This is a genomic window from Chryseobacterium salviniae (assembly GCF_035819015.1).
Classification (GTDB): Bacteria; Bacteroidota; Bacteroidia; order Flavobacteriales; family Weeksellaceae; genus Chryseobacterium; species Chryseobacterium salviniae.
Genome location: NZ_JAYLAA010000058.1, coordinates 1 through 57671, shown reverse-complemented (window position 1 = coordinate 57671; position 57671 = coordinate 1). Strand labels below are relative to the sequence as shown.

53 protein-coding genes and 3 tRNA genes (1 of these 56 running past the window's edge) are annotated in these 57671 nt (G+C 37.8%); 20 read left to right on the top strand and 36 right to left on the bottom strand.

The window, feature by feature from the left end; all coding sequences use genetic code 11:
• The 3 genes from hisS to SOP96_RS17770 all read right to left on the bottom strand — a co-directional run.
• Positions 1-1087: the 5' portion of a histidine--tRNA ligase gene (gene hisS, locus SOP96_RS17780; protein ID WP_326322236.1), read on the bottom strand. Its footprint begins 266 nt before the window's first position; 1087 of the gene's 1353 nt are visible here — the first part of the coding sequence; it begins with the start codon at positions 1085-1087; its stop codon lies beyond the left edge, outside the window.
• 139 nt (positions 1088-1226) lie between these two features.
• On the bottom strand, positions 1227-1679 hold the full coding sequence (locus SOP96_RS17775) for an HRDC domain-containing protein (RefSeq protein ID WP_326322235.1): 453 nt from the start codon (positions 1677-1679) through the stop codon (positions 1227-1229).
• 19 nt (positions 1680-1698) lie between these two features.
• The gene (locus SOP96_RS17770) at positions 1699-2031 is read right to left on the bottom strand and encodes a single-stranded DNA-binding protein (RefSeq protein WP_326322234.1); all 333 of its coding nucleotides are present in this window, start codon (positions 2029-2031) and stop codon (positions 1699-1701) included.
• A gap of 206 nt (positions 2032-2237) precedes the next feature.
• On the opposite strand from SOP96_RS17770, the gene SOP96_RS17765 reads away from it, so the two are divergent.
• From SOP96_RS17765 to SOP96_RS17735, 7 genes are all read left to right on the top strand, one after another.
• On the top strand, positions 2238-2840 hold the full coding sequence (locus SOP96_RS17765) for an HPP family protein (RefSeq protein WP_326322233.1): 603 nt from the start codon (positions 2238-2240) through the stop codon (positions 2838-2840).
• Between the two features lie 5 nt (positions 2841-2845).
• The gene (locus SOP96_RS17760) at positions 2846-3190 is read left to right on the top strand and encodes a hypothetical protein (RefSeq protein WP_326322232.1); all 345 of its coding nucleotides are present in this window, start codon (positions 2846-2848) and stop codon (positions 3188-3190) included.
• Between the two features lie 19 nt (positions 3191-3209).
• Positions 3210-4115, top strand: coding sequence for a TIGR01777 family oxidoreductase (locus tag SOP96_RS17755; protein ID WP_326322231.1), 906 nt, complete (start codon positions 3210-3212; stop codon positions 4113-4115).
• Positions 4116-4135: 20 nt separating this feature from the next.
• A complete protein-coding gene (gene nudK / locus SOP96_RS17750) occupies positions 4136-4717 on the top strand; it encodes a GDP-mannose pyrophosphatase NudK (RefSeq protein ID WP_326322230.1) in 582 nt (193 codons plus the stop codon).
• A 24-nt stretch (positions 4718-4741) separates the two neighbouring features.
• Positions 4742-5320 carry a hypothetical protein gene (locus SOP96_RS17745; protein ID WP_326322229.1) on the top strand — a complete coding sequence of 193 codons (579 nt, stop codon included), beginning with the start codon at positions 4742-4744 and terminating at the stop codon, positions 5318-5320.
• Between the two features lie 15 nt (positions 5321-5335).
• Complete coding sequence (locus SOP96_RS17740) at positions 5336-5869, top strand: hypothetical protein (protein ID WP_326322228.1); 534 nt, start codon at positions 5336-5338, stop codon at positions 5867-5869.
• Between the two features lie 123 nt (positions 5870-5992).
• Positions 5993-6439, top strand: coding sequence for a KTSC domain-containing protein (locus SOP96_RS17735; RefSeq protein ID WP_326322227.1), 447 nt, complete (start codon positions 5993-5995; stop codon positions 6437-6439).
• A gap of 283 nt (positions 6440-6722) precedes the next feature.
• Here the strand turns inward: SOP96_RS17735 and SOP96_RS17730 are convergent, their stop codons facing one another.
• The 4 genes from SOP96_RS17730 to SOP96_RS17715 all read right to left on the bottom strand — a co-directional run bounded on the left by SOP96_RS17730 (position 6723) and on the right by SOP96_RS17715 (position 13073).
• Entirely contained in the window at positions 6723-9938 is a 3216-nt protein-coding gene (locus SOP96_RS17730) for an efflux RND transporter permease subunit (RefSeq protein ID WP_326322226.1), read from the bottom strand.
• Positions 9939-9945: 7 nt separating this feature from the next.
• Positions 9946-11007 (bottom strand): efflux RND transporter periplasmic adaptor subunit, encoded by a 1062-nt coding sequence (locus SOP96_RS17725; protein WP_326322225.1) that lies wholly within the window; start codon positions 11005-11007, stop codon positions 9946-9948.
• 9 nt (positions 11008-11016) lie between these two features.
• Entirely contained in the window at positions 11017-12384 is a 1368-nt protein-coding gene (locus SOP96_RS17720) for a TolC family protein (protein WP_326322224.1), read from the bottom strand.
• Positions 12385-12479: 95 nt separating this feature from the next.
• On the bottom strand, positions 12480-13073 hold the full coding sequence (locus SOP96_RS17715) for a TetR/AcrR family transcriptional regulator (protein WP_326322223.1): 594 nt from the start codon (positions 13071-13073) through the stop codon (positions 12480-12482).
• 182 nt (positions 13074-13255) lie between these two features.
• Here SOP96_RS17715 and SOP96_RS17710 point away from each other — a divergent pair, with 182 nt between their 5' ends.
• Positions 13256-17179, top strand: coding sequence for a DUF7948 domain-containing protein (locus SOP96_RS17710; RefSeq protein WP_326322222.1), 3924 nt, complete (start codon positions 13256-13258; stop codon positions 17177-17179).
• Positions 17180-17213: 34 nt separating this feature from the next.
• Here SOP96_RS17710 and SOP96_RS17705 read toward each other — a convergent pair whose 3' ends face one another.
• From SOP96_RS17705 to recQ, 8 genes are all read right to left on the bottom strand, one after another.
• Entirely contained in the window at positions 17214-18038 is an 825-nt protein-coding gene (locus SOP96_RS17705; protein WP_326322221.1) for a CvfB family protein, read from the bottom strand.
• 120 nt (positions 18039-18158) lie between these two features.
• A complete protein-coding gene (locus tag SOP96_RS17700; RefSeq protein WP_326322220.1) occupies positions 18159-19010 on the bottom strand; it encodes a DUF4476 domain-containing protein in 852 nt (283 codons plus the stop codon).
• Between the two features lie 98 nt (positions 19011-19108).
• Positions 19109-20512 carry a dihydrolipoyl dehydrogenase gene (lpdA, locus tag SOP96_RS17695; RefSeq protein ID WP_326322219.1) on the bottom strand — a complete coding sequence of 468 codons (1404 nt, stop codon included), beginning with the start codon at positions 20510-20512 and terminating at the stop codon, positions 19109-19111.
• 128 nt (positions 20513-20640) lie between these two features.
• A complete protein-coding gene (locus tag SOP96_RS17690; protein WP_326322218.1) occupies positions 20641-20967 on the bottom strand; it encodes a hypothetical protein in 327 nt (108 codons plus the stop codon).
• 45 nt (positions 20968-21012) lie between these two features.
• Complete coding sequence (locus SOP96_RS17685) at positions 21013-21363, bottom strand: hypothetical protein (protein WP_326322217.1); 351 nt, start codon at positions 21361-21363, stop codon at positions 21013-21015.
• Positions 21364-21426: 63 nt separating this feature from the next.
• Positions 21427-22506: a glycosyltransferase gene (locus SOP96_RS17680; RefSeq protein WP_326322216.1), complete on the bottom strand. Its 1080-nt coding sequence runs from the start codon at positions 22504-22506 to the stop codon at positions 21427-21429.
• Between the two features lie 10 nt (positions 22507-22516).
• Positions 22517-23071: a hypothetical protein gene (locus SOP96_RS17675; RefSeq protein WP_326322215.1), complete on the bottom strand. Its 555-nt coding sequence runs from the start codon at positions 23069-23071 to the stop codon at positions 22517-22519.
• Positions 23058-25262: a DNA helicase RecQ gene (gene recQ / locus SOP96_RS17670; protein ID WP_326322214.1), complete on the bottom strand. Its 2205-nt coding sequence runs from the start codon at positions 25260-25262 to the stop codon at positions 23058-23060. Before recQ ends, SOP96_RS17675 begins: the two co-directional genes overlap by 14 nt.
• 154 nt (positions 25263-25416) lie before the next feature.
• On the opposite strand from recQ, the gene SOP96_RS17665 reads away from it, so the two are divergent.
• From SOP96_RS17665 to SOP96_RS17650, 4 genes are all read left to right on the top strand, one after another.
• A complete protein-coding gene (locus SOP96_RS17665; protein ID WP_326322243.1) occupies positions 25417-26376 on the top strand; it encodes a KpsF/GutQ family sugar-phosphate isomerase in 960 nt (319 codons plus the stop codon).
• Between the two features lie 70 nt (positions 26377-26446).
• Entirely contained in the window at positions 26447-27271 is an 825-nt protein-coding gene (gene tatC / locus SOP96_RS17660; RefSeq protein ID WP_326322213.1) for a twin-arginine translocase subunit TatC, read from the top strand.
• A 438-nt stretch (positions 27272-27709) separates the two neighbouring features.
• The gene (locus tag SOP96_RS17655; RefSeq protein ID WP_326322212.1) at positions 27710-29341 is read left to right on the top strand and encodes a M1 family metallopeptidase; all 1632 of its coding nucleotides are present in this window, start codon (positions 27710-27712) and stop codon (positions 29339-29341) included.
• A 118-nt stretch (positions 29342-29459) separates the two neighbouring features.
• A complete protein-coding gene (locus tag SOP96_RS17650; RefSeq protein ID WP_326322211.1) occupies positions 29460-31316 on the top strand; it encodes a M61 family metallopeptidase in 1857 nt (618 codons plus the stop codon).
• Positions 31317-31761: 445 nt separating this feature from the next.
• Here the strand turns inward: SOP96_RS17650 and SOP96_RS17645 are convergent, their stop codons facing one another.
• The 3 genes from SOP96_RS17645 to pepE form a co-directional block, all read right to left on the bottom strand.
• A complete protein-coding gene (locus SOP96_RS17645; RefSeq protein ID WP_326322242.1) occupies positions 31762-32919 on the bottom strand; it encodes a sensor histidine kinase in 1158 nt (385 codons plus the stop codon).
• A 4-nt stretch (positions 32920-32923) separates the two neighbouring features.
• Entirely contained in the window at positions 32924-34294 is a 1371-nt protein-coding gene (gene dacB, locus SOP96_RS17640; protein ID WP_326322210.1) for a D-alanyl-D-alanine carboxypeptidase/D-alanyl-D-alanine endopeptidase, read from the bottom strand.
• Positions 34295-34452: 158 nt separating this feature from the next.
• Positions 34453-35145 (bottom strand): dipeptidase PepE, encoded by a 693-nt coding sequence (gene pepE, locus SOP96_RS17635; protein WP_326322209.1) that lies wholly within the window; start codon positions 35143-35145, stop codon positions 34453-34455.
• A gap of 184 nt (positions 35146-35329) precedes the next feature.
• Between pepE and SOP96_RS17630 the strand changes: the two genes are divergently transcribed.
• Positions 35330-35899, top strand: a complete 570-nt coding sequence (locus tag SOP96_RS17630; RefSeq protein ID WP_326322208.1) for a tetratricopeptide repeat protein — start codon at positions 35330-35332, stop codon at positions 35897-35899.
• A gap of 41 nt (positions 35900-35940) precedes the next feature.
• On the opposite strand, the gene SOP96_RS17625 is transcribed toward SOP96_RS17630, so the two are convergent.
• The gene (locus tag SOP96_RS17625) at positions 35941-36429 is read right to left on the bottom strand and encodes a YdeI/OmpD-associated family protein (protein ID WP_326322207.1); all 489 of its coding nucleotides are present in this window, start codon (positions 36427-36429) and stop codon (positions 35941-35943) included.
• A 282-nt stretch (positions 36430-36711) separates the two neighbouring features.
• On the opposite strand from SOP96_RS17625, the gene fsa reads away from it, so the two are divergent.
• Positions 36712-37365 (top strand): fructose-6-phosphate aldolase, encoded by a 654-nt coding sequence (gene fsa / locus SOP96_RS17620; protein WP_326322206.1) that lies wholly within the window; start codon positions 36712-36714, stop codon positions 37363-37365.
• 53 nt (positions 37366-37418) lie between these two features.
• On the opposite strand, the gene SOP96_RS17615 is transcribed toward fsa, so the two are convergent.
• From SOP96_RS17615 to SOP96_RS17600, 4 genes are all read right to left on the bottom strand, one after another.
• The gene (locus SOP96_RS17615) at positions 37419-37979 is read right to left on the bottom strand and encodes a sugar O-acetyltransferase (RefSeq protein WP_326322205.1); all 561 of its coding nucleotides are present in this window, start codon (positions 37977-37979) and stop codon (positions 37419-37421) included.
• Between the two features lie 95 nt (positions 37980-38074).
• Positions 38075-38971 carry a GLPGLI family protein gene (locus SOP96_RS17610; protein ID WP_326322204.1) on the bottom strand — a complete coding sequence of 299 codons (897 nt, stop codon included), beginning with the start codon at positions 38969-38971 and terminating at the stop codon, positions 38075-38077.
• 63 nt (positions 38972-39034) lie between these two features.
• On the bottom strand, positions 39035-40882 hold the full coding sequence (locus SOP96_RS17605; protein ID WP_326322203.1) for a M56 family metallopeptidase: 1848 nt from the start codon (positions 40880-40882) through the stop codon (positions 39035-39037).
• Between the two features lie 6 nt (positions 40883-40888).
• Positions 40889-41254, bottom strand: coding sequence for a BlaI/MecI/CopY family transcriptional regulator (locus SOP96_RS17600; protein WP_326322202.1), 366 nt, complete (start codon positions 41252-41254; stop codon positions 40889-40891).
• Between the two features lie 331 nt (positions 41255-41585).
• Between SOP96_RS17600 and SOP96_RS17595 the strand changes: the two genes are divergently transcribed.
• Both SOP96_RS17595 and SOP96_RS17590 read left to right on the top strand, forming a co-directional pair.
• Positions 41586-42170, top strand: a complete 585-nt coding sequence (locus SOP96_RS17595; RefSeq protein ID WP_326322201.1) for a hypothetical protein — start codon at positions 41586-41588, stop codon at positions 42168-42170.
• A 116-nt stretch (positions 42171-42286) separates the two neighbouring features.
• Positions 42287-42493, top strand: coding sequence for a hypervirulence associated TUDOR domain-containing protein (locus SOP96_RS17590; protein WP_263602915.1), 207 nt, complete (start codon positions 42287-42289; stop codon positions 42491-42493).
• A 34-nt stretch (positions 42494-42527) separates the two neighbouring features.
• Here the strand turns inward: SOP96_RS17590 and SOP96_RS17585 are convergent, their stop codons facing one another.
• The 4 genes from SOP96_RS17585 to SOP96_RS17570 all read right to left on the bottom strand — a co-directional run bounded on the left by SOP96_RS17585 (position 42528) and on the right by SOP96_RS17570 (position 43346).
• Complete coding sequence (locus tag SOP96_RS17585; RefSeq protein ID WP_326322200.1) at positions 42528-42938, bottom strand: hypothetical protein; 411 nt, start codon at positions 42936-42938, stop codon at positions 42528-42530.
• Positions 42939-43054: 116 nt separating this feature from the next.
• Positions 43055-43127, bottom strand: a tRNA-Met gene (locus SOP96_RS17580).
• Positions 43128-43161: 34 nt separating this feature from the next.
• Positions 43162-43234, bottom strand: a tRNA-Met gene (locus tag SOP96_RS17575).
• Positions 43235-43273: 39 nt separating this feature from the next.
• Positions 43274-43346, bottom strand: a tRNA-Met gene (locus SOP96_RS17570).
• 101 nt (positions 43347-43447) lie between these two features.
• On the opposite strand from SOP96_RS17570, the gene SOP96_RS17565 reads away from it, so the two are divergent.
• Genes SOP96_RS17565 through SOP96_RS17555 form a run of 3 tightly spaced genes read left to right on the top strand, consistent with a single transcriptional unit; the run spans position 43448 to position 45807 of the window.
• Positions 43448-44059, top strand: coding sequence for an L-threonylcarbamoyladenylate synthase (locus tag SOP96_RS17565; protein ID WP_326322199.1), 612 nt, complete (start codon positions 43448-43450; stop codon positions 44057-44059).
• A 56-nt stretch (positions 44060-44115) separates the two neighbouring features.
• Positions 44116-44874 carry a peroxide stress protein YaaA gene (yaaA, locus tag SOP96_RS17560; RefSeq protein WP_326322198.1) on the top strand — a complete coding sequence of 253 codons (759 nt, stop codon included), beginning with the start codon at positions 44116-44118 and terminating at the stop codon, positions 44872-44874.
• Entirely contained in the window at positions 44875-45807 is a 933-nt protein-coding gene (locus tag SOP96_RS17555) for a N5-glutamine methyltransferase family protein (protein WP_326322197.1), read from the top strand.
• Between the two features lie 46 nt (positions 45808-45853).
• Here SOP96_RS17555 and SOP96_RS17550 read toward each other — a convergent pair whose 3' ends face one another.
• The 4 genes from SOP96_RS17550 to SOP96_RS17535 are packed head-to-tail and all read right to left on the bottom strand — an operon-like array spanning position 45854 to position 51517.
• Positions 45854-46507: a rhomboid family intramembrane serine protease gene (locus SOP96_RS17550; RefSeq protein ID WP_326322196.1), complete on the bottom strand. Its 654-nt coding sequence runs from the start codon at positions 46505-46507 to the stop codon at positions 45854-45856.
• Between the two features lie 11 nt (positions 46508-46518).
• Positions 46519-49104 carry a DNA gyrase/topoisomerase IV subunit A gene (locus SOP96_RS17545; RefSeq protein WP_326322195.1) on the bottom strand — a complete coding sequence of 862 codons (2586 nt, stop codon included), beginning with the start codon at positions 49102-49104 and terminating at the stop codon, positions 46519-46521.
• A complete protein-coding gene (locus SOP96_RS17540; protein ID WP_326322194.1) occupies positions 49105-49587 on the bottom strand; it encodes a hypothetical protein in 483 nt (160 codons plus the stop codon).
• 58 nt (positions 49588-49645) lie between these two features.
• A complete protein-coding gene (locus SOP96_RS17535) occupies positions 49646-51517 on the bottom strand; it encodes a DNA topoisomerase IV subunit B (RefSeq protein WP_326322193.1) in 1872 nt (623 codons plus the stop codon).
• Between the two features lie 374 nt (positions 51518-51891).
• On the opposite strand from SOP96_RS17535, the gene SOP96_RS17530 reads away from it, so the two are divergent.
• Positions 51892-53040 (top strand): methionine aminotransferase, encoded by a 1149-nt coding sequence (locus tag SOP96_RS17530; RefSeq protein ID WP_326322192.1) that lies wholly within the window; start codon positions 51892-51894, stop codon positions 53038-53040.
• A gap of 70 nt (positions 53041-53110) precedes the next feature.
• Here the strand turns inward: SOP96_RS17530 and SOP96_RS17525 are convergent, their stop codons facing one another.
• The 5 genes from SOP96_RS17525 to SOP96_RS17505 all read right to left on the bottom strand — a co-directional run bounded on the left by SOP96_RS17525 (position 53111) and on the right by SOP96_RS17505 (position 57345).
• A complete protein-coding gene (locus tag SOP96_RS17525; RefSeq protein WP_326322191.1) occupies positions 53111-53875 on the bottom strand; it encodes an SDR family NAD(P)-dependent oxidoreductase in 765 nt (254 codons plus the stop codon).
• A gap of 88 nt (positions 53876-53963) precedes the next feature.
• Positions 53964-54911, bottom strand: coding sequence for a helix-turn-helix domain-containing protein (locus tag SOP96_RS17520; protein WP_326322190.1), 948 nt, complete (start codon positions 54909-54911; stop codon positions 53964-53966).
• A gap of 44 nt (positions 54912-54955) precedes the next feature.
• Complete coding sequence (locus SOP96_RS17515) at positions 54956-55126, bottom strand: hypothetical protein (RefSeq protein ID WP_326322189.1); 171 nt, start codon at positions 55124-55126, stop codon at positions 54956-54958.
• 375 nt (positions 55127-55501) lie between these two features.
• The gene (gene ychF, locus SOP96_RS17510; protein ID WP_326322188.1) at positions 55502-56593 is read right to left on the bottom strand and encodes a redox-regulated ATPase YchF; all 1092 of its coding nucleotides are present in this window, start codon (positions 56591-56593) and stop codon (positions 55502-55504) included.
• Between the two features lie 200 nt (positions 56594-56793).
• Entirely contained in the window at positions 56794-57345 is a 552-nt protein-coding gene (locus SOP96_RS17505; RefSeq protein ID WP_326322187.1) for a ferritin, read from the bottom strand.
• Positions 57346-57671: the final 326 nt, after the last annotated feature.

Genomic DNA, 57671 nt, shown 5'->3' with positions numbered 1-57671 from the left:
CTTTTGAGGTTGCCTCTTCAGGGAACAGTCCTAACTCTTCCATGACAAGATAAATCCTGTCTAAACCAAAAGAAATTCCGATTCCCGGAATATTTTTAACCCCGAAAACCTCCGTAAGGTTATCATATCTTCCGCCACCACCGATGGACCCCATCTGAACCTCATCCGCTTTTACCTCGAAAATAGCTCCGGTGTAATAATCCAATCCTCTGGCAAGCGTAATGTCAAATACCAAATTCTGGATATTAACGCCTAAATTTAATGACTGAGTGATTACAAATTCCAGTTCCTCAACACCTTTTAATCCTGTTTCATTTCCTTTGAACTTCTCTTTTAGCTGTAAAAGATTTTCCAACGCATCATCTGACTGTTCAAAAAGGAAATCCAGTTTATCGATAGATTCCTGAACAATTCCTCTGTCAAGAAGTTCTTTTACAACACCGTCTTTACCGATTTTATCTAATTTGTCGAGAGCAACTGTAAAGTCGATTAATTTATCTGTGATTCCTGCAAATTCCGCAAGGCCTGAAAGAATCTTTCTGTTATTAATATGAATAGTTACAGAGAGCCCCAAATCTGCAAATGATTTAAGATATAACTGTACCAGATCTATTTCCTGCAGAAGGCTTTCACTTCCCACCACATCGGCATCACACTGGTAAAACTCCCTGAACCTTCCCTTTTGAGGTCGGTCTGCTCTCCAAACCGGCTGAATCTGGTAACGCTTGAATGGAAAAGTCAACTGATTATGGTTCATCGCCACAAATCTTGCAAATGGTACAGTAAGATCATAGCGTAAGGCTTTATCTGAAATTTGTGAAGTTAATTTCTGATGATTTTTATCTTCCCATTCCTGTTGATTCACTTTTGAAGTATAATCTCCCGAATTTAAAATCTTAAAAATAAGGCGATCTCCTTCTTCCCCATATTTCCCTGTTAATGTCGAAAGATTTTCAAAGCTTGGGGTTTCCAATGGCTGGAACCCGAATAATTCGAAGTTTTTCTGTAAAATATTGATGATGTATCTTCTTCTTGCAACTTCCGATGCGGTAAAATCTCTCGTCCCTTTTGCTAAACCTGGTTTCATTCTATAATTGATAAATGATGATTAATGTATAAGTGTTGCAAAAATAAGGAATTGAACTGACTTTAAAGCTAAAATCAAAAGCCGGAGAAACAATCTTCTCCAGCTTTGAAACGATTCATCATTTGTGTTTTGTCGAATATCATATACTTTCTAAAATTTCAAGAATTTCTTCGCCATAGTTTTCTATTTTATGCTTTCCGAATCCTTTAATATCCAGCAGCTCTTCTTTTCTGGCAGGCTTGTACTTCGCTACGGACATAAGTTCTTTATTAGTGGCAATAAAATAGCCCGGCAGATTCTGCTCTTTTGCTTTGTCGGATCTCCATTCTTTCAGGGCGGAGAGAATTTTCTCTTCATCGGAACTCAGCTCTTCACTTTCTGCGGCATATTTTGCGTGCCTGGATTCTTTTACCGTTGTGGCAGTTGCTTTCAATGCTTCAAAATACAGGAATACCGACCAGTAATTTTCATTATTTACAAAAGCGGTTTCCGTTTTTACAATCTGATGGCTTTCGAGAAACTCATCCAAAACAAGCTGATCGTGATGCAAAAACTCGTGATCCAGCCTTACTTTAAAAACTTTTACTTTCATCGCCTGTGTCTTTTAACTGTTATTTGCCTCCCAGAAGCAGAATTTCATCTACCCTGATTTCCGTGATATAGCGTTTTACGCCGTCTTTATCGTCATACGATCTGTACGTAAGCTTTCCTTCGATGGCAATTTCTTTTCCTTTCGTAACATATTTCTGAAAGATTTCAGCTGTTTTCCCGAAAGCAATCAGATTGTGCCATTGCGTTTCTTCTACTTTTTCACCTTTTGCATTGGTGTAATAATCGCTGGTTGCAAGAGATACAACCGCTTTGCTGCTTCCGTTTTCGAAGTTTACGATTTCAACTTCTTTTCCTGTGTAACCAATCAATGTTACTTTGTTTCTTAGTGACATAATTTTATTTGTTATTTAGATTAATATTCAGATCCGAGACGTTCACTGTTTTCCCGGATCTCTGTTGCAAAGATTGGGGAAATCAAAAACATAAGTCGGTATCAAATTATTTAAATTCGTTTGTAGTCGTTTGAAAACGACTATAAAAAACAATCAACATCGTTTAACCGTTTGAAAACGGATAATTATTGTATCTTTGGTTATCTATGAAAAAAGCAATTAAAAGAACATTCAGGGTATCAAAATATATAATTTATAGGGAAACGCTTGTGGATTACAAGGAACATTTCTGGTCTTTTCTGGGTGCTTTTTTCGGGATCGGAATTATTGCTTTTATCCAGTCGCATTCTGTATCGGCAACAGAGAATATTTTTCTGATCGGATCTTTCGGAGCCTCAAGCGTTTTGATTTACGGAGCGATTCAGAGTCCGCTTGCGCAGCCGAGGAATTTGGTAGGAGGCCATGTCATATCAGCTTTAGTAGGTGTTACGGTCTATAAAATTGTTCCTGATATTATCTGGCTATCAGCTCCTCTTGCTGTTGCTTTTTCTATTGTCCTGATGCAGTACACCAAAACCCTTCATCCTCCGGGCGGCGCTACGGCACTGATTGCGGTGAGTTCCACGGGAAAAATTCCTGAACTGGGATATTGGTATGTTTTGTCACCGGTACTTACCGGTTGTCTTATTTTATTACTTACAGCACTTTTTTTCAACAATATCACTTCCAACAGAAGCTATCCTGCTCACAGCAGATTCATGAGGCTGCTAAAGAAAAAACATGCTCAACCACACAAATTGAAAAAATAAAAATTATGAATTGTCTCGAATGCGGCGAAAAAATCATCGGGAGATCAGACAAAAAGTTTTGTAATGATGCCTGCAGGAATGCTTACAACAACAAACAGAATAAGGATTCCAGCAACCTGATGCGTACTATTAATAACAGACTCCGCAAAAACTACAGAATTCTTGCTGAGGTGAATACAGACGGAAAAGCAAAAGTTCCCCGATCCAGGCTTGATGGCTTAGGTTTTGATTTTGATTATTTTACGAATCTGAAAGTCTATAAAAATGGTTCTGAATATAAATTCATATACGATTATGGTTATAAACTTTTGGATGACGATTTTATTTTAATTGTTAAAAGCCAAACATAATAGTAAATCGCAGTTATTCATGAAAGATATTATCCTCATTACCGGAGCCGGCGGACTTATTGCCCGTGAACTTGCCAAAAGGCTTGAAAAAAACTATACCGTTCGCTTTTTAACCAGAAAGAAAAAACATAGTAATGAATTCGAGTGGAATATTAAAAACAAAACGATTGATGATGCAGCTTTTGAAGGAATTTCCCACATCATTCATCTTGCAGGAGCCAATATCTCTGAAAAAAGATGGACTGATGAACGAAAAAAAGAACTTATTTCCAGCAGGGTTGATTCTGCCGATCTGATATTAAAAACATTACAACTGAAAAAAATTACGCTAAAATCTTTTATATCTGCTTCGGGAATCAATTATTACGGAACAAAAACGACCGATACAATCTTCACTGAAAATGACGGCCCGGGAAATGATTTTCTAAGTGAAGTTGTGGTATTGTGGGAGCGTGCAGCCGATCAGTTTAAGGAACAGAACCTTGCGGAAAGAGTGGTGAAAATCCGTACGGCGGTGGTGCTGTCTGAAAAAGATGGAGCTTTAAAGAAAATGCTTCCGACTATCAAAATGGGAATTGGTTCAGCTCTTGGAAACGGAAAACAGTATATGCCCTGGATCCATATTGATGATATTTGTTCGATTTACGATTTTGCACTGAAAAACCCGGATATCGACGGAGCATTTAATGCCGTTTCTCCACAGCATACGACGAATGAAAATTTAACCAAAAAAATCGCTGAGGTTCTAAAAAAACCTCTTTTCATGCCGAATGTTCCGGGGTTTGTTTTAAAACTTATTTTCGGTGAACTGGCCGATGCATTACTGGAAGGTTCAAGAGCTTCTGCAGAGAAAATTCAAAAGGCAGGTTTTCAGTTTAAATTCACCGATTTAAAAAAAGCTTTAGAAAATTTATTGCAAAAATAATTACCAAGATTATACAATCCATGCACAATACAAGCGTTCAGATAGAAAAGACTGAAATATTATCAGACAACTGGTACACTTTAAAAAAAGTAACTTTCAATATTCAGAAAAAAGACGGCAGCTTTCAGCAGCAAAGCCGCGAAGCGTATGATCGCGGAAACGGTGCAGCCATTTTGTTGTATAATAAAAGCACGGGAAATGTAATCCTTACCAAACAGTTCAGATTGCCTTCTTTTCTTAACGGGAACGAAACCGGAATGATGATTGAAGTGTGCGCCGGACTTTTAGACAACGATAATCCCGAAGAATGCATTAAACGGGAAACCGAAGAAGAAACCGGCTACAAAATTTCCTATGTTGAGAAAATTTTCGAGGCGTATATGTCGCCGGGTGCTGTTACGGAAATCCTTCATTTTTTCATCGGTGAATATTCCAATGATATGAAAATACATAATGGCGGCGGACTTCAAGACGAAGGCGAAGATATCGAAGTGCTTGAAATTCCTTTTGAAGAGGCCTTAACAATGATTGAAACCGGAGCCATTAAAGATGCCAAAACCATTATGCTTCTGCAATATATAAGACTTAAAAATATTCTTTAAATCTTAATTAAAATTAATAAAATCATGAAATTATTATACACAGCCAGCCTTACGATACTTTTATCAACCTCTTTTTTTGCCCAGAAAACAGAAAAGCCAGGATCTAAAGATAAGGCTGCCATCGAACATTTTAAAAATGATTATAAAAAGAAAAACTATAAAAAGTTTAACGGAAATATTGTGGTAAAAGATAACCAGATCCTATTTGACAATAAAATTATTTTTTATGATAAATCTGATAAAATCACGAAAAATATTCTTCAGGAGGGATTAATTTATCCTCAACTTCTAACGGATTTCCAGGTTGATAAATTTGAAAATGAAGACAGCGACAGAACCCAGAAACGATTTGCAAAACTGCAAAAAAACTGGAAGATCGCTTTCGATGTAAATAATATAAAGCTTTACAATGCTTCCGAGCTTATTTTTTTAAGCAATGATGACAAGGTGAAACGCTTCAAAATATTGTGTAAAGATCCTAAGTTCCCCAACACAATGGTATATTATATTGAACTCACCAATAAAAATGCTGTGAAAGATACTCCGATTCAGTATTTTATTAAGGATGCTAAAGTGACGCATATTTATCAGAAGACGGAGTAATTGAGTTGATTTAAAATGAATTTTTTAGATTATTTCCATGCTGTATGTGAGTTCAGGCAGCTGCATCCTGTAGTGAAAAACGTGGCTTTAAGAACCAATGATGCTGAAATAATTTCAGTTAAAGATGCTCTGAACGGTTTAAGGGAAAAGCTGCAACAGCAATATAAAGAAATCAATAATATTCCATTTACAGTAGTAGCTTCCCGTGGTATTATGAATCTTCCCAATGTTTTATACGCCTGCATTCTTCCTCCGGGTCAGCTGGTTCGCAATGGAATTTATACTGCTATTTGCTTTGACATATTGGGTAGGGGCGCATTGGTTGGCTGTGTGGAATCTAAAGTAACGTCAAAAGGCTTAAAAACCGTACAACGTAAAACAGGTTCTACATTATTGTCTATTGATGTAGACGGCTCCAGTGGCCGTACAAAATATAATAATGTTTTTGTAAACCCTGTTGAATTTTATTATCCTGTTGATGAAATTAAAATATTGGATGAACATATTCAGGAATCAATGAAGCTTTCATTGTTATTCTTAGATTTATGATTTAATACATTAGATTAAATTAGGCTTAAATTAATATTATTTTATTAAAACAATTAATAATGAATAAGTTATATTCCAATTAAATAGCTTAATTTTGCATCCCGAAAAAAGGATCCAACCATAATGAAAAAATTAGGCGAATACAGAAAGCTTCTTGAAGTCGATAAAAATGTGACACTGAAAGAACTGAAAACCATTTACAGGAATACGATGAAAGATACGCATCCTGACAAATTCATCAATGATGAAGCCGGTAAACTGGAAGCGGAAGAAAAAAGCAAGTCGGTGATTGAAGCCTATCATTTTCTGGTGAGCATCAATCCTGAGACTCAGGAAAAATACAAAGAAGAGTACACGGAAACTACCACAACTTCCAACATTCAGGATTTTTACCTTGAGAAATCAACTCTTACGATTCAGCATCTGAACGGTAACATCTATGAATATCTGGGTGTTCCGAGAAATACGTATATCAAAATGGTGAATGCAGATTCTCCAAGCCGTTTTGCAAGAAGACACATCTACGGCAGCTTTGTATACCGGAAGGCAGGCGAAGTAATGGCAGATTAATTTTTAAGATGTAACAATATATAAAGCTTTCGGATTATTTCGGAGGCTTTTTTGTTGGATGAATTTTAATCTTAACTGAAGAATTACAAAGTTTTTAAAATTATCGAAAATATTTTTTGTTCGCAAGGACTGAGCTATGTTCGTAAACTTTCAGTTTATACTCAGCGATTGAGCATTGATGTTATTATTATCATTTGCGATTGCTTCTTCGCTTCGCACATCATAATGACAAAAAAGCGCACCATTTCTGATACGCTTTTTCGGTTAATTAAAGATTGTTATATTAGTCTAAATGTTTCGGGGTATATCCGTCTTCACTTAAATCTCTGTGTTCATAATCTGCTTTCATTTCAGCATCATAGTCTACTTTTTCTCCCATCTTGGTTCCAAAAATTCTATTGAATAATCGGCTGAAGAAATTTATAGTGGATTCCATAAGTGAATAAACTACCGGTACAATAATCAGGGTAAGGAATAGAGACGATGTTAAACCACCAATAACTACCCATGCCAGACCTTTGTTCATTTCCGCCCCGGCTCCTGTTGCCAATGCGATTGGTAACATCCCAAAGATCATCGCAATCGTTGTCATCAAAATCGGACGAAGACGTGCGTGGTTAGCCTGTATCAAAGCATCGTGCGTTGTGGCTCCGGCTTCTTTTCTCGCGTTGGTAAAGTCGACGATCAGAATCGCGTTCTTTGCAACGAGACCAATCAGCATGATCATCCCCAACATCGTGAAAATATTCAGTGAATTGGCTGTTAGAGCAAGAATTACCATTACCCCGATCATCGCCAATGGAATGGAGAACAATACCACAAACGGATATACGAAACTGTCATATAAGGAAACCATAACCAGGTAAACCAATACGATAGCCGCCAATAAAGCGATACCCAACGTACCGAAACCTTCCTGCTGGTTTTCCATGTCCCCGCTCCAGATGTAATCTACTCCTGCAGGCTTGTTTTTGCCATCCATAAATTGGTTTGCCCATTCATTGGCAACATCTCCTACAGGTCTACCCACAGCTTTTGCTCTTACTTTTACGGAAGGCGATTTATCTCTACGTTCAAGCAAGCTCGGTCCTGAACCCATCTTAACATCGGCAAACTGGCTCAAACGGATCTGCTGTCCCTGCGAATTGGTGAACATTAAATTTCTCACATCATCAATAGACTGTCTGCTGGCGTCAGCAAAACGGATATTGATATCATATTCATATTCCCCGGCCCTGAATTTTCCGTCTGTATTTCCGTTGAATGCCGTCTGCATTGTTTGTCCTACGCTGGAAAGGTTTAAGCCTAAAGAAGCCATTTTATCTCTGTCAATATTTACCTGAACTTCCGGATTTCCGGTGTCGGTAGATAATTCTGCATCCACCGCTCCCGGTACTTTTTTAAGAAGAGCTAAAATTCTGGTTGCTTCTTTTACTGCTGTTTCATTATCCGGAGCGGTTACCACCATTTCGATCGGAGCATTTTCAGCTCCGAGGATTCCGATTGGAGCGGTTTTAAATTCAACGCCGGTAAATTTTTCTTCTAAGGCTCTTTTAATTTTTGCCGCTTTGATGTTGGTGCTTTCAGAACGTTCGGATTTATCCGTTAAATTTACCTGAACTTCCGACTGGTAGGTTGTAGCCTGTGCTCCACCGAAACCGGTTGACTGCTGCCCTACTGTTGTAATAAGATCTACCACATCTTTATCGTTTCTCAAAAATTTCTCAACATCTAAAGTTAACTGGTTTGTTTTTTCAACCGTTGCATCTTTTGGTAATTCCATCTGGACAAGGAACTGTCCTCTGTCGATCGGCGGGAAGAATTCACCCCCGATAAATCCGAATGCTACCAGCATGAAAGAAGAAATTAAAACAATGAAGGTAATTACTACCGTAGAAATTCTTCGTAATGTAGTTTTTAGACACCATTCCAGAATTCCTGTAATCCAGTGCGTGAATCTTTCGATCATTCCTTCAAACCAAAGAATGAATTTTTCGAACCAGTTTTTACCTGTTAAGTGCTCCAGCTTACCGAATCTTGAAGATAACCATGGAATAATGGTAAATGAAGCCAGCAATGATAATAAGGTTGCAATTACTACCGTGACGCAGAACTGCGCCAAAATATTAGCTACCAACCCTGAACTCATCGCAATCGGGAGGAATACCACCACAATTACCAACGTAATTGCCGCAACCGTAAACCCGATCTCCGAAGCTCCGTCATATGCTGCACGGATCTTGCTTTTTCCCATCTCCATGTGACGGTAAATATTTTCCAGTACTACGATCGCATCATCCACCAGGATACCTACCACGAGCGAAAGCCCCAGTAAACTCATCAGGTTCAGCGTGTAGCCCATAAAATAAATTCCAATAAACGTAGCAATAAGAGATGCCGGGATCGAAACCATTACAATGAATGCATTTCTTATGCTGTGAAGAAATAATAGCATCACAATGGCTACGAGGATGATCGCCAGGAATAAGTCAAAAATAACGTGGTTGGCAGATTCCAGAGTAAACTCTGTAGTATCGTTTACCACTTTTACTTTTACACCCTGCATTTTATAGGTTTCTTCTACGGTTTGAATGGTTTTCTGAACGCTTTCGGAAACCGTTACGGCATTCGCATCAGATTGTTTTTTAACCTGCATTAAGATGGTAGGAAACTGATTGAACCTCGCTACTTTTTCCACATCTTTCTGGGAATCGAAAACCGTTGCAATATCAGATAACCGTACCTGTGCACCGTTTTTATTGGAAACCACAAGGTTATTCATTTCCTCAACTGATCTGTATTTTCCTGATAATCTGATGGTAGATTTTGTGCTTCTTGTTTTAATACTACCTGTAGGGAAATCAAGGTTTGAAGAAAGGATTGCCTGCTGTACGTCTCCGATTGAAAGACCATACCCCTGCAGTTTCTTTTCATCAAGATTCACCTGGATTTCTCTTTCCTGTCCGCCTACAAGATCAACCTGTGCCACACCGTTTACACGGGAGAAAATTGGTTCTATTTTTTTATCTAAAAGGTCATATAGATCCTTATTGTTCAATTTATCTGATGAAACACTCATCGTGATGATGGGTAAATCATCGAGCGAGAATTTATTCAGGGACGGTGCATCCACATCATCCGGAAGGTCAGCAAGGATAGCATTAACCTTTCTCTGAGCATCATTTAAAGCATAATCTACATCGGCTCCGTCATTCAGCTGCACCATGATTACGGATAAGCTTTCATAGGAAGAAGATTCTACTTTTTTCACATTTTCCAAAGAACCAACGGCATCTTCAATCTTTCGGGTAACTGAGGTTTCCACCTCTGCAGGCGAAGCTCCGGGATATACCGTAGAAATCGTTACCATATTGGTTTCAAACTTCGGAATCAATTCGTATCCCAGGAGTGTGTAACTCAGGATACCTCCCAACGTAAGAATCGTAAACAATACGATCACCAACGATGGTCTTTTAATCGATATTTCTGCTAACTTCATAGAATTTCTACTTTATGATATTTACTTTAGAACCATTATCTAAGTTGATCTGTCCGCTGGTTACTACCTGTTCTCCACCATTCAGTCCGCTTAAAACCTGAACTTTATCACCATACACTTTTCCAATGGTTACTTTGATCAGTTTTGCAACACCATTCTGAACAACAAATAATTGTCCGGAACTTACCCCGTTTACAAAGGCTTCTGCAGGAACGGTAAGGATATTCTGAGTTTCTGCGCCATTGTTGGTTTTAAATGTTGCCGTGGCATACATCCCCGCTTTCAGGTTACCTTTGTTCTGAACTTCAATTTCCACAGGGAAATTTAAAGATGCGTCACTTTTTGGTGCAATGAAGGTAATCCTACCTACAAAAGAATCTTCAGGAAGAACATTTACTTTGATAGGAACTTCCTGCCCGATCTGAATTTTCCCAATCTGGCTTTCATCCACTAAAACTGAAAGCTTTAATGAGTTGATATTTACGATTTCAAATAAAGCTGTACCCGGTGCTACTACCATTCCCGGCTCCACCATTTTCTTATTGATGGTACCGCTGATTCCTGCGCGTACGCTGGTATCATTTATTTTAACCCCCTGCGCACGAACTGCTGCCTGTGCATTTTTAAGCTGAAGCCTTGAGTTATCAAGCTGCTGTTTGGTAACCCCTCCGGTTTTGAAAGCATTTTCGTAACGCTGATTGTCGATAATCGCATTCTGCAAATTGTTTTGTGCCTGAGTGACATCTACTTCGATGGCATCTTTTTTAATGGTAGCCAAAACCTGTCCTGCACCAACTCTGGACCCTTCTTTTACCAGAACGCTTACAATTCTTCCTGAGATTTCAGAAGATTGTTTAGATTCCTGTTTTGGAATGAATGTTCCGTTGGCCGTATAATTTGTATCTATATTTTCTCTGGAAACGGTAATCACATTCACGTTGATCTTATCAACCTGCTTGGCTACTTCTTTTACTTCCTGAGTCTGCTTTTCTTTATTTCCAGCAATTTTGTACGCCGCTAAACCGATCAGTACAGCAGCCACGATAATATATATTAGAGTTTTTTTCATTGTAGTTTATTATGGGTTTTGTAATGTGTTTAATTGTCCTTTTGCTTTGATTAATTTAATTTCAGCCTGTTTATAATCTAATAAAGCATTTGCATAATTCTGCTTAGCCTGGGTAAGGGCATTTTCAGCATCCAGCACTTCGGTGAGCGTTGCAAGGCCGTATTGATAATTGGATTGTGTATTTTTCTGAACTCTTTCTGCAAGGCCAACATTATCCTTCGTGCTCTCGATATTGATGATGGCATTCTCCATATTGCTGATCGCATTTTTATAATCAAGGTCGAGGCTTTCTTTGGTATTGTTGATATCCTGATCAAGATCCTGAATATCGATTTCTGCCTGCTGAATCTGCGCTCTTGTAGCTCCTCCGGAGAAAATCGGAATTTTTATGGCCAGACCTATAGATGCATAATCACTCCAGTTGGTTCCCTGCGCACTTCCCGTAAAATACGGAAATTTATTGCCAAGACCCTGCCATCCATAGTTTGCCTGAAGGCCAACCGTTGGATACAGCAAAGCTTCGGTTGCTTTTTTATTATATTGTAGAAGTTCTTTCTGCTTGTTCAGTACTTTGATTTCTGAACGGTTTTCTATATTGGCAGCAGTATCTAATAGCGCTGTATTGGGCTCAATGGTTTTTTCTTCCAGCTCGATGGGTGTGCTGATGGGAATTCCCATGTAAAATTTAAGCGCATTTTTTGAAACTTCCACCGCATTTACCAGCTGTTGCCTGTTTGACCCGATGTTGGTAAGCTGAACGTTGGTACGGTCAAGATCAATCGATTTTGCAAGTCCGTTATCAACTAAACTTTTGATTACGTTTCTCACTCTTTCCGTGTTGGCATAGCTTGCTTCTACGGTTTTAAGGTTCTCTTCCTGAACAAATACCTGATAATAAGCTGTGGCTACATTCTCGATGATCTGTTCGTTAGTCAGTTGAGAATTAAGCAAATAAAATTCTCTTGTAGATTTGGCAGCTTTTAATCCTGTAAAAACTCTTTGGTCGAAAATATTCTGATACAGTGACACCGAATTTACCGACTGCCATTTTGTACCGAAAGTTACAGGCACCAATTGTCCGGGCATCCCGATGATTTCTCCCGGAAGTACGGAGGTCTGAAGAATCGGATTAAAAGTATTGCTGATGTTGGCACTGATCTGCGGAAGGGCTCCGGCTCTGGCCTCATCAATTTTGTACTCAGCTTTTTTTACCTGTAAAGCAGCTTTTTTAGCTTCCGCTTTATTTTGGAGTGCCTGTTTGATGGCCTCCTGTAGGGAAACCTGCTGCTGTGCAGACAGTGATGAAAAGCCGAAAATCATAAATGCAGCGGCTATTCCTATCTTTAGCTTTTGTGCAGTTATTCGTTTTCTTTTCATAATTTTATACTTCGTTTATTTTTTTAATGTAATTGCTGTTGCTTTAGTTTTTATTTCTAAAAGACGATTCATTTTTTAAAATACTTTAACATTTTTTAATTTTTAAATAACATATTTAAAATAATGTCTTTTCGTTCGGAAATAATTCTATCGAATTCTACTTCGTCAATCATTAGGTTTTCCATTAATAAAGGCCTTACGGCACTTGGAAAGACCAATAATGAAATCATATTGAGAACAAACTGAATGGGTGCCATTTTTTCAATATTCCCAAGTTCCATTTCTGCTTCTACTTCTTTATAGAGCTTTTTCAGCTCGTCTTCTTCAATATCTTTTTTGTGGCAGTTTCCTTTGTTGATCTGCGAAACAATATAGGTTTCCAGATATGGGTTCTGAAGGCTTGTAGACAAACTTCCTTCAATAAACTGCCCGATCTTTTCCTTGAATGGCAAATCGGAGTTCATAATGATTTCAGATTTTTCGTGCTCTACTTTCTGCGCTTCATCAAAAATAATCTGGATCAAATTATCTCTTGATCTGAAATAGTAGTTGATTAGTGTCCTGTTGACCCCGGCTTCATCGGCAATCTCCTGAGTGGTGGCATCAAACTTCCCTTTCACAAAGAACAGATTCTTCGCAGTTTCCTTGATTAATTCCTGTGTTTGATCTTTTTTTGGTTGATTTGACATTTTTGTTAAACAAATTTGTGCAAATATAAATCAATCAAATGTTTTGACAAAATTGTTAAACAAAATAATTAAGATAAAAATTATGATATGCATCATATTTTAACATAATAGAAACCGTATTAATTAGTTTTAATCTCATAGAGATCACGATTTTATTATATTTGCCGGAAAATTAGTAACCCATGCGAAAATCAGCTTTTCTCTTAGCTTTTCTCTTTTACACGCTGCTTATCTCCCAGAGGAAAGATTATCAAAACAAAGAATATTTATTTTATGAAAATAAAGGTCAGATTATTGACCAGGATGGAAATGCAAATCCAAGTGTAAAATATCTTTTTCATTCTGCGGGATTAAATGTACAGCTTAAAAAAAACGGGTTTTCGTATGATGTGTATGAAACGGTTAAGACTGCAAATCCGAATTCTTTAAAATACAAAAATGAAAACGCTCTTGTTTCAAAAAAAAATATTAACGATGAATTTATATATGAAAATCAGTTTCACCGTATAGATATTGAATTGCTAAATTCTAATGAGAACGCATCGATAACTGCAGAAGGAAGATCTCCTGATTACAGCAATTATTATAATATTCCGGGCAAATCAGAAGGGGTTGCTCATGTTCATCGCTATCAAAAAATTTTATACAATAATATATATCCTAATATCGATTTGGTTTTTTTTAAACCAGAAGATGTTTTAAAGCCCATAGAGTATAATTTCATTATAAAACCCGGGGGAAAAATCTCTGATATTAAAATGAAATTTAATGGTGCTTCTACGTCAATTAAGGATAATAAACTTTTGATGAAAGTCCGCTTCGGGGAAATGTATGAAGACATTCCAACAAGCTGGATTGTAGGAAATAAAAAAGAAAATATTGATGTTTCTTTTAAACATCTTGGTGACCAGGTTTTTGGGTTTAACAGCCCTGTTGATATTTCAGATAGAACTATCGTTATTGATCCAGTTCCTACGAGAATATGGGGAAGCTATGCGGGGGGCTTTGGTGAAGATTATGGAAGAATTAAAACAGATTCTCAAAATACAGGATATCTTTACGGCACAACAGCAAGTGCAACTAATATTTCAACTTCGGGCGCTTATCAACAAAATATTCTTGCTGCGTTTGATGCTTTCTTAATGAAGATTACTAAAACCGGACAACGATTATGGAGTACGTATTTCGGGAGTATAAAAGATGATTCATTCAATGATGTTGCGTTTGATGAAAATTATAATATTTATGCGGCAGGTACAGTTCTCAGACAAGGAAGTAATCAAGATGCTTTATTAACTAAATTTGATGCTAACGGTGGTTTAATTTATAAAAAGGATTTCATCGGAAATTCAATTGAAGAACTATATACGGTTTCATACAATAATAATCAGGTTTTTCTTGGAGGAGATACAATGAGTCCCAATTTTCCTACTTTAAATGCTCCACAACCTACAAAACTCAGTCCCAGTGGATATTCAGATGGTTATATTGTAACTCTGGATGCCTTAACAGGCAATACACTTCGATCCACATTCTTTGGCGCAACAGATCATTCTACTTCTATCTTCAATATATTTTCTTCTACAGGAAGCGACCTTGAAGTTATTGGGGCAACCCGTTCTCCTAACATTCCTATGATCAGCCCGTTTCAATCTACTTTCGGAGGCGTAACTGACGGATTATATCTAAAGTTTTCGAAAAGTACAGGTACCTTACTGCGATCCAGCTATTTTGGAAATTCAATGCAGGATTATGTTTGGGAAGCTAGAATCATTAACAATACTCTGATATTAGCGGGTGAGTTTCCTAATCCTAACGGATCGGTTTACGGACCGGCAGGAATATGGAGAATAGATCTGAACACAAACACAATTGCAAAAACTAATTTTTCTATTTTATACCAAGTCCAGTTAACAGCCTATATTGATACTGTAGGAAATGTGTTTTTCTCGGGATTATCTGATCATATTCATCAGGCAGGCATTGCTACCCCTAATGCGTATATGGAAGATACAGGTCCATACCTAAAAACATTTATGATAAAGTACGATTCCAATAATGTAAAGCAATGGGGAACTTTTTATGGAGGAAACGGAGGAACGCAACTGGGAACTGTTACAAAAGATAACGAGGGTTATATTTATTTTACAGGAATGTCTAGTAATAATACTACAGGAATTGCAACTCCCGGAACATTTCAACAACAGGGAGGACACCCTTCCAATGATATATTCATTGCAAAGTTTCAGGATTGTACATCTTCCGGTGTCGTAAATTCCAATTCTCCTGTATGCGTTAATTCAGCCATTCAACTCAATGCAACTGGCGGAACAACTTATAACTGGACCGGGCCAAACGGGTTTACATCCACACAACAAAACCCTTCTATCCCGAATGCAACCACTACAAATGCAGGAACTTATACATGCCAGATTACAGGTTCTGGGGCCTGCGATGGAATTTTCACTGTAAATGTAGTTGTAGGTGATACAGCCGCACCCGTTCCTAATACAGCAACACTTCTAACCATTACTGGAGACTGTCACACTGTAATTTCAACAATCCCTACAGCCACAGACAATTGCACCGGCATCATTACAGCCACTACAACAGATCCTCTTTCCTACTCTCTTCCCGGAACTTATGTTATTCACTGGAATTATAATGACGGAAACGGAAATATTTCATCACAAAATCAAAATATAATCGTAACTGCACCGGCCATACCTACTACTTCAAACCCACAGCAAACTTTCTGCGCTAGCAATCACCCAACTATTTCAAATATCCAGATCACAGGACAGAATATCAAATGGTATGATGCAGCAGGAAATATTTTAACCACCACCACAGCACTTGTAAACGGACAAACATACTACGCTTCACAAACTGTTAACGGCTGCGAAAGTAATAAGACAGCTGTTCTGGTAACCGTTAACGAAACTCCCAAACCAACAGGAAACCCGGCTCAGGATTTCTGTGCATCATCCAATCCTAAATTATCTAATTTAATTATTGCCGGAACTTCATTACTATTCTATGATGCTGCAGGAAATGTATTACCTGTAACGACTCCTTTGGTTCATGGCGTAACCTATTTTGCAACACAGACTTTAAATAATTGTGAATCTGAAAAACTTGGTATTTCGGTAACTTTATCAACCAATAATGTTCCTGCCAATGATTATTCTGCGACTATATGTAATAGCTCAACCGCAAATTCAATGTTGGTAAACCTTACTTCTTATCAGTCTCAGATCATAGTCAATCCCGGAATATATACTTTTACATACACCGATGATCTTGGAAATCCTATTGCCAACCCATCGAATTATGCTTTAAACGTAGGTTCCACAGTTATCCACGTAAAAGTTACTACAGCAGACGGATGTTTTACCGTAGTGAGGTTAAGCCTTACCTTAAACCCCAAACCTGTATTGGAACTCCCTGAAAAAATTGAATTCTGTAAAGGCAAAACCGTAACACTGGACGCCGGAAGCGGCTTTGCATCCTATTTATGGAGTACGGGAGCTACCACCCAAACCATTACAGTTTCTGCTGCAGGAAATTATTCTGTAACGGTAAGCAATAATTTCGGATGCCAGAGTAGTGACCAGGTTCAGGCAAGTTATGTCGTATTGCCGGAAATTACGGCTGTAACCGTTAACAATGGAACAGCAACAGTGGCACTTTCTGCTCCCGGTAATTTTGAATATTCCCTGGATAATTTTACATGGCAGAATTCAAACATATTTAGCAATTTAGGCATCGGCGAGTATATAGTGTATGTACGAACCAAAGAAGGCTGTTTTATCGGGCAGAAACCTTTTTCGATTTTCAACATTCCCAATGCTTTTACGCCGAATGGTGACGGATACAATGATCAATGGAAAATTACCGGACTGGAAAACTACCCGGGAACCGAAGTAAATGTGTATGATCGAAGAGGATTACCTGTTTTCAAAGAAGTAATCTTGAAAAAACCTCTGGAATGGGACGGCAAACTTAACGGAAGCCCTGTTTCTACAGGAAATTACTGGTACACCATAAAAGTTTCCGACGGTAGAATTTACACTGGCTGGCTGATGGTGAAGAATAGAGAGTAACAAAAAAGAGCAGAAAATTCTGCTCTTTTTTGTTTTATAATAATTTGATTTTATCGTCAAGGATATCAATAATTTTATCCTTATACAATCCGCCGATGGCTTTTTTGAAATTCTTCTTACTCATCTGGAGCTCATCTTTGATCTCTTCAGGAGACGACTGATCGGAAATGTACAGGAGACCGTAATTTTCTTCCAGTTTATCCAGAATTTTCTTTTTAAACTCATCAATATTTTCAAATCCTTCAGGCTGCAATGAGACATCTATTTTTCCATCTTCACGGATGGCTTTAATGTAACCGGTTTCTTCGGATAAAGGATATAGCTTTTTGAAAACATCAGAAGTGTAAATAAGACCAATATATTTTTTATTGATGACTACATTCCAGCCGAGTTCACTTTCATTCATCATGATAAGATCTACTTTATCTCCTTTCTTGAAAGGCAGATCCTGGTATTGCGGATTTCTTTTAAACTTTGTAGTTCCGGTTATCAATTCAAGGTCTTCATCAACATAAATGTGTACAAGATATCTTTTTCCTTCTACAATTTTTGTTTTCTGCTGCTTGTACGGGACGAAAAGATCTTTAATAATTCCCCAATCCATAAAAGCACCGCTCGGAAGACTCTGCACACAGCTCATGACGGCAAATTCCCCTACCTCTGCCAAAGGAATTTCTGTAGTAGCTTTCAGTTTGCTGTCATCCTGATACACAAAAACTTCAATTTCGTCATCTATTTCTTTGTCTTCCTGAATGAAAATCTTCGGTAAAAAAGCCTTTTCCCCAGATTCATCCGTTAAGATCCATCCTGAATTATTTATATCTGAAATTTTTAAAGTCTGAGTTTTTCCGAGTTGCATTGATGATAAAATTAGTCGGTAAAGGTACGGAAATATAAGCCGAACTTGCAAAAATGAAAAATGGACAGAAAAAGAGGAAAAACTTCCCTCTTTAGTCGAACATATATTTAAATCAAATGTTTATAATTTAGAAATATAATCCATTAATTCTCTCCTGCTGCTTTCAAAATCCAATGCTTCTCCAACAATAAAATACTTTTGCTTATCCACACATTTCGGAAATAATAATTTGGCTAAAGCCAGTTTATTTTTATCAAAGCTCAGCTCTTTCACCAGAACGGCAATCTGTTCCGAGGTAAACATGGCGTGACGGCCCTGCTGATTGATAAATGCCAGTTTTTTGTCATCAAACCACGCTCTGTCTTTCATCGTATCCATAAACTCCTGAAATGTCTGGTTGTCCATTACATCAGGATAATTTATATTTCCGCTGTTTCCGTAAGGATTGTTCCAGACATCATTCCAGCTGTTAAAACCGTAAGACTGCACAGGATAAGAATCCAGCAGAAACAACCCTTCATTGGTGAAAAAATCAAGCACCAGCCTGCTGTTGTTTCTTACATTCAGGGTAGTCCTGTACAATAAATAGCCGCTTTCATAGATGGAGATGGGCATTCTTCCTGCCGGAAGGTCAAAAAACCTGAATTTCCCTGAATTGTTTGAAATAAACTGATCGCCGATTTCCACGCTGAAAAATCCCTGCTCGGGAATCCTGAGAAAAACTTCGGAATACCCATATTCCTGGTTCCATCGGTATTGTGGATTCTTGATTCTGAAACCATTATTTCCCGGGCTTCCCTGATTTCTGAAACCAGAATTATTTTTAGTTTTTACATCTGATTTTTTGCTATTTACAGATCCGATTTCAGTTTTTGAAGCTTCATTTCTCAGGAGTTCTCCTGCTTTTCCTGCTTCCTGTGCAAACGAACTGGCTGCAAAAAGAAGCAGAACACTTATACATATACTTTTCATAACAGTTGTATTAAAGGCATTACTAATAAAAAAGAGAGGCCAATGCCTCTCCCTAATTTACAAATATTTTTAAATGTTTGAATTTTTTTAATTCAATATTACATATGAATCGGCCTTTTTGCCGTAGCATCCAATGCCGCTTCTTTGATGGCTTCCGCATAGGTTGGGTGTGCGTGCGAACTTCTTGCAATATCTTCTGCGCTTGCCCGGAATTCCATAGCAATTACTCCTTCTGCGATAAGGTCTGCCGCTCTTGCTCCTACAATGTGCATTCCTAACACCTCATCTGTTTTTTCATCGGCGATAATTTTCACCAAACCATCTACATCACCACTTGCACGGCTTCTTCCTAAAGCTCTCATCGGGAAAGATCCAACTTTATAAGCAATGCCTTCTTCTTTCAATTGCTCCTCGGTTCTACCTACTCCGGCAACTTCCGGCCATGTGTAAACAACCCCCGGAATTAAATTATAATTGATGTGAGGCTTTTGTCCTGCCAACGTTTCAGCAACAAAAACGCCTTCCTCTTCTGCTTTGTGAGCAAGCATAGCCCCTTTAATAACGTCTCCGATAGCGTAGATGTTGGCAACATTTGTCTGAAGGTGATCGTTTACTTTTACTCTTCCTCTTTCGTCAAGCTCAACACCTGCTTTTTCAAGACCAAGCCCATCTGTGTAAGGCCTTCTTCCTACAGAAACCAGACAATAATCTCCTTCAACCGTTACTTCCTCTCCTTTTTTATCTTTTGCAGTAATTTTCACGGTATCTCCGTTTCTTTCCACTGCAGAAACAGCTGTAGAAAGCATGAATTTCATGCCCTGCTTTTTAAGAACTTTCGTTAATTCTTTACTTAACGCTCCGTCCATGGTAGGAATAATTTTATCCATAAATTCAACAACGGTAACCTGAGCGCCTAATCTTAAATACACCGAACCTAATTCAAGGCCGATTACTCCGCCTCCGATTACTACCAGATGCTTAGGAATTTCTTTAAGGTTTAATGCTTCCGTGGAAGTAATTACTCTTTCTTTGTCCAACGTGATGAAAGGCAAAGATGAAGGCTTGGAACCTGTTGCAATAATGGTATATTTAGATTCGATCGTTTCTGTGGAACCGTCATTTTTGGTTACTTTGATCTGAGTTGCAGATTCGAAGCTTCCGACTCCTTCAAAAACAGTGATTTTGTTTTTGTTCATCAGGTAGCTGATTCCGTCTGTGTTTTGTTTGATGACCTCATTTTTACGCTCGATCATTCTTGCGATATCAGCCTGAGGCTCGTTGATAATGATTCCGTGACCTGCAAAATTGTGCTTTGCATTTTCGAAATGCTCAGAGCTGTCTAAAAGCGCTTTCGACGGAATACAACCCACGTTAAGACAAGTTCCTCCCAAAGTAGGGTATTTTTCAATAATTGCTGTTGTGAAACCTAATTGTGCAGCACGGATTGCAGCAACGTAACCACCAGGACCGGAACCGATTACGGTAACATCGAATTGACTCATGTTATTTTATGAATTTGTTTATTATTAACTTTCTTATGCTTACAAATTTAACGATTTATTACCACGTGAGAAAGTGAGATTTGTCAAATTTTTGAGAGGGGAATTTAAATAAATAGAAAGATCTTCTGTTATCTATTTGCATTTATCCATACAATAACTGCAAGAAAAATCAACCCCATTCCAATTTTAACTCCTCCTAAAACAATAAATGCTATTCCCGAAACAATAACTGCAGTGCCAACAATATATAGTAAAATACTAATAATGCGACTGTGCTTATTTTTCTTTTTTAATATTTTTTGTTTTTCACTATAAATATCTTTAATTACTTCATCAACATCTTGCTGATTGTAACCTTCCTGAATGATTAGACGATTAATATATTTCTCATTATAATTTTGAGAGAGATAAGTTTTGTACTTACTGTATATTTCTTTTTTTAATTCGGTATTCATGTTTTTATTCAATTTTACAGTTATTAGTTTATATGTTGGACAACTTTACAAATCCACTATCAATTTCCCTTGTCCGAATTCTCCTTTGCTCTCAAAAAACGAACCTCCGTAAACGTACCATTCAAGGCTTTCCAGATATTCTAATGCATTTTCTGGAGTAATTTGCGGACGGTCTTTTTTGGAGACGATTCCTTTGTACCATTTTCCGGATTTGGAGAAGCTTTCATATTCAACAAAATAGCGAATCCATATTCTCTGGCAAAGTTTACACTGCTGAATGCTTACTTCCGCATGTCTTCCGTTCGTTTTATCGATTCCCAGTTCTGAACTTCTGAATTCTGTATAAGTTGAAGTCGGCTTTTCGCAGGCACATCCCAGTTTTTGGATTTTAATCATTATTAATTGTTTTCTGAATTTAAAAGTCCAAAATTAGAAATATTAGCTGAATAATAAAGACTGTTATTTCATCAGATCAAGCAAAACCTTTTCGTACTGATTTAAAATAATCTCTTTGGAAAATCGTGATTTTATTGAATTTTTAATGGCTTCGTTTTCATGATTTTCATGAAGGATTTTCATGATTTTTTGGGAAAAATCTTCATAATTTTCGATGTCGGAAACTTCACCGTTGATTTCATTTTGTATGATTTCGTTAATGCCACCCGGACAATTATTGGCCAGAGAGTAGGTTCCGCACGCTCCCGCTTCCAGCAAAACATTGGGAAAACCTTCATACCTTGACGACAGAATAAAAAGATCTGCATATTTCAGGAATTCATATGGATTTTCTTGTCTGCCATGGAAAATGATGTGTTCAAGATCCAGGAAATCTTTCATCTGATGCAGCATTTCGCGGTCTTTCCCGTCTCCCAGAATGTGAAGCAGGATATTTTCATTTTTCAGCCTGGAAAAAACTTTCAGCAGATTATCAAAACCTTTTCTTGCCGATAAATTTCCAATAGCGACAACGTTTTTATAGCCGTATTTAAAGCATTCCGGTTTATGAGAAGTTTTAATTTTTCCATCAATAAAATCAAAATCAACAGGATTGTTTATTTTAACGATTTTGGAAGGTTTTATTTTGAAATTAACAATCAGATCATTCTTCATATCATCGCTTTGCGCAATGATTGCATTATAATTGTTATAGAAATTGTAGAAAAATTTAATCTCTTTTCTGGTAACGTGCTGGGATACAACATTGGTTTCCCTTGCAATGAATTTTGTTTTGGGAAAAACTTTTATGAATAAAGACAAATAAGCATTCACTTCTCCGTATCCCGAAAACACAATATCCGGCTTTCTACGGTAAATTTCCCTGAGAATGGGTTTTAAGGAATGTCTGATTCTTTCCGTATTAACATCAATGATTTCAACATCTTCTTTTAAAATACCGAGATAACCGCCCTGTTTCCGCAAAAGCAAAATCTTGGGTTCAAAACGATCTCGTGAGAGATGATTTGCAATGGTGGTAACAATCCTTTCTGCACCCCCGGTTTCAAGATCCGGCAGAATAAATATGACAGAAATCTTTTTCATCTATGTAAAATTAGTAAAAAGTTTTGTTAACCTTTAAACCAAGCTCCTCAAAAATGGGAATAATTTCATTAATATTTTCAACACTTAAAAAAGCATACTTATCTTCCTTAAAATTCATTCCGTTTCTCCTGAAGAAAGAAAATACTTCGTCATTCTTACCAAAGATATTTTCAGGTTCGCCGAAAATTATGTTACCAAAAAAGCGGCCATTCATCTCAGCATTAATCTGATCAACTTCATAAAGGCTTTTCTGCCATACAATTTTGCTTTCCGATGATTTTGCAATAAATATCCTTTGGTTTGTAATGAAGTAACGGTTGTTTTTAATATCGAAATATTTTAAAATCCATCTAAAAAAAGCCAGATAAAGTCCGATTCCGAGCATAGCTAAACCAAAGAAAACAAGCGGAGCTCTACTGAAAATAAAAAATAGGGAAATAAACAAATAGAAAAATGAAAAAAGAATTCTGAGCTTTTCTGTTGTATTAAAAAAGAAACTCTTCCTTGGAAGAATTTCTTTTTTTATTATTTCATTATTGTTTAAAAGCATTTTAGTTGGCAACATCGCTGATGAATTTTATTCTCAACATTCTTACCTCTTCATCAGAAAGTTCATCCCCGAACTCATCCAGCAGCACTTTCATGCTGTCGCTTTCAGATTCGTTCATGAATTCCATAAAACCATCGACAATATCTTCGTCAAAATTATCTTCAATATAATAATCGATATTCAGCTTGGTTCCCTGATAAACGATTCGCTCCATTTCTTTGAGCAGCTCGTCCATCGAAAGATTCTTGGCTCTGGCAATATCTTCAAGATCGATCTTCTTATCCGTACTCTGAATGATGAAAACTTTGTGGCTGGATTTATTGGCCACCTGCTTCAGTACCATATCCTGAGTACGCTCGATATTATTATCCTCTACATATTTACTAATAAAATCTGCAAACTCTTTCCCGTATTTTCTGGCTTTTCCTTCACCGACGCCGTAGATTTTTCCAATTTCTTCCACCGTTATGGGATATTGCACGGTCATATCTTCCAGGCTTGGATCCATAAAAACCGTGTAAGGCGGAATTCCGTGCTTTTTGGCAACTTTTTTCCTTAATTCTTTTAGCTGATTGAATAAATTCTGGTCCAATCCTCCACCCGACTGCATCTGCACCTGATCGCTCTCCGCTTTTGTCTGGGTAAGATCAAACTCCCGGTCTTCGGCGATGAGGAAAGAATGTTCCAGCTTTCCGTCTAATACCAGCTTTCCTTTTTCAGCAATCTTTAAAACACCGTAGGTTTCAATATCTTTCTGCAAAAAATTCTGAACCGTCGCCTGTCTTAAAATCGTTTTCCAGTGATTGTCTTTTTCCTCTTTTCCAAAACCAAAATAAGAGCTTTGTTCCAGCTTATAGGATTTTGTAACCGCCGTTTCTTTTCCGGCAATAATGGAAATTAAATCTTTCGCTTTGAATTTTTCTCCTGTATCCCTGATCAATTCAAGAACTTTTTCCAGATCGTTTGTAGCATCCTTTAATTTCGGAGGGTTTGATGAGTTATCGCACATCATTGCGCCGTCTCCGTTTACCGGATCAAAGTTTTCTCCGAAATAGTATAAAATATATTGTCTCCTGCTCATGGAAGTTTCGGCGTAGCCTACAACTTCATTAAGAAGCTGCAGCCCGATTTCTCTTTCCGAAACAGGTTTCTGAGCGAGGAACTTTTCCAATTTTTCAATGTCTTTCGGATCGTAAAATGCCAGACAATGGCCTTCTCCGCCGTCGCGACCTGCTCTTCCCGTTTCCTGATAATAGCTTTCCAGCGATTTTGGGAAATCATAATGAATGACAAAACGCACATCCGGCTTATCAATTCCCATCCCGAATGCGATGGTAGCAACAATCACGTCAACCTCTTCCATCAAAAATTTATCCTGATTAGCTACCCGTACTTTCTGGTCAAGTCCTGCGTGATAAGGTAGAGCATTGATTCCGTTTACCTGAAGAAGCTGGGCAAACTCTTCCACTTTACGCCGGCTCAGGCAATAGACGATTCCTGATTTTCCTTTATGCTGATTGATGAATTTTACGATTTCCTTATCTACATTTACTTTCGGGCGTACTTCATAGTAAAGATTCGGTCTGTTGAAGCTTTCCTTGAAAACCAGAGCATTCGTCATCCCCAATGTTTTCTGAATATCATCCTGAACTTTTGGGGTGGCAGTTGCCGTAAGGGCTATTACCGGAACATCGGCAATTTTATCAATAATGGATTTGAGGTTTCTGTATTCCGGCCTGAAATCATGTCCCCATTCTGAAATGCAGTGGGCTTCGTCTATGGCGAAAAAAGATATTTTCACTTCCTTCAGGAAATCCAGGTAATCTTCTTTGATTAGAGATTCCGGAGCTACATAAAGAAGTTTTGTTTTACCGCTTTTTATATCGTCGAAAACCTGTTTGGTCTGTGTTTTATTTAGTGATGAATTTAACACATGGGCTACTCCGCTATCAGATGAAAGTCCGTTCACCGCATCCACCTGGTTTTTCATCAACGCTATCAAAGGCGACACCACAATGGCCGTACCTTCGGAAATAAGTGCCGGAAGCTGGTAGCATAAAGATTTTCCACCTCCGGTAGGCATTAAAACAAATATATCTTTTCCATTCAGAAGGCTTTCAATAATTTGTTCCTGCTGCCCTTTAAAAGTAGAAAATCCGAAATATTTTTTCAATTCGCCCGATAAATTGGCTTTTTTTGCGCTCATCTAATTTTATTGCTAAATTTGCATCTAATCCAAAGTTATGAATTTTTCGCTTAAAATAAAAGCGAACGAATTTATAAAAAATTATATTTATAATAAAAATTCTTTTAGAAATAACGCTTTTTAAATTGATTTTTATATGCCCTATATACATAAAATGGAAAGATCCGACATTATCTCAATAGCGAAAAGCACTTTAGAAATTGAAATTTCAGAACTTGAAAAACTCCGCAACCGATTAAATGATGATTTTGCCCGTGCGGTGGAAATTATTCATTCGGCTAAAGGAAAGCTTATCGTTGTAGGAATCGGGAAATCTGCCCACGTAGGCAACAAAATTGTGGCAACCCTGAATTCCACGGGAACACCTTCCCAGTTTTTGCACGCTTCAGAAGCCATTCACGGAGATCTTGGGGTGATCCAGAAACAGGATGTGGTGTTATGCATTTCCAACTCCGGAAATTCCCCTGAAATTGTAAATCTTGTCCCTTACCTTAAAGAATATTCTTCTGCACTGATCGGAATGACGGGAAATAAATCAAGCAAGCTTGCCGAGTTTTCAGAGGTGATTCTTGATACGCATGTTGACATGGAAGCCTGCCCTAACAAGCTTGCCCCAACAAGCTCCACCACTTTACAGATGGCTTTGGGAGATGCGCTCGCCATTGCTTTAATGGAAATAAATGATTTTAAGGCTAATGATTTTGCTAAATTTCATCCGGGCGGAAGCCTTGGAAAAAACCTGATATCGAAAGTAGACGATTTCCTGTCTTCACAAAAACCTCAGGTAACCGAACATGATACGGTGAAAGACGTTATCATCTCCATCAGCGGATCGCGTCACGGAATTACTGTTGTTACCAATAACGATGAAATTATCGGAGTAATTACCGACGGAGATTTAAGGAGAATGCTTTTGAAAGGTGATGATATTTCTAAAGTACTTGCAAAAGATATTATGTCTGCCAATCCGAAAACGATTGAAAGGACAGCACTGGCCAAAGAAGCCATGAATATATTAAAAGACAACAATATCGGACAGCTTGTTGTAACGGAAAACGGAAAATATTTCGGGATTATTGATCTGCATAAGCTGCTGGACGAAGGAATTAATTAAGCTGAAAGATTTAACGTAATACAATACCGAAACTTTTTTCATACATTTGAAACCTTAAAAATAGCATCCTGTGAGTGAAAAAGACATGTCTTTTCTTGGACATATTGGGGAATTAAGAGGCCACCTTATCCGTTCGATTCTTGCCATCATCGTTGCGGCGGTTATTATCGGCTTTAATATCAACTGGATCATGGATCATATTTTTTTCGGTCCTACCAGAAACGATTTTGCCACCTTTGAAATGGTTAATCACTTTTCAAGAATGATTTTGGGTGAAGACAGCATTCACCTTCCTAAAGATTTTCCGGTGCGTGCCAGCAAATTGTACCAGCAATTCAATGTTATGATGGCGGTATCTCTGTTTGGAGGTATTGTTCTGGCTTTTCCTTATATTGTGTGGGAACTGTGGCGGTTTATAAGTCCGGCCCTTCATCCTAACGAAAGGAAAAATTCTATTTTCATTATCAATTCCGTATGGATTTTGTTTATGACAGGGGTGTTATGCGGTTATTACCTCATTCTTCCCTTTGCTGTTAATTTCGGAGTAATCTTTAAAATTTCAGATATTATTATTCCGCTTTACGATTTAAGTGATTATACAACATTGTTTTTACAGGTTGTCCTCGGAATGGGCGTTATTTTCCTCTTCCCGGTTCTTATTTATTTTCTTACATCAATAGGAATACTGACGCCGACATTTATGAAAACATATCGTCGTCATGCCATTGTTCTTATTATGGTAGTAGCGGCAATTATCACGCCTGCCGATGTTTTAAGTATGATGATGGCAGCACTTCCATTATTGCTGTTGTATGAATTCAGCATTATCATGTGTTCGTACACTTATAAAAAGGTTCAGAAAGCGGCCAATAATCTACCGGCTGTTAAGGATTAAATTTCAAAACATTTACAATATATTCCCGCAGAGAAAATCTGCGGGATTTTTTTAGGAGCTATTTCGCGCTTTCCGCTGCAATCTTTTTTTTCCTCACCCTAAATCCCTCTCCCAAAGAGAGGGACTGTCCAGCAGCTAAAAAAGGATTTCCGCTGCAATCACGGCTAGGGTTTTTGTCTTATGTTTGTAATCTTTCTGAAATGTATGTATGAAAGTATTGTTCTTATATTTTAACCACTCCGTCAAAAAATCTTCAATTTTTCGCCACCCCTCCAAAGGAGGGAAATCTCACGACAGAATAATTGATTACAAAATAGCAATTACAAAGAATGTAACAAACTTTAACTTCTTTCGTCTCATTAAAGGATCGTAATAATTTAGATAAGCTGAATTTTACGTGTATTAAATTTCTATTTTAGCGATTATAATTTAATTCAGATGAAAAAACTCTCATATACGCTTTTATTGGCTTCGGGATTGGTTTTCGGACAGTTTTTCGAGAGAGATAAAGCCTTTACAAAACAGGATACTTTAAAAGGTTCTGATACGGAATTCAGGAACTTTTGGGATGTAAAAAAATATGATCTTTCCGTGGAGCCGGATTTTGAGGCAAAAAGCATTAAAGGAAATAATCTAATCAGCTTCGAAATCACCAAAGATGTTACAAATCCTACGTTTCAGGTAGATCTTCAGCAGCCGATGAAAGCTGATCACGTCAAAGCAAGTTTTCCTATTGCAGAGTATCAACAGGATGGCGATTTTATTTGGATCAAAACCAATAAATCCTTTAAAAAAGGAGAAAAATATACGATTGATGTAATTTATTCAGGAAATCCGAGAATTGCGAGAAATGCACCATGGGACGGAGGATGGATATTTATCAAAGACGAAAACGGAAATCCGTGGATGAGCGTTGCTGATGAAGGTATCGGAGCTTCCATCTGGCTTCCTACCAAAGATATCTGGAGCGACGAACCTGAAAATGGTATCGTCATGAAAATCATTACCCCAAAAGATCTGGTTGGTGTAGGAAACGGAAGGCTCATCAGTAAAAAAACGGAGGGTGGTAAAACCGCTTACACGTGGGAAGTTAAAAACCCGATCAATGCCTATTCCATTATTCCCAACATCGGAAAATATGTTAATTTTAAAGACACTTACAATGGAGAAAAAGGCAGGCTGGATCTTGATTACTGGGTAATCGACTATAATCTTGATAAAGCTAAAAAACAGTTTCAGCAGGTAAAACCGATGCTTTCTGCTTTTGAATACTGGTTCGGACCGTATCCTTTTTATGAAGATTCTTACAAGCTTGTAGAATCGCCTTATCTTGGAATGGAACACCAGAGCAATGTGGCATACGGAAACGGATATGAAAACGGCTATCTCGGAAATGATCTTTCAGGAACAGGGGTTGGGCTAAATTGGGACTATATTATCATCCACGAAAGCGGCCATGAATGGTTTGCCAATAATATTACGGCAAAAGATCAGGCAGACATGTGGGTTCATGAAGGGTTCACAATGTATTCCGAGGTTCTTTTCACAGAAAAATTCATGGATAAAAAATCTGCAGACGTTTATATGCAGGGAATCCACAATACCATCAGCAATGATATTCCGATTATCGGGAAATATGGCGTGCGAAATGAAGGTAGCGGCGATATGTATTCCAAAGGTGCAAGCATGCTGCATACCATCCGACAGGTCATTAACAATGATGAAAAGTTCAGGGATATTTTAAGAGGCATCAATAAAGATTTTTATCATCAGACCGTCACCACACAACAGATTGAGAATTATATTTCAAAAAAATCGGGAATTGATTTTTCAAGCGTCTTCAACCAATACCTCAGGTCGGTAAAAGTTCCTGTTCTTGAATATGAACAAAAAGGAGAAGAATTAAAATTCAGGTATACAAATGTTGTAAAAGATTTCAGATTGCCTGTAAGGATCGACAGTGATCTCACCATTACCCCTACCGAACAATGGCAGACTGTAAAAATAAAGAATGGCAGCCCCGTTCAATTCGATAAAAATTATTATATCAGATATAAAAATATTCAGTAACAATTCAGTAAAGGCAAATCTTTAACAAAGAATTTGTCTTTTTTTTATAAAAAATTTAACAGAGAAGATGTAACAAAAACAGGTTTTCAACAACTATTTAACTATAATTTTAAACTCAATGAAGAAAATAGCATTTAGCTTAGGTATTTTATCAGCATTTCTGGTAAATGCCCAGTCGATTAAAACTACGATCGATCTTGTGAACGTAAAAGACGATAAAGTGGCCGTAACCATGGAATTTCCGAAAATGAAATCCGGAGATGTAAAGTTTCACTTTCCGAAAACCGTTCCCGGAACGTATTCTGTAGACGATTACGGAAGATTTGTGGAAGGCATTAAATTCTATGACAACAAAGGAAAAGAAATTGCTTTTACAAAAGTGAATGACAATACGTATTCTCTTAAAAACGCAAAAAACCTCTCCAAGGTTACCTATCTGGTAAATGACAGTTTCGATGATGAAATGGATACTTCCAAGCACAAGGCTGTTTTCTCGCCATCCGGAACGGATATTGAAGAAGGAAAAGTTTACCTCATCAATACCCACGGATTTGTCGGATACATCGATAATATGCAGGATGTACCTTATCAGCTTATAATCCAAAAACCTGCAGATTTTTACGGAACCACGGCTTTGGTAGACCAAGATAAGTCGGATGCTACAGATACTTTTACACTGGCAAATTATGCTAAGGTTACAGACTCTCCGTTAATGTACACCAAACCGGATTATATTACATTCAATGCGGGAGGAATGGATCTTGTACTGGGTGTTTATTCTCCTTCCGGGAAATATAAAGCCGCAGATTTTAAAGATAATCTTGAAAAAATGGTGGTTGCCCAAAAGAAATTCCTGGGTGATATGAACACCAATAAAAAATACGCAATCATGTTGTATCTTTCCGGTGGGGACGGACCTCAGATCAAAGGATTCGGAGCACTGGAACATCATGAATCAACCAGTGTTGTGCTTCCTGAAATGATGCCGAAAGAAGCCATCGACAAAACCATTACCGATGTGGTTTCGCATGAGTTTTTCCACACGGTAAATCCGCTAAAAACGCATTCTGAAGAAATTCATTATTTTGATTATGCAGATCCGAAAATGTCTCAACACCTTTGGATGTATGAGGGCGGAACGGAATATTTTGCCAATCTTTTCCAGATCCAGGAAGGTTTGATTACCAGGGATGAATTCCTTCAGAGAATAAATGAAAAAATCACCAATTCAAAGAACTACAATGACACGATGCCATTTACGGTGATGAGTAAAAATGTTCTCCTGGATGAGTATAAAGACCAGTACAGAAATGTATATGAAAAAGGTGCTCTTCTTGCTATGTGTCTGGACATTGAGCTCAGAAAGCTTTCAAACGGTGAAATGGGATATCGTGATATGATCAGGAAGCTGTCTCAGCGATTCGGCGAAAACAAACCGTTCAAAGATGATAAGCTTATAGATGAATTGGTTGAAGTTACCGGATATCCTCAGGTAAGGGATTTTTATAACAAATATATTGCAGGAAGCCAGCCGACGCCTTATGCACAATACCTGAAGATGGCAGGGGTAGAATTGAAATCACAGGAAACACCGCCTATTTTCTGGTTTATCAAAGATCCGAACCAGACAGGATATGACGAAAAAACCAATACTTTCGTATTTGATGAAAGTTCTGCCCTTTCGCCTTTTGCAAAAAGTATCGGATTCAAAATTACGGACAAAATTCTCGCTTTAGACGGCAAAACCATCAACATCCAAAACGTTCAGGATTTCATTAATTATTCCAAAACAATTAAGGAAGGCCAGAATGTAACGGTAACTGTTTTGAGGGACAACGGCGGGAAATCTGAAAAGATGGATCTTAAAGGCAAAGCCGTACTTGATAAGATGACGATAGAAACGCTTCAGTTTAAGGCCAATCCGACTCCGGAAGAAAAGAAACTTCAGGATCAGTGGCTTACCGGAAAGAAGTAATTTGTTTCCTCACCCTAAATCCCTCTCCAATGGAGAGGGACTTTTGTATGCGAAAAGGGATTTCTCTACAATCGGAATTATGAGAGATAAATGGCCAATTTCTGTGAGTCAATAATGAATTTTCTTATTCAAATTAGATTATTATTTTAAAACCACCCCGTCAAAAATTTCTTTGAAATTTTTGCCACCCCTCCAAAGGAGGGGAATTTTAGCATCAGAATTGAATGTCAGAAATAATTACAAATTTTCATACCGAAAGCATAAGCACTAAATCAAAAAAGTTAAATAAAAAAGAAGGCCCAAGTGAGGTTTAAGAAGCCCTATATTCATTCTGCTTGTGAACTTCGTTCGTAAACCTTCGGCTTATATTCAAAATAACAAATACTTTGAAGCTCTATAACACCAAAACTCTAAAACACTCCAGCAAATTAATGAAACACAATCATCATGCTTTCTTAACGGTAATTCTAAAAGTTGTTCCTTTTCCCACTTCGGTCTGTGCAATTTTGATATCGCCTTTATGGTACTCCTGTACTACTCTTCTTGCTAATGACAAACCTAATCCCCAGCCGCGTTTTTTTGTAGAATATCCGGGTTTAAATGCGTTTGCAGCCTGATGTTTTGTCATGCCGCTTCCGGTGTCCTGAACTTCCACTACGATATTTTTATTTCTTTCGGTGACCGACATGGAAATCGAACCCTCCCCTTTCATGGCATCGACGGCATTTTTTACCAGGTTTTCAATGACCCAGCTCATCAGGATCTTATTGTGCGGGACGGAAATCGTATAATTCGGAAGATGCAGTCCGAAATTAATTTTACGGGAAATCCTTGTTTTGAGGTAATCATAATTCTCCTGGATCGTTGCATTAAAATCGGTATCATTCAGTTCAGGAACAGAACCGATTTTGGAAAACCTCTCCGAAATGGTCTTTAATCGTTCAATATCTTTTTCAATCTCATGAATACCTTCAGACTCCGGATCATCCAGCTTCATGATTTCCATCCAGCCGATCATTGAAGACAGAGGCGTTCCGATCTGGTGTGCCGTTTCTTTGGCTAATCCGGCCCACAAATACCCTTCATCCGTTTTTTTAATCGTCCTGAAAAACCAGAATGAAAACAGGAAATAGCACAGAATAAAAAAGCCTAAAATATAGGGAGAATACTGAAGATTGTTTAATAGACGGGAATTATCATAATATACAAATTGCTTATTTCCTTTTACCAATTCAATTTCAATAGGTGCATAACTTTTTGCCATCTGCTTTGCCAATGCAACAATTTTTTCAGGTTCATCTTCGATATCCGGAGAGATATTTCGGTGCACCATTATCTCATCGTTTTTATCAAGTATAATCACTGGGATTGTAGTATTCGAACTATAAATTTGAAGCAGTAATTCCTGAATTTCCAAACTTGGTGTCTCTACTTCCTGTTGAAATTTCAAGGCACTTACCAAAATATCAACCCTTTTAATCTCTTCTTTACGCAGAAAATTGATTAAAATGGTGGAGGCAATCACAATTGCCAGGACAACAATCGTCATCAGGACAAAAATGATCCAGTTATTCAGCCTGGCAAATATTGATTTTCTCAAAATAAAATTATTTTAAAACGTTCAGGATTTTCTGTAGTTCGGAGCTTCCGCTTCCCTGATAGTTGTTGATGATGATTGAAAATACGTATTTTTTTCCGTCTGTGGAAGTATGAAATCCGGCGAAAGATTTGGTATCTCTCATGGTTCCGCTTTTCATTTTCATCCCGTTATCCTGAGTTGGAAATCCGTCGTAATAGGATTCAAACCACGGTTGTTTTTTAGCATAAATCAGCGCCTGTACTTCAGCTCTTGCCGATACATAATTTTGTGGGGAAAGCCCGCTTCCGTCAGCAAAATTAATCATGTTCGGATTAATTCCTTTCGATTTCCAGAATTCTTTTAAATAGGCAACTCCGGTTTTAAAGCTGGGATTTCCTTTTTTTTCCTTTCCTAAGGTTTTGATTAGCGTTTCACCGTATAGATTAACACTTTTTCTTAAAAACCAATAGATGATTTTATCGAGAGCTGGAGATTCATACGTAAAAATCGTGTTGTTTTTGGAGAAGCTTACTGTTTTTTTTTCTTCAATTTCAAGCTGAGCGTTGGTGATTGTTTTTCCGGAAAGTTCAATTCCGGCCTGCTGCAGCCATTGTTTTACTTCTACGCCAAGCTGTAACGGCGGATTGGGTGTAGCTCCTGAAACCGTTACTGTTTTGGAAGGTAATGTCCCGTTTATTAAAGCAACATTGGAATGCGGTGCGGTAAAAATAAGGCTCTGATCTGAATTTCCGCCAACTTTCACGTCGTTGAGCCACTTTACGCCTTCCAAAGGATAAGAAAAACTTTTGAATTCGTTCCCGTTGATATTGATATCAAACTGGTTTTCGCGCCAGTTGACTCCCCAGACTCCGGCTCCGTAATAATTTCCGAGGTCGTCCCACGGCCATCCTCCCGGAATCGTCTGGTGGTCAAAATAAGAATCATCAATCACAAGATCGCCTGAAATTTTTGTAATGCCTGCTTTTTTTATGGCATCTAAGAGTTTTTGCTTAAAATTTTCAGGCTTGTATGCATCATAACGCCAGCTTCCAAGTGTAGGGTCGCCGGTTGAGGTAATGATAAAATCTCCTTTTAGATTTCCCCCGGAAATATTCCCTGAATATCCTGCAATAGTTTTATACGTGTAGTTTTTACCCAGCACTTCAAGAGCTGCCGCAGCGGTAAATATTTTCTGGGTAGAGGCTGTAGACAATCCTTTATTTCCCTGGTATTCGTAAATAAAATTTCCGCTTTCATCTGAAACGTAAAATGATAAGTTTGACGAAACAGCTGCTGAAGAATTCATCAGATTTTTGGTGGCTGCATCCAGTTTTTGGGATATTTCCTGGGCGAAAACGGCCTGCACGGATAAAGTAAGGGCTGCTAATGTTTTTCTCATTGCATTTTTGGTTTTCTAATTTTTTGAAGCTTCGACAAGTTCAGCATGACATCACTATAATTTAGATGCCGGTAATCAGCACATAATAGAATATCATCACATAGGTTGAAACATCTTTTATTTAATTCAGAAATCAATTCAAATATAATTAAAATAAATTACAGCTCTGTTCCGGGTTCAATCTCGTAGGGCTGTTTATCTTTTTCAAAGATTCTGGTAAGTTCTGTACCTTCAACGGTAATTCTGTCACATTTTCTTCTAATCCAGTTTCCTTCACGGAGCCCGATTACTTTAAGATCATTCTGTGTTAAAAACTCTTTGATTCTTGTTTCTCTTGTTTCGCCATTATGTTTAAGTTCGGGATTTGGATCGAGATAATGTGGATTGATATTGAACGGAACCAGTCCCATGCAATCAAAACTTGAAGGATATACAATCGGCATATCATTCGTTGTTCTCATATTCTGTCCGCCAATATTGCTTCCTGCGCTGCATCCGAGGTAAGGTTTGCCGCTTTCGACATTATTTTTTAAAACCGACATCAGATTTTCCTCATGTAAAGTTTTAACCAGTAAAAATGTATTTCCGCCACCTGTAAAGAATCCTTTTGCATTATTTACTGCCGCTATTTTATCGTCGAATTCATGAAGCCCTTTTACTTTAATGTTGATTTTTTCAAAGAAAGATCGGGCTTTTGCGGTATAATCTTCATGAGAAATTCCTCCCGGCCTTGCGAAAGGAATGAAAATAATTTCATCGATGCCTTTAAAAAGGTTAATAAGTTCTTCTTTAAGATATTCAAGGTAATCTCCGCCAAAGAGCGTAGATGTTGATGCTAATATGATATTCATCGGTCTAAATGTCATTAAATAGGTTACTATGGCAAAGTTAACAATATGCCGCAAATCTAAAATTAGTATAAAAGATATATTTATCTCGTTAATTTTTTCAAAAAAAGCTTAAAGCTTCTAAAATTTTAACTTTTATGGAATTATAATTGAATTTTATTAATTGCAATTGAAAAATATTAGAATTATGAAAATGACTAAAATGAATATCAGAAGCCTATTGTTAGGTTTAATGTTGACAGGAGGTTTAAGTATTGTGAGCGCACAAACTACCCAGACAGATAGCACAGCAGGAACTGCTAATACCACTGCGACAGCAACAACCGCTCAAACATCTAATCCGACTGTTGAAGCGCTTAAAAAGCAGATTGAAGCCAACCCAAAAGATACTGAAGCATTAGCCAAATTAGCAGGTGCTTATCAAGAAGCTTCAGATTGGACCAATGCGATAGATATCTGGAAAAAAATATCTGTTCTGTTGCCTGATTGGGCTCCGTCCTATTACAGCCAGGCCTATGCTTATCAAAATATGAAAGATGATGCCAATGCCAGACTGGCTTACGAAAAGTATATCGCAACTGTGAAACCTGAAGAAGTGGAACAGAATAAGAAAAATCTTGCATATGCCTACTTTTACGTAGCATTCTCGGAGCAGCAATCTGATCCGGCTAAAGCAAAGGAACACATTGCTAAATCATTGCAATATGACCCAACTAATCAGGATGCAATCAAGCTGAGCCAAGCTTTAAATTCATAGTTATATGCAGATCCGGAGATTTTTCTCCGGATTTTTTTAGATTAATTTATTTTCTTTCCAAAAAAATCGGTTTCTCCTTTTAAATAGCTGATGATCTTTTCAATGTTTCTTTTGATTGCAGCTTCCGTTTTGAGGTTATTGATGTAGCGGATCAGCTCCAACTTTCGGGATGGCATTAAATTTTCAAAATTTTGCAGTGCTACAGGGTTTTTGCGGATGGCTTTATCCAGTTCCGGGTGTATGGGAACTGTTCTTTCGGAATTGTCAAACTCAACTGAAACTTCTATCATTTCACCCATTCTTTTCGGTGAATCTTTCAACATTGTGAGATTGATATACAACCTCCATTCTCCCAAATATTTCATTAAATTTTGCCTGAATGGCCTACCATTTACTGTTCCTTTCACCGGAATGGGGCTTTTGGATTTTCCTACATCCTGAAATATTTCGTTTAAAACTTCTTCAGGGAGAAAAACAAAAGGGTTGATTCCAATGATTTCAAGCCGGGCTGTGAATGGTTTGGTTTGCATCTTTAAAGTTACATTTTTTTATGAATAAATTTTTAAAAGTTGTCCTAAAGTTGTATCGTGTCTGCAGCCTAGCCTCGATTGAAGCAATTGTTTGAGCTCATTTTTTCTGATTTCGGGCGGCGCAGCTTCGCTGCGCCGCCCGAAATCAGAAAAAATAGCGAGTGCGGAAAGCGAGATCAAGCTTCTAAAAAATTAATCTTAAAAGGGAACTGCCTTATTAACCAATAAAATTTTCCACTCGAAATGGAATGTTTATCTTTGTATAACATAAATCTGTAAAACATGAAATTTTTTATTGACACTGCTAATTTAGAGCAAATTAAGGAAGCTAAGGATCTTGGAATTCTTGACGGGGTTACTACCAATCCTTCGCTAATGGCGAAAGAGGGAATTCAGGGTTCTGAAGCGATCAGAAATCATTATAAAGCAATTTGTGAAATTGTAGACGGGGATATTTCTGCGGAGGTTCTTTCTACAACGTATGAGGAAATGATTAAAGAAGGGGACGAATTGGCAGCGATTCACCCGAATATCGTGGTTAAAATCCCGATGATTAAGGACGGAATCAAGGCATTAAAGTATTTTTCAGATAAAGGCATCAGAACCAACTGTACATTGATCTTCTCTCCGGGACAGGCTCTTTTGGCGGCTAAAGCAGGAGCTAGTTATGTTTCTCCTTTTTTAGGAAGACTGGATGATATTTCAACAGACGGATTAAATTTAATCCAGGAAATCAGACTGATTTTTGATAATTATATGTATGAAACGGAAATTTTGGCAGCTTCTATCCGTCATTCTATGCATATTATCGATTGTGCGAAGATTGGTGCTGATGTAATTACTTCACCGCTTCCTCCAATCCTGAGCCTTCTTAAGCATCCGCTTACGGATAACGGACTGGCTCAGTTTGTTGCAGATTCTCAGAAACTTGCTTAAATTTTGAATATTATAAATTTTCGGCGCGGAAACGAAGTTTCCGCGCCGAAAATTTACTGATCGATATTTCTGACGGGCTTACAAGGGTTTCCTACTGCCACTACATTCTCCGGAATATCTCTGGTTACCACACTCCCTGCGCCGATTACAGTATTATTTCCAATGGAAACTCCGGGAAGAACCACTACATTGCCACCGAACCATACGTTATTGCCTATTTTTATTGGATGCGCTGTTTCCAGCCCTTCATTGCGTTGTTTTGCATCAATGGGATGACTGGCTGTGTAGAAGCTGCAATTAGGCCCGATAAATACATTGTCACCGAAACTGACTTTAGCGCAATCCAAAATGACGAGGTTGTGATTGGCGTAAAAATTTTCTCCTGCTTCAATATTGTAGCCATAGTCGCACCAGAAGCTGGGTTCGATACAGATATTTTCTCCTGTCTTTCCCAGTATTTTTTTCAATAAAGATAATCTTCCTTCAGAGTCGGAATTTTTAAGCTGATTGTATTCCCCGCAAAGATCTTTGGCAGCGATTCTTTCTTGGATCAGTTCCTGATCATAATTGGCATTGTATAAAAGTCCGGCTGCACATTTTTCTTTTTCTGTCATGATTTTGTGATGATGTAATGGTTTTAGTTCTAAAGATAATAAAAGAAAACAGGATGAAATCTATCTTTCATCCTGCTTTGAAAACAATTTATAATTTATTTTACTAAATCCGGTTCAATAGGATTATTGTTCTTAGCTAATGATTCTTTGGCTCTTTTTTCCATTTCCCTGAATACCTGGTTGGGGTCTGAAATTTCTTTACCGTCCTGTGTTCGTACTTTGAAGCTTACTCTTGTATTATCATTTCCCATCATCATTTCTCTCATACTCTTAGAAGGATCATTCACATAATCTTTCCACAATTTTTTATATTGAGATTTTGAAATTTCAAGCTCTTTTCCTCCAAGTCCCATAATTCTTACATTTCCCGGAACTTCCATATCTTCTGAAACTGCGGGGGTTTCCATTTTTTTATTTCCTACCAAGGTCATGACATGAGAACCGGTGATATCTTCAAGTTTTACAATAAGCCCCGGAAGCCCGTAAAATTTGTATGGCCCGTCTTGGAAAGGAATATCCGTACTGAACCATGCAATCCATTCTCTTCCGCCGTAGGTGGTAGTTGCTTTTTGTGCGTTGTACTCTCCTATTTTCTGTTTTTCGGGTAGGATTTTCCATTCCGGTTTCTGGTCTTCTATTACTTTATACTGATCCATGGAAATTCTCGTAAAAAGATAAGTCTTAAAATCGGGATAGCTTTTCGTTACCTTATAGCCTACTTGTCCCTGCTTTTCCTTTCTGCTGATGTTGATGTTTCCGCCGCCGCCTTTAATCTGCTTCTGCACTTCTGCATTCGACGTGGAATCGGCAACAAACTTGTCCCTGCTGTAGTAGCTGGAACCTTTCTGATCAATATCCAGCAGCATCATTTCTTTTTTTACATCTTCTTTATTATTGGAATCGGGTATAAATTTATATTCATAGAAGAAACGGTTGATCTGTGCACCGGCAGCAATGCTTATGAACATAAAAAGTAGGCTGATATTTTTCATAATTGTTATTTTTTCTAAAAAGCTCTGCCTATTTGCAAATGCAGAACAGAGCTTATGGAACTTTTATTTTTTAGTTTCAATTTTTATTTCTCCGGAACTTTTCCCATCTGTATTACGCTTATTAATGCTCATACTTCTTATAGATTCCGGTTTTAAGGCCTCCATCTGTTCTTTTGTAGATTCTTTTCCGTCAATATAGATTTTCATGCTTTCTATACCTTCTGTATTTTTAATTCCTGAAGCAATAATAGATGCGCCTTTATTGCTGATCTTAATATTATCAGCATTAATTCTGAATGTTCGGTCTCCCGGAAATGCTTTAAATGTATTGCTGTAAATATAGGCTCTTCCTCCTTCCAAAGCTCTTCTTTCGGCTTCAATTTTTGCTCTTTCGCCTTCCAGCTTGGCTCTTTTCTCGTTCAGCTTTGCTCTTTCTTTATCAAGCTTAGCTTTTTTTCTTGCTGTAGAAGCAGATTCTTTTGCTTTTTCCGAAGATCTCAACACCATATCCGCTTCAGGCGTCCACATCATATCTCCCGTTCCCTTAAACTTGTATACTTTTACTTTCGGAGCATCCGGCGGTGCAGGAACATCAGGAAATTCAAAGTCCATCTCCGGGGCTTCCGGCATTTCAAAATCAAATTTAAAATCTTTAACCTCCTTGAAAGCATCTTTAAATTCTTTGGAATTAAAATATTCATCCAACTTTATATCTTTTCCATCGAATTTAATCACCATGGCAGAATTAAGAAAGTCTTTAGAGCTTGCTATTTTCCCGATTTCCTCAGATAATTTTCCGATTTCTTCAAGATGCTTATTATATTCTGAGCTTTCCGGCTTAAGGTTTTTCAGGGCTTCGCTTTTTTCCTGAATTTTTTTGCTCAGATCAGCAATTTTCCTGTCATCTTCAGATTTCCTGTAGATCTTCGGAGTGATAATGGTTTTATCCTTAGATGATTGCGGAGTAATGGTATCTTTTTTAATAATAATTTTATCTTCTTGCTTGATTTGAGAAACAGCCTTCTCAATCTCCATATTAGTCGCTTTAATTTCCTGGTTTTTGGCATTTACCAGATATGCAAAAGCCACTGAAAATACGACCGGTAACGCTAAAATTCTACGCGCATACCCGAATTTTGTTTTAGGTTTTTGTAACATTTTTAATCGTTTTTTTAGATTAGAACTTAAAAACGGACTGGTGGCAGGCAACTGGTTTCCGGAAAAGTGGCTTGCTAAAAGCATCTGCGCAAATGCTTTGGTGTCCGATTGTTTTACGGCTTTTTTATCAGCCAGATATTCGTGAATTAAACTAATTTCTTTTTTAATGAGATGAAAAAACGGATTGAACCAGAAAGCAGATGTGATGACCTCAATAAAGATTTTATCAAACGAATGCTTCTGCTCAATGTGAACCATTTCGTGCTTCAGAATCTGCTTTCCGACCTCTGAATTCAGCATGATGGATTTCTTCCAGAAAAGATTTTTAAAGTAAGAAAAAGGTGCCTCCGTAAGGTCTGTATGGTAAAAGTTGATTCCGTCAAAGCTTTCTTTCTTAAACTGTTTTTTCAACTGATGGATTCTGAAAATCCCGTAGATGAATCTTCCTAAAAAATAGAAAGAAACCAGTCCCAAAGCTGAAAAAATAATTCTAAAATAAGTGTAATCATCGGTTGTATTTTTATGATTAAAATTCTGTACCGTATCTATTAATTTATAAATATCATTGCTTACTTCAATGGTAAAATCTTCAACTTTAACCAGCGGAAGAAGCAGGGATATGAACATCGCAGACAAAAGATAAAATCTGTTGTAGTGATGAAATGTCTTGTCTTTTAAAGACAACTTATAATACAAAAACATTACACCGGAACATACAATAACTTTTCCCAGGTATAGAAGTACAGTTTCCATAACGTATCAGTTTTTCTTTTTAAGTTCGTGAAGAAGCATTTCAAGATCTTCCACAGTCATTTCGTTCTTTTCTACCAAGAATGAAACAGCACTTTTATAAGAACCCTTGAAATAATTTTTAACCAGACTTTTTATCGTCTTTCCGGAATATTGCTCTTTGGATACAAGCGGAAAATATTCATGCTGTCTTCCGTACACACTGTAATCAACAAATTCTTTTTCCTTCAGAACCTTCAGGATGGTAGAAACAGTATTCGTATGAGGCTTAGGCTCAGGGAAAAGATCAAGGACATCTTTCAGAAATCCTTTTTCGAGTTTCCATAAATACTGCATTACCTGCTCTTCTGCTTTCGTTAACGTCTGAATTTTCATACCTTTTTCATTTAATCATTGACCATGATATTATTTAAAATCAATATCACTAAGAAATTAGTTATACAAATGTAGAAATATTTTTCTTTCAGACAACTATTTTTTTAGTGATACTAAAGTTAAAAATGTAAGTTACTGAAAATCAACAATATATTTTTTATTAAAATTTGTTAAATTTTTAACAGCTATAAATTATCACACAGATAATAATCAGAAAAAGGAAAAATTATCGCTTAAATTCTTAAAACTTGTTAAATTTTATTAAATAAAATTAAAATGAATTTGTCTTAACTCAGAAAATATATTTATTTTAGTGCTTTAAAAATTTCTCATGAAAAGATATAATTTGTTATTTGTACTATTACTACTGATTTTTAATGTGACCCATGCCCAAAAAAAAGGTTCTCCGGCAGCAGATTTCAGTACGATAGGTGAAGCGAAAACCAAGATTGAAAATACAGTTCCTTTAGTCATCAAACATTTAAAAGAGATCAGCGAAAAAGAAAGTGATCCCTCCATTCTTACCAACGGAACCGCTGCTTTAGCCAAAGAATACGGCAAGGTAGAGCTGGAGTGGCGTCTTTACAGAGGAAACATGAACAACTGCATCCTCAACAACTCATCCAAAAAAGCCAAAAAATGCATGGAGTATCATAACTCAATGTTCAGAGGTACCCTTATCAACTACAACAACTATATTACAAACCTTACCAGAAAGAACGGATATCTTGGTGTGGAAGGCGATACAAAATTTGAATTAAACCCTGCTGAAGTAACCACAAAACTAAGTGAATCTTATTTCAATGGAAGTGATGCAGCCAACAGAATGAAGGGCAATCAAAAGAAAGAATTTTTAAGCCAGACTACTGCTGACGACAATGCGCTCAAACCTTTTAATCAGCTTACGGTAGAGTAATTTAATCTGCTTTTAAAACAATATTCCCGCTTCCGAAGGCGGGATTTTTTTTGCCTTTTGTATAAATTATCGTATGGCATAATAATTAGTACCATTCTATAAATAATATGACAAAGATGAGCACATTAAAAAAAGGAGATATGGTACGGTGGAATTCCAGCAATGGAGAAACTCACGGCGCCATCACAAAAGTACACACCAAAGATTTTGTTTTTATGAACAGGCAGCGAAGAGCTTCCGAAGACGAACCGCAGTATGAGGTCATGAGCGAAAAGACCGGAAAATCGGCAGTACATAAAGCATCAGCCTTAAAGAAAATGTAAAGTCCGCAAATTTGCGGACTTTACATCTGTACTGTTATTTTATTTTATCATAAATAAATTTGGTAACAATCGCTCCGAAGAGATAATAGGCAACCGTCATTATTTTTTTCTGATTATTCTCGGCAACCGGCTTGTCATCGAGTCCAAGTTTTTCAGGAAGCGCAACTGCACCAAGTCCCATTAAGACTCCGGAAGCTACATTAAAACCAGTAGTTGCCGTTGCGGCGTAATACATTCCGTTTCCAATGACATCTCCTGCCAATGTTGCTGCATACAGCTGATCGTGATTGGTAACTTTTGCGTCTACTTTATCCAATGCTTTATTTAAAGCTTCCTCTCCCAGTTTATTAATCTCGGGAACATTATCGAAATTTTTTCTGATGGCTTCGTGCAGAAGGCTTAGCGCTACGGCACCGCCTAAACCTGCCAGGATTTTTTTGTACATAGTATTGTAATTTTATGGTGTACTCATCTACCTGCATAAATTAAGCCATTGAAAAAAGAATCGGTACCACATCAAAATAAAAAAAGAGTATTGCCTGTAGACAATACTCTCTTTAGTAGCGGGAACCGGACTCGAACCGATGACCTTCGGGTTATGAGCCCGACGAGCTACCTACTGCTCCATCCCGCGGTGTATTTTTAAAACGCCACCACAGCGTTCTTAGTAGCGGGGACACGACTCGAACGTGCGACCTTCGGGTTATGAGCCCGACGAGCTACCTACTGCTCCACCCCGCGGTATATTTTTTGTAACGTTACCGACAACGTTAATCTTAGTAGCGGGAACCGGACTCGAACCGATGACCTTCGGGTTATGAGCCCGACGAGCTACCTACTGCTCCATCCCGCGATATTGGATTGCAAATATACGAAAAATTTTTAAAAATCCTAATTTTTCTTTTAAATAAAGGACTTTCACCAAAACTATTTTAATATTTGTATCTTTGAACTATGGCAAAAATATTGAGAATTTATCCCGAAAACCCTCAGGAAAATCTTATGAATGAGGTGATTAAAATACTAAATAACGGCGGTCTTATTATTTATCCGTCTGATACGGTATATGCTTTAGGCTGTAATATTTTTGATATTAAAGCCATGGAAAAGCTGGCACAGCTTAAAAAAATGAAACTGGAAAAAGCCCAGTTCTCCATAATCTGTAATGATCTTAGCCATCTTTCGGATTTTACAAGGCCAATTGACACTTCTGTATTCAGGTTTCTGAAAAGCCATCTTCCAGGCCCGTTCACTTTTATCCTGGATGCGAATAAAAGCCTGCCTCTGGCTTATAAAGGACATAAAACCATTGGCATCCGTGTGCCGGACCATCCTATTCCCCAGCTGATTGTGGAAAAATTAGGACATCCGATAGCCTCAACGTCCATTAAAGATGATGATGAAATCATAGAATATTCTACCGATCCTGAACTGATCGCAGAAAAATATGATCATTTGGTAGACATCGTCATTGATTCCGGTTACGGAGACAATGTTGCTTCTACAATTGTCGATCTCACCTCCGGAGAGCCGGAAGTGATCCGACAGGGAAAAGGAATTATTTAAAATATATAAATTAACAATTTATTGTTACTGATACTCACATACCTGTATTTTAACATATGAAAATACTTACCTCACCTGCCAAATTAATGAATACCGAAAATGCTACGGATCTGCTCAAAACAACAGTTCCCAAATTCATTGATGATGCAGCTCTTATACAATCTTACCTTAAAGAAAAATCACCGAAATACCTTTCTGAGCTGATGGAAATTTCCTCAAAGCTCGCAGATGAAAACTGGGAAAGAAACCAGAAATGGAAAGCAAAACCTACGGCAAAAGAATCTGCTCCGGCGCTGTTTGCTTTTACCGGTGAAGTTTACAGAGGTCTGGATGCCAAAACACTGGATAAAAATGCAGTAGATTACCTGCAGAAAAACCACAGAATTCTTTCGGGGTTATACGGACTGCTGAAACCTTCGGATAAAGTAATGCTGTACCGTCTGGAAATGGGAAGGCCGTTTGAATTTGAACACTATAAAAATCTTTACGAATTTTGGAAAGAGAAAATCACAGACCAGTTGAATGCTGAAATGAAAAAGAATGAAATTCTCCTTAATCTGGCGAGTAACGAATATTTTAAAGTGGTAGACCGGAAAAAACTCAATCATCCCGTCATTGATTTTGATTTTTATGAATTAAAAAACGGAAAGCCAAAAACGATTGTTGTTTACACAAAACACGCAAGAGGACTGGTGGTAAGGTTTTGTGCAGAAACCCACGCAAAAACACTGAATGACGTAAAAGCATTCAACTATGAAGGCTACAGAATTGATGAAGACAAATCTACCGACACCAAATTGGTTTTTACAAGATAAATGACGATTTCAGAATATAAAAAACATTTTAAAGCTGAGCTTTCCGGATTGTATACCGATTCTGAAATGGTTTTCTTAAGTTCAGTCTTTATTGAAAAAATTACAGGATTTGATTCATTTTACCAGAGAAAATTTTCTGATCAGGAACTGTTGATTGATGATGAGAAAAAACTCTCTGAAGCTCTTTCTGAATTAAAAACAGGCAAGCCTTACCAATATATTCTGGGTGAAACGGAATTCTATGGAATGACTTTTTTTGTCAATGAACATGTTCTGATTCCCCGCCCGGAGACGGAAGAGCTGCTGGAATTTGCCATCAAAAAAATAAAACAGCATTTTGTCATTCTGAATATAAGCCGAAGGTTTACGAACGAAGTTAACAAGCATAATGAAGAATCTTTAGAAGCAATTTCTGTCGAAATAACTAAAAAGACATTAAAAGTCCTCGACATCGGAACGGGAAGCGGAATTATTCCTCTGGTGCTAAAAAAACACTTTCCGGATGCGGAAGTTTCTTCTATTGATTATTCTGAAAAAGCACTGGAAGTGGCGAAAAAGAACGCAGATTTCCATCAGCTAAAGATTAATTTAATTCACGCCGATTACCTGAATTTTGAGATGAAAGAACAATTTGACGTCATCATCTCAAATCCACCCTACATCGGGATTAACGAACAGGATGAAATTGAAGCTTCTGTAAAAGGTTTTGAACCAACAATGGCGCTCTTCTCCCCAACTTCAGATGCCCTGATTTTTTACCGGAAAATTGCTGAAGATACTCATCAACATTTATCAGACAATGGATTATTGTTTCTGGAAATCAACCAGAAATTAGGCCCGGAAACACTGAAATTGTACACAAATGATTTTACAGAAGCTGAATTAATCAAAGATTTATCTGGAAACGATCGTTTTATTTTTGGGATAAAATAAAAACCAATGAACATCTCATTGGTTTTGCTTTATCATTTAATTTTAATTATCCTATTCTTTTACGGACAAAAATTTCATACGCCAGATAAATCAGCGGAAGCGCCATAATCCCCAGAAAAGGAGAATTAGTGATGGCAGCCTGCGGCTGGGTAGCAACAGCATACACCAGTCCGAAAAACGCACCTCCCAAATGTGCGGCGTGACCGATGTTGTCATGCTGATTCGGATTCAGCATCATATAAACAGAGTAGCTGAAATAAAGAAGTCCGAATACAAACCCGGGAATACCGATCGGAATGAAAAACATATAAATTTCAAGATGAGGAATCATCGCAATAGAGGCAAATAAAATCCCGGAAACACCTCCGCTCGCTCCGATTGCCGAATACCACGGCTGTCTCTGGTACACAAAAAGTGAAAAAATATTTCCCAACAGGATGGACCCGAAATAGATCAGGATAAAGCCTACATTGCCAAAAGCCTGCATCACTACCGGTCCGAAAAAATACAACGTCATCATATTAAACAAAAGATGAAAAATATCTGCATGCAGGAATCCTGAGGAAAGCAGGCGGATATATTCATTTCTGTTGCGGATGGCTCCTACGTTGAACTTATATTTTTCGAAATTACTGCTTCCGTTGGGCACAACGAAACTTATAATGGCGGTAATGGCTATAATGAGTATTAAAACATTCATACTTTTTCAATTTAATTATCGGAATTATTTTCTCCCTGAAACAAATCACCAATCATGCCATCCTCGTCTATTCCGGCTATAGGTTCGGGATCTTCATACACTTCAGGTTCTTCTTCATCAGGCTCAGGAACGGTTATATTAATGGTCTTTACCTTGAATTTCGTAAACTGGTTTCCGATGGCTTTAATTCCTTTTACGGCAATAAATTCATCAATGTTTACGGTTTCGGGATCTCTTTCCTTGCCTTTATCTTTGGCGAAAATGATTTCGGCAGTGGCGCCGTTGGCAACAATTACGTTTTCGATAAATGATTTCGGGTGTTCCGATGGCATAAAGGTCTGGATATTCGGTGTATTTTCAAACAAGAATCTCTTGATGAAATAAATATCTTTTTCTCCGTCAAAATAAATGCAGGTTACCGGCTGGTTCGGTTTCCATTTTTCCAATACCAGATATTCATCATCGAAACGATTCCCGAGGTCGAAAGAAACGAGCTTTGCTTCACCGTTTGTATTAATCGTTAAAATTTTATCATCGCCTTTAAAGCTTCCCAGTAAAGTACCGCGTCCGTCGGCATTCAGCCTTCGTACCGTATCATCAAACCATATCTTTCTCGGGGCAAGTGTAGAAACTCCTTCTTCTTTCAGGTCTACTTTTTTCACGGAATATTTGGTTACCAGGTTTCCTTTGGAATCCCTGCCTTTGATGGCCAATTCGGAAAAATCAACATCCATCTTGTTTTTCCTGATTCTTGGATTCGGTTTTAGAAGAACGGACACTGTTTCAGCCTCACCGTTTGGATTGGCCGAAAAATACAGCACTTCCGAGCCTTTTTTATCTGAAGCCAAAGGATAGTCGGTATTTCTTGTAACGCCTGTCACAGAGAATCTTTTCATGTAGTATGGGCCTTCCCTGCCTTCACGGTAGATCATGTTATACACTGTTCTTTTATCGTTTTTCTTCCAGACAGCAACATGCAGGATATCTTTTCCGATAAATGTTTTTGCTTCCACTTTTACCACCTTCATGCTTCCGTCTTTCCTGAAAGTAATAATGTCGTCAATATCTGAGCAATCGAAAAGATACTGATCTTTTTTCAGTGATGTCCCGATAAAGCCTTCCTCAAAGTTGGCATAGAATTTTTCATTGGCCACGGCTACTTTCGTAGCATCAATGGTATCGAAAATCCTGAGCTCTGTTTTTCTCTGGCGGTCTTTTCCGTATTTTTTCTGAATATTAAGGTAATAATCGATAGCGTATTGAACAAGGTTATCCAGGTGATGCTTTACCATCTCGATTTTACCTTCCAATGCCGCAATATTTTCTTTAAATTTATCTAAATCGAATCTTGAAATTCTCTTAATTCTGATTTCTGTTAACCTTAAAATATCTTCTTCAGTGACTGCTCTTAATAGATGTCCGGTGTGAGGTTGTAATCCTTTATCGATAGTTTTTAAAACTTCTTCCCAGGTTTTCACCTCTTCAATGTCATGATAGATCCTGTTTTCAATAAATATTCTTTCGAGAGAAGAAAAATGCCAGCTTTCCTGCAATTCATGAAGCTCGATTTCCAGTTCTTTTTTAAGCAATGAAACCGTGTGGTCAGTATTCATTTTTAAAATATCGGAAACATTCATGAACATTGGCTTGTCCCCTACAATCACACACGCATTCGGGGAGATCGTTACCTGACAATCGGTAAATGCATATAATGCATCGATGGTTTTATCCGGAGAAACATCATTGTGAAGATGAATCAGGATTTCAACTTTATCCGAGGTATTGTCCTCAATTTTTTTGATCTTGATCTTTCCTTTTTCATTGGCTTTGATGATGGAATCAATAAGATCACTTGTCGTCTTCGAATACGGAAGTTCCGTAATGATGAGCGTATGCTTATCCAGAGGTGAAATTTTAGCCCTGGCTCTTACTTTTCCGCCTCTTTGTCCGTCATTATATTCAGAAACATCCAGGAAGCCTGCCGTTAAAAAATCCGGGAACAGCTCGAACTTTTTCCCTTTAAGATAAGCAACGGAAGCATTGATTAATTCATTAAAATTATGGGGAAGAATTTTAGTGGAAAGCCCCACCCCAATTCCTTCCACCCCCTGCGCCAGAAGCAGCGGGAATTTTACGGGAAGATCAATCGGCTCGTTATTCCTGCCGTCATAAGATTTTGCCCATTCTGTTGTTTTCGGATTGAAAACCACTTCCAGTGCGAAAGGGGTAAGCCTTGCTTCGATATATCTTGCTGCCGCCGCAGAATCTCCGGTATAGATATTCCCCCAGTTTCCCTGGGTATCGATCAGCAGTTCTCTCTGCCCGATTCCCACCATGGCATCTGTAATAGAGGCATCACCGTGGGGATGGTACTTCATGGTATTCCCAACAATGTTGGCTACTTTGTTGTAACGTCCGTCTTCCAGCTCACGCATGGAATGCATGATTCTTCGCTGAACAGGTTTGAAGCCATCATAAACCGACGGAATGGCCCGGTCTAAAATTACATAAGAAGCATAATCCAGAAACCAGTCTTTATAAAGCCCGGAAACTTTTTTTAAGCTTTCACCTTCGTGCGGGTGTTCTTCAGTTGTCATTTATCTATTTACGCTTTTCTCTTTATTGGTTTTAACTACTTTATTTAAAGATAATCTTAAATCAGTAAGTTCTTTTTTTGTGAGATAAGATATCTCATATTTCAGCATGATGGTTCTGTTGTTTTTACTGGAAATTGTAATGTACAATCTTTTCATAAAAAATACCTTAATAACCTCGAACTTCAGCAGCTTGTATTTAGGAAATTCATCACTCAGAGGCTTTTGCAGGAAAGGTATCACATTCCTGTTTCTGAAATGAAGAGCTTCACCCTCGCTGTCATACTCAAAAATCTGCCTTCCGTTGAGGTAGAACAAAAGTATCAGAAATAACGGTACGGCAATAAGCAGCAGGCTTTCTTTTCCTAAAATTTTAATCCTGCTTTCTTCGAGGAAATAAGCTCCGGTGCCGGCCGCCAGGAACATAATCAGCAATGTGTTAATAAAGCTGTACACCGAAGTTTTGTTGCGGTTACTTAGTCTCATTTTTTTTCTTTGTGTTTTGTGGTTTATCGATTTTTTTTATTTTCTCATCTGCAATATGTTAACTCAATACTTCTTTTTTATCAATATCCGGGTCTTCTACAACAAGATTTTCCAGGATAAAAACCTGTCTGTCCGGTGTATTTTTACCCATATAAAATTCCAGCAATTGATCGATGGTCTGATCTTTTCCTACCACTACAGGTTCCAGACGGATGTCTTTCCCAATAAAATGCTTGAACTCATCCGGAGAAATCTCTCCTAATCCCTTGAATCGGGTGATTTCAGGGTTTTTTCCGAGCTCGTTTAACGCTTTTACCCTTTCCGCTTCCGAATAGCAATATCTTGTTTCTTTTTTATTCCTTACCCTGAACAAAGGGGTCTGAAGAATATAAAGATGTCCGTTTTTGATAAGATCCGGAAAGAACTGTAAAAAGAACGTAATCATCAGCAAACGAATGTGCATTCCGTCTACATCGGCATCGGTTGCGATAATTACCTGATTGTACCGCAAATCTTCAAGGCTTTCTTCAATATTCAGAGCGGCCTGAAGCAGGTTGAATTCTTCATTTTCATATACCACTTTTTTTGTAAGCCCATAGCAGTTCAAAGGTTTTCCTTTTAATGAAAATACAGCTTGTGTTTCCACATCCCTTGATTTGGTAATAGACCCTGATGCAGAATCCCCCTCGGTAATAAAGATCTGGGTTTCTCCTTTCCTTTCGGCTTTCTGGTCGTTGTAATGCTGCCTGCAGTCACGCAGCTTTTTGTTGTGAAGGGAAACTTTTTTAGCCCGTTCTCTTGCTAATTTTTGTATTCCGGAAAGCTCTTTCCGCTCTCTTTCGGAAATTAAAATTTTCCGCTGAATCGCTTCTGCTACTTCAGGATTTTTATGTAAAAAATTATCCAGTTTACTTTTCAGGAAATCAATGACAAATGTTCTTACAGTAGGTCCGTTAGGTCCGATATCATTGGAACCTAATTTTGTTTTGGTCTGGGATTCAAAAACAGGCTCTTCCACATTGATGGAAATAGCAGCCACGATGGACTTTCTGACGTCAGAAGCATCGAAATTTTTATTGAAAAATTCACGAATGGTTTTCACATACGCTTCACGGAAAGCATTGAGATGCGTTCCGCCCTGAGTGGTATTTTGTCCGTTAACGAAAGAAAAATACGTTTCCGTCTGGGATTTGTCGGTGTGCGTTATCGCTACTTCAATATCATTATCCTTCAGGTGAACGATAGGATAAAGCGTTTCATTTTCAAGTTCCTCATCAAGCAAATCTTTAAGTCCGTTCTCGGAATAAAAAGTTTCGCCGTTGAAAAATATTTTAAGCCCGGGATTAAGATAGGCATAATTCCGGAGCATTCTTTCAATATACTCTTTTCTGAATTTAAAATTCAGGAAAATATCGCCATCCGGAATAAAAGAAATCTCCGTTCCGTTTCGGTCTGAGGTGTCTTTTTCATCAAAATTTTCAGTGATCATCCCTTTGGAAAACTCAGCCATTTTCAGCCTTCCGTCCCGGAACGAGCGAACGCGAAAATATTCCGAAAGCGCATTTACGGCTTTTGTACCAACCCCATTCAGACCTACAGATTTTTTAAAAGCCTTGCTGTCGTACTTTCCTCCGGTGTTCATTTTAGAAACAGCATCCACTACTTTTCCAAGTGGAATCCCCCTTCCGAAATCACGGATGGTAACCTTGCCGTCATCTACTTTTATTTCGATTCTTTTACCGGCTTTCATCCTGAACTCATCAATAGAGTTGTCCAGGATTTCTTTCAGCAAAATGTATATCCCGTCATCGGCAGAAGAACCGTCTCCCAGCTTCCCGATGTACATTCCGGGGCGCAAACGGATGTGTTCCTGCCAATCGAGGGTTCTGATGTTATCTTCGGAATAGATTGGATTTATTTCTTGTGACATATATATTTCAGCAAACATACAAAAATACGAAATTGATGAAAAATATCCGAAGGTTTTGAATTATTTTTCAAGAATATTTATCTGAAAATCTACGGTTTTACAGGCACAAACACGTAATTATATTATTTCATCAAATAAAAAAGAATAAACCGAATTTATTTAAAATTTGTTGAGGAATTTAAGTTAAACTGAGAATATTTACATAAGAGCCGTTAAAGTAAAAAAACGAATTGAGGAGCCCTGGAAGGGCGAACTGTTAATAAATAAAATTTCTGAAAGTTAGTAAACATATCTTTGAAATTATTCAAATCAAACACAATACATACGCTGATATTAAAATTTTTGAATTAAATTCGGTATTCTAAAAGACTTTCATGATACAACTTCCATTGTCAAAGCTTTCCAATGTAGGAACAACGATATTCAGCCAGATGACGCAGCTGGCCATTGAAAACGAGGCGATTAATCTGTCGCAGGGATTTCCTGATTTTATGCCGGATCCTGAACTGCTCGGTTATGTCGATCATTATATCAGAAAAGGGTTTAACCAATATGCGCCAATGGGCGGAATGATCGGTCTCAAAGAAGAAATTGCCAAAAAAATTGAAAACGCTCACCAAGCCGTTTACCATCCTGATACGGAAATAACGATTACAGCAGGAGGAACACAGGCTATTTTTACCACGATTGCCAGCTTTATAAAAAAAGATGATGAAGTAATTATTTTCGAACCGGCCTACGATTGTTATGAGCCTACGGTTGAACTTTTCGGGGGAATTGTAAAACGTTTCGAAATGAAAGCCCCGGATTATGAGATTGACTGGAACGCAGTAAGAAACCTGGTGACGGATAAAACCAGAATGATTATCCTCAACAATCCGAACAATCCTGCCGGAAAAATTTTAAAGGAAACTGATATTCAGGAGCTTATCACCATTGTCAAAGACACCTCCATTCTTATTTTAAGCGACGAAGTGTATGAAAATATTGTTTTCGACGGAAGACAACATCTAAGCATATGCAAATATCCGGAACTGAAAGAAAGAAGCCTTTTGGTGGCATCTTTCGGGAAATTGTTTCATGTGACAGGCTGGAAAACAGGATATTGTGCCGCTCCTGAAAACCTAACCGCAGAATTCAGAAAAGTTCATCAATTCAATGTTTTTTCAGTAAACGCACCTGTTCAGCTGGCTTTGGCTGAATACATGAAAAATCCTGAGCATTATAATGGCTTGAGTACATTTTTCCAGGAGAAAAGAGATTTTTTAAGGAAGGGACTGTCGGCAACTTCTTTTGAGCTGCTGGATTGCGAAGGAACCTATTTCCAGGCTTTGAAATATGATAAAATATCCGATCAAAGCGATATTGATTTTGCCCGTGAACTCACGATTTCCCATAAAGTAGCCAGTGTTCCGTTTTCGTCTTTTTATAAAAATAAACGGAATGAAAATGTGATCCGTTTGTGTTTCGCTAAAAAACAGGAAACCTTAGAAAAAGCGATTGAGAATTTGTGTAAAATATAATAAAAAAGGTGGCTTCGAGATCAGCCACCTTTTTGTAATTGGTAATTTGATAACAGCCACCGGATATGGTTTATAAAAACATCCCGCCGGATGCTTCAATTCTTTGCCCGTTGATCCAGCCGGCATCTTCGGTACAAAGGAAAGCTACGATTCCGCCGATATCATCAGGAAGCCCTGCCCTTCCTAAAGCGGTATTTCCGGCAACCATGGCATTAACATGCTCATCATCACGGGTTCTTCCTCCTCCGAAATCCGTTTCTATGGCTCCCGGAGCTACAACATTCACTTTAATTCTTCTCGGCCCTAATTCTTTCGCCATATATTTTGTAAGCATTTCCACTCCGGCCTTGATGGAACCGTATACCGAAGATCCGGGTAATGCAAATCTGGCCAGTCCTGAAGAAATATTGATAATTCCTCCGTTATCATTCAGGTAAGGTAAAAATTTCTGCGTAAGAAAAAACACACCCTTGAAATGAATATCCACCACATCATCCAGCTGCTCTTCGGTTACATCAGGAATCGGTGCATATAATGCTGTCCCTGCATTATTGATCAGGTAATCAATATTTCTGCTGCCTGTGTTTTCCTCAAGATGATCTCCCACAGTTTTTACAAAATCATCAAAGCTTCCTACGTTTTTTGTGTTAAGTTGATAAGCAATGGCTTTTCTGCCCAATGCCTGGATTTCACTTACTACTTTATCAGCTTCCTCTTTATTGCTGTTGTAGGTAATGATCACATCCAGCCCTTTCTGAGCGATCTTAACTGCTGAATTTCTTCCTAAACCACGGCTTCCGCCGGTAACTAATGCAATTTTTGTTCTTGCTTCCATTATTTTTTATTTTTTTGATGAAACAAAGTTCACAAAATTCAGATCATGAAAGTTTGCTTTAATCAAACTGAAATTTGCAAAATTCAAATCACGAACGGAATTCCATAGGTGCCAGTGAAGTTTTCTTTTTGAAGAAGTTGGAAAAATGGGCAATTTCTTCAAATCCCAAAGCATAAGAAATCTCAGAGATATTCCATTTGGTCTGTTTAAGCATAATCTTTGCCTCCTGCACAATTCTTTCAGCAATAATTTCCGTAGTCGTTTTACCGGTGCTTTCTTTTAGTTTTTTGTTTAAATAATTCACATGAACGGCCAGTCGGTCGGCATAGTCTTTTGCGGTTTTCAGCTGCAGTCTATGATCGGAGGATTCTATGGGGAACTGTCTTTCCAGCAATTCGATAAAGAGTGAAACTACCCTTAAAGAAGCATCATTTGAGGTTGATAATTTTGAGGCAGGCTGAAGCTTTTGTCCGTAATGAATCAATTCAAGGACATAATTCCGGATAAGGTCGTATTTAAAAATATAATCGGAGTCTATTTCTTTTTTGATCTTCCGGTACAATTGTTCGATTTCGTCTGCCAGTTCATCATCAATTTCAAATAAGGGAATATTTCCGGGCTGAAAGATCGGCAGGCTTTCAAGGGTGTTGTATGATTTATCTTTAATAAGGAAATCTTCTGTAAATACGCAGAAGCTTCCCGACTGGTTGGTATCTTCGGGAATCCAGTGGTAGGGAACTTTCGGAGTGGCAAACAACAATGCATTGTTTTTAATCTGAATGATTTTATCTGCGTATTCCGCTCTGTTTCTTCCTCTTATCAGACTTATTTTGTAATACTTTCTTCTGTTATAGGGCATTTCGGAAGTAAGCTTTGCCTTTTCTATCGTTTGTGCAATATCAAATATATTGAAATGCCCGATTTCTTTATGCAGGCCTTTTGGGAATATGCTTTCGATATTTGTTCCCAGCTTGGAAGTCATTTCACGGTAAAAATCATCCAACGTTGCGTAGGAAGTGTGCATTGCTTTTTCCATACTTAAATTTGTATAATTCAAATGTACGAAATATTGCACGTAAATTAAATAACAATTCCTCCGAACATTTCCAGTTTCCATTTTCCGTTTTTGTATTCGGCGGAATAGTCACTTTCATAACTGTTGCCTGATGTTGAAATATAAAATTTATCCGGATTTTTTTTATCTTTCTTTATCTTAGAAATATTTTCACTTGTGACATCTGTCAACTTCACGTAATACGTTTTTCTTTGTCACTTTCCGGAATAAATAAAATCCTGTAGTCTGTATTGACCTGATGAAAGTAATCGCAATCACTTTCAAAAACAGTGAATGTGTAATGCATTTTCTTTAAATTGCCTTCAGTGTCTGCGTATTGAGGCATCAATAATTCATAAAGTGTGCGTAAAAGGCTTTTTCTCCTGATAATAAGTGAATTTGTCTTTCAAGCCAGCAAAACACCAGTCTTCCACGGTTTCTGAACAGGAAATAAGCAATATAAATGCAAGGAAATATAAAATTTTCATGATTAAAAGTTTCCGACATGAATGCAAAAAACGCTCCCAAAATAAATCGGAAGCGTTTTTCTATAATAACTAACTTTAATATTTTTATACGTTGAATCTGAAGTGCATGATGTCACCGTCTTTCACGATGTATTCTTTCCCCTCTACCGAAAGTTTTCCTGCTTCTTTTACTTTCGCTTCAGAACCGTACTGCATGTAATCATCATATTTAATTACTTCTGCACGGATGAAACCTTTTTCAAAATCGGTGTGGATTACTCCGGCAGCCTGCGGCGCCGTCCATCCCTGCCCGATCGTCCAGGCTCTTACCTCTTTAACCCCTGCCGTGAAATACGTTTGAAGTTTTAACAGATCATACGCTTTTCTGATGAGACGGTTTACACCCGGTTCTGTTAGTCCCAGTTCTTCAAGGAATATTTCTCTTTCTTCATAAGTTTCCAATTCGTTGATGTCTGCTTCAATCTGAGCAGCCAGTACCACTACTTCCGCTCCTTCATTTTTAGCCATTTCCTCAATTTTACCGATCCATTCATTTCCGTTTTTAATGGAGTTTTCATCTACATTACAAACATACAGAACAGGCTTATTGGTCAGTAACTGAACCTCTGCAATAATTGATTTTGTAAAATCATCCGTTGCAAATTCTCTGGCGTTCTTCCCGTCTTCCAAAAATTTCTGAAGGTTCTGCAATGTTTCATATGCGAGAATATCTTCTTTTTTTCCGGATTTGATGAATTTTTTTGCTTTTTCAACCGCTTTTCCTACGGTTTCAAGGTCTTTCAGCTGAAGCTCAATATCGATGATTTCTTTGTCTCTTAACGGATCTACGGAACCTTCTACGTGCACAATGTTTCCGTTATCAAAACATCTTAATACGTGGATGATCGCTTCACATTCGCGGATGTTGGCCAAAAACTGGTTGCCCAGCCCTTCTCCTTTGCTGGCTCCTTTCACAAGACCTGCAATATCCACGATCTCTACAACCGCCGGCAAAACTCTTTCCGGTTTTACTATTTTTTCCAGCTCAAACAATCTTTGATCCGGTACGGAAACTGTTCCCAGGTTGGGTTCGATGGTACAGAAAGGATAGTTGGCCGACTGTGCTTTTGCGTTGCTCAGGCAGTTAAAAAGAGTTGATTTACCTACGTTCGGTAAGCCTACGATTCCACATTTCATAACGTTAGATTCAAATTAATATTTAAAAATTCAAGGTTTAAGGTTCAAAGTTTAAGGTATGCTATACAAACCGCTTAGTTAAACTCGAAACTATCATCTTTGAATTATGAGTGTGCAAAGATAGTGATTTTAAAGGGAGTTTCATAATAAAAAATCTGCCAGAAACTGACAGATTAATATATTGATTCAATAAAATTATTCTACGGATTGTCACCTGTAGCTTCCTGAGCAAGGGCAACATCATTAGGTGCTTTTTCCAGTGTTTTATCTAAAGTAAATAATGACTCGTTTGTAGCGCGGTCTCCGCCAGCAATTTTCAGTTTGTCCATAAGGTTCATCGCAAGGGTTTCTTCTTCAATCTGCTCCTGTACGAACCACTGCATAAAGTTCCATGTCGCCCAGTCTTTTTCCTGCAATGCCATATCTACGATTCTGTATATCGAAGTAGTATTGTCTACTTCATGCTTAAACACGCCTTCAAAACAAGCGGTAAGAGATTCAGGATCAGCCGGTGGCGCAGGTATGGCTTCCACTTTTGGTTTACCGCCTCTGTTTAGGACATACTCCATAAATTTGATGGAATGGTTTCTCTCTTCCTGAGCGTGTCTGTACAGGAAGTTGGCAATTCCCTGATACCCTTTATCGTCTGCCCAAATTCCGTACGATAAGAAAACGTGTGCTGCATGGATCTCTTTATTCATCTGATCACTAAGCGCTTTTTCCATCGCTTCGGAAAGTCTGTTGGTATTCATAATTCATATTTTTTAGTGATTATGAATGAATAGGATGCAAAAATAGTTCCGAGAATATTCCAGAAGGAGTTATTGTTTTTGAGGTATTTATAATGTATTGAATTCCTTTATTTTAGGCTGATAATTTATAGTTATTCTAAACTTCTATCCTCTTTAAACGGCAGCTTTACTCAGAAATGATTGAACTGTATTTCATTTATTTTTCAGCAATTTGATAATATCGAAAAGTAATATTCATATTTTTATTGGAAGCTTATTCCGGCTTTCCGCACTCGCTATTTTGTATGGTTTCGGGGGGGGGGGGGGGCGGCGCCCCCCCCCCCCCC

Excerpts from the sequence above, each read along its gene's own strand:
- SOP96_RS17775 (WP_326322235.1), bottom strand. The coding sequence starts at position 1,679 with ATGAAAGTAAAAGTTTTTAAAGTAAGGCTGGATCACGAGTTTTTGCAT.
- SOP96_RS17770 (WP_326322234.1), bottom strand. The coding sequence starts at position 2,031 with ATGTCACTAAGAAACAAAGTAACATTGATTGGTTACACAGGAAAAGAA.
- SOP96_RS17765 (WP_326322233.1), top strand. The coding sequence starts at position 2,238 with ATGAAAAAAGCAATTAAAAGAACATTCAGGGTATCAAAATATATAATT.
- SOP96_RS17760 (WP_326322232.1), top strand. The coding sequence starts at position 2,846 with ATGAATTGTCTCGAATGCGGCGAAAAAATCATCGGGAGATCAGACAAA.
- SOP96_RS17755 (WP_326322231.1), top strand. The coding sequence starts at position 3,210 with ATGAAAGATATTATCCTCATTACCGGAGCCGGCGGACTTATTGCCCGT.
- nudK (WP_326322230.1), top strand. The coding sequence starts at position 4,136 with ATGCACAATACAAGCGTTCAGATAGAAAAGACTGAAATATTATCAGAC.
- SOP96_RS17745 (WP_326322229.1), top strand. The coding sequence starts at position 4,742 with ATGAAATTATTATACACAGCCAGCCTTACGATACTTTTATCAACCTCT.
- SOP96_RS17740 (WP_326322228.1), top strand. The coding sequence starts at position 5,336 with ATGAATTTTTTAGATTATTTCCATGCTGTATGTGAGTTCAGGCAGCTG.
- SOP96_RS17735 (WP_326322227.1), top strand. The coding sequence starts at position 5,993 with ATGAAAAAATTAGGCGAATACAGAAAGCTTCTTGAAGTCGATAAAAAT.
- SOP96_RS17730 (WP_326322226.1), bottom strand. The coding sequence starts at position 9,938 with ATGAAGTTAGCAGAAATATCGATTAAAAGACCATCGTTGGTGATCGTA.
- SOP96_RS17725 (WP_326322225.1), bottom strand. The coding sequence starts at position 11,007 with ATGAAAAAAACTCTAATATATATTATCGTGGCTGCTGTACTGATCGGT.
- SOP96_RS17720 (WP_326322224.1), bottom strand. The coding sequence starts at position 12,384 with ATGAAAAGAAAACGAATAACTGCACAAAAGCTAAAGATAGGAATAGCC.
- SOP96_RS17715 (WP_326322223.1), bottom strand. The coding sequence starts at position 13,073 with ATGTCAAATCAACCAAAAAAAGATCAAACACAGGAATTAATCAAGGAA.
- SOP96_RS17710 (WP_326322222.1), top strand. The coding sequence starts at position 13,256 with ATGCGAAAATCAGCTTTTCTCTTAGCTTTTCTCTTTTACACGCTGCTT.
- SOP96_RS17705 (WP_326322221.1), bottom strand. The coding sequence starts at position 18,038 with ATGCAACTCGGAAAAACTCAGACTTTAAAAATTTCAGATATAAATAAT.
- SOP96_RS17700 (WP_326322220.1), bottom strand. The coding sequence starts at position 19,010 with ATGAAAAGTATATGTATAAGTGTTCTGCTTCTTTTTGCAGCCAGTTCG.
- lpdA (WP_326322219.1), bottom strand. The coding sequence starts at position 20,512 with ATGAGTCAATTCGATGTTACCGTAATCGGTTCCGGTCCTGGTGGTTAC.
- SOP96_RS17690 (WP_326322218.1), bottom strand. The coding sequence starts at position 20,967 with ATGAATACCGAATTAAAAAAAGAAATATACAGTAAGTACAAAACTTAT.
- SOP96_RS17685 (WP_326322217.1), bottom strand. The coding sequence starts at position 21,363 with ATGATTAAAATCCAAAAACTGGGATGTGCCTGCGAAAAGCCGACTTCA.
- SOP96_RS17680 (WP_326322216.1), bottom strand. The coding sequence starts at position 22,506 with ATGAAAAAGATTTCTGTCATATTTATTCTGCCGGATCTTGAAACCGGG.
- SOP96_RS17675 (WP_326322215.1), bottom strand. The coding sequence starts at position 23,071 with ATGTTGCCAACTAAAATGCTTTTAAACAATAATGAAATAATAAAAAAA.
- recQ (WP_326322214.1), bottom strand. The coding sequence starts at position 25,262 with ATGAGCGCAAAAAAAGCCAATTTATCGGGCGAATTGAAAAAATATTTC.
- SOP96_RS17665 (WP_326322243.1), top strand. The coding sequence starts at position 25,417 with ATGGAAAGATCCGACATTATCTCAATAGCGAAAAGCACTTTAGAAATT.
- SOP96_RS17655 (WP_326322212.1), top strand. The coding sequence starts at position 27,710 with ATGAAAAAACTCTCATATACGCTTTTATTGGCTTCGGGATTGGTTTTC.
- SOP96_RS17650 (WP_326322211.1), top strand. The coding sequence starts at position 29,460 with ATGAAGAAAATAGCATTTAGCTTAGGTATTTTATCAGCATTTCTGGTA.
- dacB (WP_326322210.1), bottom strand. The coding sequence starts at position 34,294 with ATGAGAAAAACATTAGCAGCCCTTACTTTATCCGTGCAGGCCGTTTTC.
- pepE (WP_326322209.1), bottom strand. The coding sequence starts at position 35,145 with ATGAATATCATATTAGCATCAACATCTACGCTCTTTGGCGGAGATTAC.
- SOP96_RS17630 (WP_326322208.1), top strand. The coding sequence starts at position 35,330 with ATGAAAATGACTAAAATGAATATCAGAAGCCTATTGTTAGGTTTAATG.
- SOP96_RS17625 (WP_326322207.1), bottom strand. The coding sequence starts at position 36,429 with ATGCAAACCAAACCATTCACAGCCCGGCTTGAAATCATTGGAATCAAC.
- fsa (WP_326322206.1), top strand. The coding sequence starts at position 36,712 with ATGAAATTTTTTATTGACACTGCTAATTTAGAGCAAATTAAGGAAGCT.
- SOP96_RS17615 (WP_326322205.1), bottom strand. The coding sequence starts at position 37,979 with ATGACAGAAAAAGAAAAATGTGCAGCCGGACTTTTATACAATGCCAAT.
- SOP96_RS17610 (WP_326322204.1), bottom strand. The coding sequence starts at position 38,971 with ATGAAAAATATCAGCCTACTTTTTATGTTCATAAGCATTGCTGCCGGT.
- SOP96_RS17605 (WP_326322203.1), bottom strand. The coding sequence starts at position 40,882 with ATGGAAACTGTACTTCTATACCTGGGAAAAGTTATTGTATGTTCCGGT.
- SOP96_RS17600 (WP_326322202.1), bottom strand. The coding sequence starts at position 41,254 with ATGAAAATTCAGACGTTAACGAAAGCAGAAGAGCAGGTAATGCAGTAT.
- SOP96_RS17595 (WP_326322201.1), top strand. The coding sequence starts at position 41,586 with ATGAAAAGATATAATTTGTTATTTGTACTATTACTACTGATTTTTAAT.
- SOP96_RS17590 (WP_263602915.1), top strand. The coding sequence starts at position 42,287 with ATGAGCACATTAAAAAAAGGAGATATGGTACGGTGGAATTCCAGCAAT.
- SOP96_RS17585 (WP_326322200.1), bottom strand. The coding sequence starts at position 42,938 with ATGTACAAAAAAATCCTGGCAGGTTTAGGCGGTGCCGTAGCGCTAAGC.
- SOP96_RS17565 (WP_326322199.1), top strand. The coding sequence starts at position 43,448 with ATGGCAAAAATATTGAGAATTTATCCCGAAAACCCTCAGGAAAATCTT.
- yaaA (WP_326322198.1), top strand. The coding sequence starts at position 44,116 with ATGAAAATACTTACCTCACCTGCCAAATTAATGAATACCGAAAATGCT.
- SOP96_RS17555 (WP_326322197.1), top strand. The coding sequence starts at position 44,875 with ATGACGATTTCAGAATATAAAAAACATTTTAAAGCTGAGCTTTCCGGA.
- SOP96_RS17550 (WP_326322196.1), bottom strand. The coding sequence starts at position 46,507 with ATGAATGTTTTAATACTCATTATAGCCATTACCGCCATTATAAGTTTC.
- SOP96_RS17545 (WP_326322195.1), bottom strand. The coding sequence starts at position 49,104 with ATGACAACTGAAGAACACCCGCACGAAGGTGAAAGCTTAAAAAAAGTT.
- SOP96_RS17540 (WP_326322194.1), bottom strand. The coding sequence starts at position 49,587 with ATGAGACTAAGTAACCGCAACAAAACTTCGGTGTACAGCTTTATTAAC.
- SOP96_RS17535 (WP_326322193.1), bottom strand. The coding sequence starts at position 51,517 with ATGTCACAAGAAATAAATCCAATCTATTCCGAAGATAACATCAGAACC.
- SOP96_RS17530 (WP_326322192.1), top strand. The coding sequence starts at position 51,892 with ATGATACAACTTCCATTGTCAAAGCTTTCCAATGTAGGAACAACGATA.
- SOP96_RS17525 (WP_326322191.1), bottom strand. The coding sequence starts at position 53,875 with ATGGAAGCAAGAACAAAAATTGCATTAGTTACCGGCGGAAGCCGTGGT.
- SOP96_RS17520 (WP_326322190.1), bottom strand. The coding sequence starts at position 54,911 with ATGGAAAAAGCAATGCACACTTCCTACGCAACGTTGGATGATTTTTAC.
- ychF (WP_326322188.1), bottom strand. The coding sequence starts at position 56,593 with ATGAAATGTGGAATCGTAGGCTTACCGAACGTAGGTAAATCAACTCTT.
- SOP96_RS17505 (WP_326322187.1), bottom strand. The coding sequence starts at position 57,345 with ATGAATACCAACAGACTTTCCGAAGCGATGGAAAAAGCGCTTAGTGAT.